We start from the raw sequence: 57,671 nt of genomic DNA, 5'->3' as shown, positions 1-57,671 counted from the left end.
GCCTGGCGGCCACACCACGTCGACCAGGTCCGGCACGGTCGCCACGATGCAGCGGAGCGGCGACCCCGGGTCGCCGGCCTCGCTGAGCACCAGGGCGTGGGAGAAGGCGAAGACCGGCTCCAGCCGCGCGAACACGCCGGCGAACGGGTCCTCGTCCGGACCGACCTCGAGCAGCGCGCCGAGGGCGTCGAGGAGCAGCGCCACGTCGGCGGTCTCGCGGCGCAGCGCATCGAGCTCGCGGCGCTGGCCGACGATCACCTCGCGCAACGCCTCCGGGCTCTCGAGCACCTCCGGGGGCAGGTCGGCGGACACGGCGCGGGTCCGCTCAGCGTCCGAAGGCGATGGCGGAGATCATCAGGTTGGCGTGCACGTTCTCGTCGAGGATCTGGCCCTGCTCCCCGAAGGTGAAGCAGCCGATGAACGGCAGGCCCCCGAAGGCCGCCCCGGCGGTCTTGGCGACCATGTCGACCTGGTCGCCGACGGCCAGGCGGCACCCGCCGCAGTACACGACCAGGCCGCCGGCGACGTCGGCCGCGGTGCTCGACAGCGACGCGATGGCGGCGGAGGTGACCCGCCCGACCCGCTGCACCAGCCGGTCGCGGTCACCGCGCATCCCGAAGATGCGGTCACCCCGCTCGACGCGGGCGAAGGTGGTCAGCCCGCCCTCGGGGGTCACCGTCTCGGGGTGCACCAACCGGAACCGCGTGACCTCGTCGACCCGGCCGGCGCTCAGGCCGAGCGGGGTCATGGTGGTGGCGGCGAGGATCGTGCCGCCGTCGCGGAGGACGTCCTCGCCCAGCACCCCGCCCGTCCAGCGGTCGTACACCACCGCGGCGGGCTCGCCGTCGATCTGGCGGATGTTCCGCCCGCTGGCGCTGGTCACGACCCCGCCCTCGCCGGAGTCGAAGCCCAGCTCGGTCACCACCCCGGTGGTGCCGGTCGGCTCGTACCCGCCCTGGAACGCCACCCCGATCCCGCCGGAGGAGAAGAGGACGCCGACGACGACGCCGTCGATGAGGGGTCCGTCGGGGCCGAGCTGGCGCCAGAGCCCCGCGACGTCGTCGTCCGCGGCGCTGCCGCCGATGATCGGGCAGCGGTCCCCGACGATGCGCCGGAGTCCCTCGACGACGGCTTCCTCCTGCCCCGGCGACTGGTAGATCCAGACCAGCTCGGGCAGCTCGCCTGGGGAGTCGGCGGCGTCGAGCGCCTGCGCCAACGCCGTCTGCGCCGCCGCCGCGGGATCGTCGCCGAGCGGCGCGGCCGCCGCGCCGTACGCCCCGTCGGGGTCCGCGACCAGCAGCAGCCCGACCGACGGCCCCTCCGACAGACCCGCGTCGCCCATCACGCCGCCGCAGGAGGTGCCGCCCACCACCGCGACGTCACCGAAGCGGTCGCGGATGAGGTCGGACAGCGCCGCGTCGTCGTGGGAGTGGCTGTAGAAGGCGAAGACGAAGTCAGGGACCACCCCCGCGGCGTCGATCTGGTCGCCGAGATCGGCGATCACCGCGGCGGTCGTCGGCTGCGACGACATGACGGACTTGACGACGACCAACGGGGGACCTCCTCGGGGTTCGACACCTGATCGGCCACCCCGCGGTCGATCTGAGCGTCCGGGGCGGCCATGCACCGCACCGCCGGCGGGCTCAGCGGAACGCCGCGACGAGCCCCTCCGCGGTGGCCGCGTCCGCAGCCGCCGCGAACCGGATGAGCCCCTCGGTGTCGGGCGGCAGCGCCAGGTCCTGCCCGTCGGGATCGACGACCACGCCCCCGCCGGCGACGAGGACCCCGAGCGCACCGGCGACGTCGTGGACGTGCGTGCCGGCGCGGTCCAGGTCGTGCCACGCGGCCGCCGACCCGTCCGCCACGAGGCACAGGTCGACCGCGGTGCACCCCGTGATCCTGATCCGCCTGAACCCGTCGGGCACCACGGCCACCTCGCCGGGGGGCGGGGTGGGGACCACCAACGTCGAGCCCGGCCGGGTCCCGGCGGGTCGGCCGTCCCGCCGTGCGCCGGGCCCGACGACCCCCGACCAGCGACGACCCGACGACAGGTCCATCACATAGCCCGCCAGGGGTCGGCCGTCGGCAACGAGACCGGCCGCGAAGGCCCACGGCGGGAAGCCCGCCCGGTAGTTGCCGGTCCCGTCGATGGGGTCGACGACGAGCCACGCAGCGGTCGGGTCCAACGCGGCGTCGGCGCGCTCCTCGCTGAGCATCGGGACGCCGAGGTCGGCCAGGATCACCGCCGCGTCGCGGTCGGCCGCCTCGTCCGCCGCGGCGGACGGGCTGCCGTCCGCCTTGGTGCGGACCTCGGCGATGCCCGCCGTCCGGGCGGCGGCGGTGGCCGCGGCCGTCGCGGCCCGCGCCGCGAGGTGGACGAACCGGGCGGGGAGGTCCGTCGGCGGCGGGGGGACGGGGGCCTCGACGCCGACCACCTCCCGGCAGCCGGCCTCGCTCGCCGCCTCCCCGACGGCCGCACCCAGCGCGGCCGTCGGGTGCCCGGTCAGGACCTCGACCCGGCCGACCTCGCCCTCCACGTCGACGACCGCCACCTCCGCGATCGCCGTCCCCTCGCGCCGCACCACGACCCGGCGCCACGGGTTGGCCAGGGCACGGGTCACGCCGGCCAGGGCCGGACCGGCGCCGAGCGCCGCGGCGAGCACGTCCAGGTCGTCGGCACCGGCGATCGCGCCGGGTGCGGGATCGTTGGCCATCGGTCCCGGATCATACGGTCGGACCGGGAGGGGTTCGCGGCGACGGGGTTCGGGCTCCGCGCCGCCGTCCTCAGCGATCGTCCCAGGTGATCGTGACCTGCTGCTCGGGTCGCCGCCGCTCGTTGCGGGTGATGCGCTCGAGGACCTCCCGGTCGGCGTCGGTGAGGGGCGGCTGGGCGATGCGTCGGGGCCACAGCCCGTCGGCGGCGACGACGGCGGCCTCGACGGCGAGCACCGCCGCCCGGGCCGCCAGGTTCAACCAGGCGATCGTCACGAGCACGAGCCCGAAGATGCCGTAGAGGTCTTGCAGGCGGGTCAGCTGGCGCAGGACCAACCAGTGGCCCCCGAGCTGCAGCGCCTCCCACATCACGCCGGTCAGCACCGCCGGTGCCACCAGCCGGCGCCAGCGGACCGACGGCGGGGTGACCAGGCGCAGGACCACCAGGAGGATGAGCACGTTGAGGACGGCCGTGCCCACGACGCTCGAGGCGAGGACCTCCGTGGACGTCGCCGGCCGGAACACGCCCAGCCACCACGCCCCCGCCGACGCCACCACCCCCAGGCCGAGGGTGAGGTACAGGCCGAGGGAGCGGAGGAGCCGCTCGACGAACCCGGGGCGGTCGACCCCCTCGACGTTCCAGACCTGGCTCATCACCAGCTGCCCGGAGTTGTACAGGCCGGTCGCCCCCCACAGGAGCGAGAGGACGGACACGACCACGACCACCCCCTCGACCTCGAGGGGCGCCGCCTCCTCGCGCAGCCGTGCGCCGATGACCGGCAGCTGCGCGACGACGGAGTCGAGGATCCGGTCGCGGAACCCCTCGTCGAGGTCCGCCGCCCAGGTCAGTCCCGTGACGAGGAGCGCGAGCAGCGGGAACAGGGCCAGGAACCCGTAGTGGGTGACGAGGGCGGCGAACGCGCTGCCCCGGTCGTCGGCGTACTTCCGGATCACCGCCACCGGGTAGCCGACGACGCCGTGGCGGCCCTGCCAGGCGTCGAAGGCCCGCACCCAGCGCTCGGGGAGGGGCGGGGACTCGTGGCCGTCGGGTCCCGCTGGCTGTGCCATGGCCGGACCCTGCCCCGGGCGTCGGCGCGCGACGCCCGGGGTCTGACCGATCAGCCGAAGGACACCCCGCCCTCCGGGGCGAACACGGCCAGCGAGTAGGCGCCGACGGAGTCGGAGTAGACCGTCGCGACGACCTCGACCTGCCCCGACGGGGGGATCCGCAGGTCCATGCGGGCGTGCGGGTAGCCGCCGCCGTCGTCGTCGAAGGCGATCTCCTCCGCGCCGTCGAAGGCGAGCAGCAGCGGGTCGGTCTGGTCATCGAGGCCGCGCATCTCGACGATCACCCGTGTGCCGGGCTCGCCGGTCACCACGATCGACGTCTCCGGCTGCTCGGCGGTCAGCACGCCCTCGGTCTCGAAGGCCGGCGCCGGGTCGACGCTCAGCACGAAGTCACCGGTCGTGGCCTGGAAGCTCGTGGCGTCGATCCGGTAGACCCCGTCGCTCGGCAGGGTGGCCTCGAGCAGGGAGTTCAGCCCGCCCTCACGGGAGTCGTCGTTGCTCGCGACGAGCTGGCCGTCCGGGCCGTACAGCTCGAGGATCGGGTCGAGCGCCTGGCCGAACAGCGCGTCCATCCGGATGCGGACGGCCTCGCCGGCGGTGCCGGCCAAGGTGTACGAGCGGACCGAGAGCGACCCGGTGATCGAGGAGGACACGAAGTCGCCGATCGCGACCGTCCGATCCGCCTCGCAGCCCGACCCGCCCGACGCGGCTCGCACCGCCTCGGCGGCGATGTCGGAGACCAGGTCGGTGCCGCCGGCCACGATGACCGGCAGGTCGAGCCCGCAGATCGCGTTGAGGACGTCAGCCGGGACGTCGGTGCCGCCGTCGCCCTCGACGGGCGCCATGACGCCGGCGAAGGCGCCGGTCAGCATCGAGGCGGCCAGCACGTGGGCGAACGCGTCGGGCTCGCGGCGCAGGTTCACCGCGACGACGTAGGAGGGCCTGCCGACGTAGAGCTCGTCGACGTTGTAGCTGGTCACCGCCGCGGCCGTCCCGAACCGGGTCGTGCCGCCCAGCCGGAGGACGCTGCCCTCCCCCGTGATCGCCTCGATCTGGGCCACGACGTCGTCGCCGAGCGCCGCCGGACCGCCGGCGACGAGCACGGTGGAGGGAGCCAGCGAGGCCAGCCGGTCGGCGGTCGCGGCGTTGAGCGGCTGACCGGTCTGGGTCAGCAGCACCGGTGTGCCCCACCAGGAGCCGATCTCGCCGACGGTGACCGCGTCAGGCCAGTTGCTGCCCGTCGCGACGATGACCGTGTCGAGGGGCAGCTCGCCGAACCGCTCGAGGATGACGTCGGACACCGCGGCGGCCGTCTGCTCGCGACCGGCACCGGCGAGGCGGACGACCTCGTAGCCGGCGGCGGCCAGCTCGGCCTCCGTCGACGTGGGGATCGCGGCCGTGCCGCCGAGGATGAACAGGGTCGCACCGGGTTCGAGTGCTCGCCGGAGCTCCTCCGCCACGTCAGCGCGGACCGTCCCGTCGGGATCGGTGAACAGCAACGGGCCGACGCCCCACGCGAGCGACGATCCCGCGAGCGCGTCGGGGAACACCGCGGAGGTGGCCAGGACGCCGAAGGGCGCGGATGCCTCGAAGAAGGCCTCGCGGGAGATCGCGACCGCCTGGCTGACCGGGTCCGAGGGGGCCCCCGGCGTCGCGGCGATCCGCGCGATTGGCGCGTCGGCGCCGTCGGGCAGCTCAGGGGTCGTCGGGTCGACCGGGGTGCCCGGGTCGATGGTCCCCCCGATGATGCCGCTCACCCAGTCGAGGTAGGTGATCAGCTCGGTGTAGACGCCGGGCCGCTCCACGCCGCAGAGGCCACCGAAGGAGGTGATGCCGATCAGGCGGAGGACGCCGTCGCCCGGATCGGTCCACAGCGGGCCGCCGGAGTCGCCCTGGCAGGTGTCCGGACCGGGGGCCTGCTCGGTGCCAGGAGCGCCGGCGCAGGCATGCCGGTCGGCCTCGATGTCGTAGGCGGTCGCGCAGTCGGCGTCCGAGACGAGCGGGACCTCGACCTCCAGCAGGTCGAGGGACGGGTTCTCGCCGTACGGTGTCGTGGTGCCGTAGCCGGTCACGACCGCCTGGCGGCCCGGCTCGTACAGGGCGCCGTCGGCGGCGGCGACCACCGCGGCCGGCGGGGTTGTCGCCGGGGTGGAGAGGTGCAGCAGGGCGATGTCGTTGACCGTGCGGAACTCGTCGTAGCTCGGGTGGAGGACGATCTGGTCGACCCCGAGGCGCTCGCCGCCGGTGTCCCAGCGGGTCGTGTCGAGCGCGATCTCGAGCGACTCCGGCGGGACGGACGACCCGCCCGTGCGGGAGTCGTAGAAGCAGTGCGCGGCGGTGACCACCCACTCGGGGTCGACCAGGGTGCCGCCGCAGAACTGGCCGAAGTCGACGTCGATCAGGGCCGCCCTGGCGGGGTACTCCCCCGGGTCCGCCGGCCGGCCGTTGATGACCTGGTAGTCGGCCGCGCCCACGGGACCGGGGACGGCCAGGGCGATGAGGAGGAGCAGGACGGTGAGGAACCCGGAGCGACGCATCGGCGCATGATAGGGCACGGGACTGCGAGGTCTGGCACGCGCACCGGGATCTGGAACTGGCGGTACCATCCAACCGGCTCCGAGATCCCCGATCCCGGTACCTCGGCGGCAGCGGCCGTCGGGCCTCGAGACCCGAGAGCGTCGTGTCAGCTCCTGCGCACCGGATGACCGGCGGCCGCCGATCTGAGAGGGCTCCCGCGTGACGACTGCCAGCCAGCGTGCGGTGCGCGCCCCCGACACACCGACGGATACCGGCGGGGGCGCAGCAGCCGACGGTGGACGAGACGGCTCCGACGACCCTGTGCTCGGCGACTACGTGGCGATCCTCCGGCGTCGGTGGATCCTGATGACGGTGGTCGTGCTGGCCGTCGTCATGGGTGCAGCTTTCGCAATCGCCCAGCAGCCAACGCGGTACGTCTCGAGTGCGGTCGTCTTGATCGAGCCCCTCAGCCAGGATCCCGTCAACGCCCTCGGCCCCCCCGCGCGACTGATCGACCTGGCCACCGAGCAGCAGCTGATCGTATCCGAGCTCGTCATCGACGAAGCTCTGGGCCCGGTGGAACCGGACCTCGAACACGCCGACGTGCGGGAGGTGGTCGACGTCTCGTCCCCGGACGACTCTCGCATCCTCGAGATCGCCTACAGCTCCGGCTCGGCCGAACGGGCCGCCCGAGGTGCGAACGCCCTCGCGGATGCCTACATCGACTTTCGCGCGGAGCTGGGCCAAGAGGCGATCGACCGGTCGGCGAGCAGCGTGCGAGACCGCCTCGCGGCCTTGCGGGCTGATCTCCGGGACGTCACCGCGACCCTCGCCGAGACCATCGACGAGCCCGAGTCGCTACGACACCTGGACGCAGAGGCTGAGGCCGCCGTGCTCCAGGGGCAGATCGCGTTGCTGAGCAACGACCTCACGGAGCGCCTGGCCGTGGAGGTCGACCCTGGGACGGTCATCGCGCGTGCCCGTCCGCCGGAGTCGCCCTCGTCCCCACGCCCAACCCGGTCCCTGGCGATCGCGGCAGCCGCGGGCGCGGTCATCGCGTTCGGCGCGGCGCTGGTCCGGGATCGGGTAGATGACCGGGTGCGGTCTCCGGACCAGGCGGCAGCAGCCCTGCGCGCACGGGTCCTGACCGTACTCCCGACCTCCACCACGCGACGGGGACGTGCCACCACGTCCAGGGCATACCGTCGACTGGCCGTGTCCCTCGGGGGGGCGGACGCCGGGGTCGTGGCGGTCGCGAGCTGGGAACGATCGCGCCGGCGGACGGCGACGGCGGTGGGCCTGGCGACCACCCTCGCTGACGCGCACCGAGTGCTCGTCGTGGGTGATCGCCAGCTCGTCGACGACGTGACGACCCACGTCGATGCCGCCCCGACGCCGCACGACGCGGGGGGTCTCGGCGACGGGTTGACGATGTGGCGCTTCCCGACGACCGCGCCTGACGTGATCGCCGTCGGACCGGACGCGGTAGCCCACTCCCGGTTCGGCGGCACCAGGGTGCTCATCACATCGTCCCTCGGCGCCGTCGGGCGCCACTACGACGTCGTGCTCATCGACAGCTCGCCACTCGGGGGGTCGACGGATGCCCTCGAGCTCGGCGACCTGGTGCGGGGAGTCGTCCTGGTGGCGACGGTGGGCGTCACGCGTCGACGTGACCTGGCGCAGGCAGCTGACCTCCTCGAACAGGTCGGGCTTCCGGCGTTGGGGGTCGTCGTCCACGCTGCACCCCGCCTGTGGGACCGTGGACGTCGTTGAACCGACCGAGCGCGGCGGCAGCGGGCCGGTCCGTCGATCGTAGGACGGTGCGCGGGATGAGACTTGGCCGCCTCACCTGTCCCGGCGAACGCATGCGAAGAGGTGCCGGCCGTAGTTGTCGCGGAACGGTCCGACCGCGTCCTCGTCTGGTCCCAAGTCGATGATGTCGTCGAATGACGTGTGCCGGCGGAGGTATGCCTCGATGTGCGCGGGGTTCCAGCCGGCCAGGCTGTCCGCGAACCACGCCTCGTCACCCTGGCCCGTGTCGATGAAGAGCACGGATCCGGTCGCCCTGTCGAGGGCGGACAGCAGCTCCTCCGCGGTCGTGCTCCCCCGACCGAGCACGAAGTGGTGCAGCAGGCTGAAGCAGGACACGACGTCGTGTGGGGACTCCTGCGACGCGAGCAGGTCGACGGCGTCCCCCACGAGGACGCGATCGGGGGACAGCCCGTAGGCAGCCTCTGCCAGCCGCGGCGCCAGGGGATCGCGCTCGATGCCGCGCGCATCGAACCCGCGCGCCTCCATCTGCGCCGGGAACCAGCCGTAGCAGCACGCCACATCCAGGTAGCGGCGTCCACCTGCGGAGATGCCGAGGTCGTCGAGCAACGCCACCATCTTCTCGAGGCGATCGGTGCAACGGCGGACCGTGACCCAGGCCTCGCGGAGCTCGGGGGCGTCGATGGGCTGGTAGAGCTCCTTCTCCCCGCCGATCCAGCTCATCTGGTTGAGCAGGTCCTGGAGCGGCGTGGTGACCGGCAGCCACTTCACCTTCGCGGGCAGCGTCCGCCGGCCACGTCGGAACTCGATCGCCGCTCGGTGGTGCCCGTCGACGATCTGGTGCAACCCCGACGTCCACCGCACCGGCGCGACCATGAGCGGCGATCCCGCCGGGCTCTGGTGCGCGCGGGTCCGCGTCGGCACCTCACCTCGGTACCGTCGGATGAAGTCGCGAGCCACGTCCACGACGCCCTCGTCGTCCGTGGCCCAGAAGTAGCGGCCATGCAGCCGCAGGCACGTGCGACCCATCTCGCCGTACGGGTGCGCGAGGATCTCGGCGTCGGTCAGCTCGCCCCGATCGACGTCGGCGAGCAGCTGGACGTGAGGTCCCTCGGCCAGCCGGGTCGATGGCCACAGCAGGTCGTGCGAGGACTCTGCGAACTCAGACGCCGTCTGGGGACCCATGACACCGAGCAGCAGGTCCTCCAACCGCACGTCGACGCGCCAGGGCCGCCACGGCACGACGGGGTACAGCTCCTTCCGGACCGACTCCGGCACGGCCTCGCGGACTCGCTGCGCCGCCGTGCGGGCTGCGGGGGCCACCCGCCGTGCGGATCGCCGGGCTTCGCGCCGCACACGGTCGCGGACGTGCCGCATCACGGTCATGTCGGGGTCCTCTCCGTCGCCGCGCTCATCCCACGTACGTTCGGCTGCTCGCAACGCGACTTGACCGATGCCTCACGGACGGCTGGCCGCGGTCGGCGTGCGGCGTCGCCGGAGGGCGCGGGCAAGGATATCAACTTCCAGTCTCCCACGAGCCCGCCACACGCCGAGCCCGTAGGCGGCCGTCGCGACGCCCACCAGGACGAGGGTGGGCGCCCACCGCAGCTCGACGGCCGACCTGGCCACCAGCGCCGCCGGGCCGAAGGTGGCACCGGCCAGGACCGCCGCGCGCAGCGCCTTGCCCCCGGCGAGTGTGAACCCGACCTCGCGTCGGATCTGCCACAGCGGCAGGAGGTTGCGGACCACGATGGCCACCGACCAGGCGATGGCTGCACCGGTGATCCCGACGCGCGGCAGCAGCACGATGTTCAGCACGACGTTCAGCACCAGCGCCACCGCGTTGTTCCCGAGGCTCAGCCCGCTGCGCCCGGCCATCAGCAGGACCACGTCGACCGGACCGGTCGCCGTGCTGACGAGCATGGCCGCACAGAGGATCGACACGGTCGTCGCACCCTCGCCGTAGCCGTCCCCGAACACGACGAGCAGGGACGGGGCCAGCCCGGCGAAGAGGATGTAGGGCGGCCACGTGAGCAGGATCGTCCACGTGGTCGCTGCGGCGAACACACTCTTCGCGGCCGGGTGGTCGCCGTCGGCGAACAGACGGCTCAGCTGCGGCTGGAGCATCTGCTGGATCGCTTGGATGCCCATCTGGCCGAACACCATGAAGCGCGTCGCGGCCGTGTAGACGGCGGCGTCCCGCACGCCCAGGAGGGCGGCGATCAACAGCACATCCACCCGCTGGATCGCCGTCTGGACCACCTGACCCAGTGCACGTGGGAGCGTGAACCGCCAGAACGCTCGGACGGCGTCGTCCCCGTCCGGGGCGGTGTCGAGGTGGGGGCGCACAGCATCGCGTGCGCGGGTTGCCACGCGGCGGAGCCAGAGACCGGCCCAGGCGGTCGCCGGGAGCAGCGGGAGCGCCCAGGCCGCGGCCAACCACCCGAGCTCCGTCCCGATCACCGCCGCCACCACGACCAGCACGACCTGGCCGGTCGAGCGGACGATTTTGTCGACGACCACCGTGGGACGCATCGTCCCGTACGCGCGGGTGGCGGCGAGCAGCAACATGAAGACCGTCATGACCGGGACGAAGGCGGCCAGCACGCGGATCCCCTGCGCGAGGTCGACGCCGGGCGCGTCGCCGCCCACCAGCCCCGTCAGTGGTGACGAGGGCACGGCCATGACCGCTGCGGCAACCCCGCTCGTGACCAGGACCGCCGTGCCCGCGCTGCGCATGCACCTCCGGACGTCAGCGGTGCGGCCGCTGGCCATCAGGTGCGGCACCCAGCGAGCCAGACCGACGTCGGCTCCGAGCCCGGCGACGGTGACGATGAGCATGAACAGTGCGGTGCCGGCGAACAAGCCGCCGGCGGTCGCCTGGTCGAACGCGTTGGTGACGACGAAGATGACCCCGAAGGACGCCGCGCTCGACGTCGCGGCACCGATGAGGTTGAGGCCGCTCCCGCGTGCCAGCCGGTGGAGGTGGCGGTCGTCCTCGACCGCCACGCCTCCACCCGTCGGTCGCGTCATCGGCGCCAGCTCGGCTCGTAGCCCAGCAGGCGGGCCAGGGCGTCGTCGTGCGGGGCGAAGTGGGCTTCCAGGCGTGCTCGGGTGGCCGCGGCCATCGGCGCCCTCGGCCGGGCGTTCCACCGCTCGAAGCCGTCCGGCTGCCACCGCGTCAGCCCCAGGAAGTCGAGGAGACGTGCGAACTCTTCCTCAGGCCGTTCGAAGAAGTCCTCGCTCCCGAGGACGTGCACGCGATCACGCCCCACGGCATCGAACATCCGCACGAGCTGGCCCGCGTACTGACCGCGGTCGACGTAGGAGTGGTGGCGGTGGGAGACGCTGACGTAGCTCGGATCAGCCCGCATGCGCGCCACCTCGCCCACCAACCGCTCGGGCTCCCGGTCGAGCGCCTCCTCGAACGGCAGGTGGTCAAAGCCCCGCGCGCACTCATGCCGATGGGCCGAGTAGGCCCGCTCCACGGGATCACGCAGCATCACCACCAGGCGCACATCGGGGAGGTCCGCCGCGATGCGCTCGATGGCGAGCGGGTGGTGCATGTAGTACCCGCTCGACTCGAAGGTCTGCGGGAGCCCTGCGACGCGTCTCCGGGCCACGGCCGTCACCGGGAAGTGGCCGCGGTACCACCGCATGCCGCGTCCGTAGGCGACGTCGAAGTAGTGGATCCCCTTGTGGAAGAGGGGCGGAACGACGTCGGGGTGGGCCATCAGGGCGCGGTGCAGCGACGTCGTGCCGGCACGTTGGGCACCCACCACGAGGAACGCCGGCAGCATGCGAGCCGGTGCCGTCGCGCGGCCCACGCCACGCGCGACCCGTCGCCCCAGCGCCTTGACCTCGTCGGGCGCGCGGGATCTCATCGTCGGCATGCGGGCGGCCATGCCTCGTCGGGGATCGGTCATGACAACCTCCGCTCGGTCACCTCGAGTGCCCACCGCGCACGTAGGGCCAGCGCCGCACCGTTCGGTCCCTCGGCCGCCAGCAGGTACCGCGCGCACAGGAGCGCCAGGTAGGCGTCGACGACCGGGGCCGCGGGCGCGCGGACGCCGAGCGCCCCCAGGAGCGCCGGGGCGATCCTGGTGGTCGCCGCGAGCGCATCGTCCCAATCGCTGGTCTCCCGTGCGCGCCGCTGCATCACGTAGTGCAGCGCGTCGGCGCCGACGGGCACGCCGTCGGCGCATCGCTCCCAGTCCCACAGCGAGACCTGCCGCCCGGCGAAGGCCATGTTCCAGGGCGTCCAGTCGCCGTGCCAGATCCCGTGCTCGACGGCGACCGCCCCGTGGCGCGCGACGAGCGCGTCGGCCAGTGCGCCCACGCTTCGCCCAACCGCACGGTCCTCCACGGCGCCGGCGCAGCTCCGGAGCGCCGCCACGACCGGACCCGCACCGACCGGCACCTGCTCGACACCCTCCGCGCGCGCGAGTTCGGCCAAGGCTGCAACCGGCACCGCCCGTCGGGGCGCCCAGGCCGTCACCGGAGTTGGCAGGGCGCCGATGACGAGGAGGCGCAAACCACGCCAGCTGCCGTGGTGCAGCACGCGGGGGAGGGTGAGGTGCCGCAGCCGCAGGCCCGCCAGCCGTGCGAGACTCCGCGCCTCCCGGTCGACGAGCGCCGTGGAGACCTCGTCGTCGCCCACCTTGACGAACGCGAGGACCGACCCGTTCTGGTCGAACACCTGGAGGATGGGCTTCTGGTTGGCCCGGAGCGTCCCCACCCCGAGGCTGACGACCACGGCCCGGCCGAGCACCGCGGAGAGGTGGCTGACGATGGACTCACCAGCCCGCGCCCCCGTGATCCGAACCCGATCGACGAGGCACAGCTGGGCGATGCCGGCTCGAAACGCACCCGCGAGGACCGCCCGCACCAGCCTGTCGGCTGCGGTGCTGGTCTGGCTGACGCGCAGGACGCCGGCCGCTGCCGCACGCGACTGGTCGGGCACCAACAGCCACGGCCGCCGCGCCGTGGGGACGAACAGCAAGTCGTCGGTCGACCCCGTCCGGCGAGCGGACCGGGCTCGGACGACATCGACCGCCTCCGCGGCGGGCCACAACCTGCCCACGACCTGCACCAGGTCGCGGCCAGCACCCGGCGATGACGCATCGCGCGCTGCCATCACAGCCGGGCTGTCCGGGCATCGGCGAGGAGCTCGTGGAACGTCGCCAGCTGCGCGCCGCGCAGCTCCCACGACCCGGTGGGGGCGTTCAGCCCGGAGTCGAAGGCCGCCATCGCGACGACCCGGGCGCCGAGGCCGTCGTCGTGGGAGGCGGCCGCATGCTCGTACCACTCCCGCACGTGCTGGCCTGCCGTCGCGTCCATCCCCCGGAACCCCCACTCCCCGACGGCGACGTCGATGCCCTGCTCGCCAGCCCAACGCCTGATCTCCAACCAGTTGTCCGTGACCAAGGACACCGGCTCGTCGCGGTACACGTCGACACCCAGGACGTCGTAGATGCCGGGTTCCCACCACTCCTCCACGTCGCGACCCGACCTCGGATCCCACGTCCAGTCCATCAGGATCAGCACCAGCGCGACGTCCTGGATGCCCAGGAGGTCCATGCGCTCGCGGATGTGGCGGTTCATCGCGACGTGCCCAGCCGGCCCGGCGGGGTCATCCGGGGCGTTCACCCCGCCGCCGCCCTCCGGCTCGTGGTGGACCGTCAGCCACACCGGTCCCCCGGTGGCCTCGAGCTCGAGCAGCAGCTCGTCGATGGCCGGGTCGTGGAGCCCGTCGGCCACCTCCGCCCAGCCGGGGGGCTTGATCGACACCCACGGCAAGCGGCCTGCGGAGAGATCAGCTCGGACCGCTGGGACCAACGTCGACGTGCGCTGGTCCCACCGGTAGAAGGTGCGACGCAGCGACAGGGGCAGCCCGGTGGGTTGCTCGTGACGCGTCGCCGGGTCCGCGTTGCCACCCACGGCAGCGCCCCACCAGAGCGTCCCGGGGTCCGGTCGACCGGGATAGGTCGCCGTCGTGGCTGCACCTCCAGGAGTCCCGGGCGGCGGGTCGTCCCGGGGCGGTCCGAGAGCGACCCACTGCACGGCCGCCACCTTGGAGGGGGGGCCGACCGGGCTGACCGCCGCCACCGCGGCCAACGCCACCCCCATCGCCAGCAGCGCGACGACGGTGCGGGTCACGGGGATCCGTCCCCGACGCCGGTGGGGACGGGAACCCGGGAGGAGCGCGCCTCCCGCATCGCCAGGCCCGCGACCACGAAGACCAACGTCATCGGGACGCCCTCGACGTCGTAGATCGGCAGCAGCACCCCCAGGACGATGAGCATGCTCCGCATCCACACGCCCGTCTGCGGGCACTCGGCTGGCCTCGACCGGAGGTAGAGGATCGCGAGGAAGGCGAGGAACAGGACCAGAGATGGGATCCCGTGCGCGAACACGATGTACCAGAGCTGGCCCTGCGTCCCGAGCGGTGGCCGGATGCCGGGTCCCTCGTAGGGCCTCGGCGCCCCGTAGCCCAGCAGCGGCGACTCGGCGATCGCCTCGATGGTCCCAGCCGCGACATCGCTGCGCGCGTTGTTGCTGTGCGGTGTGTCGAGACGATCTCGCACCACGTCGCCGAGGGGCGTGAAGCTGCCGAAGACCAGCGCGAGCGCCAGCACCAACGCGAAGATCCCCGCAGCGCGTCGGACCCTGGGCGTCGAGCGCTGGGACAACATGAAGGCCAGCCAGACCCCGATGCTCAGCCACATGCCGCGGTTCAGGGACAGCACCGCCGGCACCGCGGCCGCCGCGATCGCGACCTTGAGGGCACGGCGGAGGGCGACGCTGGTCGTCGGGTCCAGCAGGACCGCCGCGACCACGGGCAGCAGCAGTGCGAAGTTCGCGCCCCAGGTGTTGGTGTAGGGGAAGGGCGCTGCCGGTCGCGGGATGGGGTAGCCGAGGAAGTTCTGGACCGCACCGAAGGTGGGTTCGAGCAGCGTGCGGGTGAACTCGTCGCCCGACACACCGGTGGGCAGGACCGAGAGCAGGGGGTTCGGCAACGTGGCGGCTGGGAGGAGCAGACCGAGGTAGCCACCCACGACCACGATGATCCAGAAGACGGCCAGCCAGCCGAGCACCGTGCCGGTGCGGACCCGGCGGTCGAGGTTGTACACGTACAGCAGCACGATGCCAGCAGCCAGGAACTGCGCCCAGCGATACGTGAACGCGATCGCCCGCCCGGTGGTGTCGACCTGGCTGCCGGTCACGAGCACCCACCCGAGGAACAGCAGGAGCAACGAGAAGCCGGGGGGCACCCTCACGATCCGGCTGGTCGCGAGGTGCGCCGCCATCGGCGCCGCGAGGACCACCCAGGCCATCGGCGCCAGGCCGGTGATCCAGAGCGCGGGGAACCCGACCAGGCCGATCAGCAGCGGCCACGCCTGCGGGAGGGCCACGCCCGTAAGGTCGGGTCGCCCCACGGAGGCCCCCCCGGTCCAGCTCGACCGGGAACGGGGCGCGTGCGCGCGGGTCAGATGCCCCTCCCGACTGCGTTCGCCATCCGCTGGGCACGAGTTACCGACAAGAGACCGGTGCTCACCACCAGTGCGACCGCGGCGCGCCGGTCGAGCGGGTTCAGCCGCAAGCTCTCGAAGGCTGTCCGCATCGCGGCGCGCCGATCCCCCATCGCGGCTCGTGCGAAGGCCTGTCGTCCACGCAGGTTCGCCAACCCGCGGCTGTCCTGTCGCAGCTCCGGGTGCTTGTCGATCAGGTAGTCCAGCGCCTCGATCATCGTCGGCCAGCGGCCGCTGAAGTGGGAGGCGCGATGCCAGGCGACCACCGCCAGCGGCCTGCGGACGTAGGCGAGCGGGTGCACCTTCGCCGCGCGGATCAACCAGTCGTGATCCTCGCCGTAGCTCCCCGGGATCGCCTCGTCGACCAGACCGATGTCACCGGTGAACGCCGTGGTCCGGACGAGGACGGTCGAGGGGTGGGCGTCCTGCACGCGGGACCGGCACAGGTCCGCGACGGTGACCTCGTCGCTGGGCCACACGCGTTCGATGCGGTCGCCCTCGTAGTCGATCACCATCCCGCCGACCACGACCTGGCGGTCGGGTTCCGCGTCCAGGATGTCGACCTGCGCGGACGTCTTGTCGGGCAGCCACACGTCGTCGTCGTCGCAGAAGGCCAGGAGCTCACCTCTCGCAGCCAGCGCGCCGGTGTTGCGTGCGCCCGCCAGCCCGGGGGTGCGGGCGTTGCGGAGGACGACGACCGGTCGGCGGGGGTCGTCGGACACCAGGGTCTCGTCGGGCTCGTTCCGGTCGAAGACCACGACGCACTCGAGGACGCCGTCGTAGGTCTGGACGCGCACGCCCTCGATGGCCTCTCGCAGCAACTGGGGCCGGTCGTGGGTCGCGATGACGGCCGAGACCGTCGGCCGCGGACCGCGTGTCCCGTCGACGTCCTGAACCCCGTTGACTCCAGTGTCCGTCGACATCCCTCAACCCGCGTCCGTCTGCTGCGTCCGCTGACGGAGTGTAGCGGCCATCACGGTGTCGGAACCTTCCCCGTGGCGCCACTCCACGCGCTAAACCGGGTCGAGCCACCGCCGATGGGAAGACTAGTCGTCGACTGGGAGCTTCTGCGTGACCCTGGCAAGCAGGTACATGGCGGTGTTCATCGCGTGCGCGTCAGTGCTCGTGTCCGCCCCTCCCCCGGTGACCGCCGGGGCGGTCGTGGACGTCACGCGGCTGGGCGGGGCGACGCGGACCGAGACGGCCGCGCACGTCGCCACCTCGTTGCACCCCGACGGTACCGACCACGTCGTCGTGGTGCGTTCGGACCGCTTCCAGGAAGCACTCGTCGCCGCGCCACTGGCTGGCGCGCTCCAGGCCCCCATCCTCCTCTCCGCCGATGACGAGATGGACGACGTCACCCAGGAGGCGCTCTCCGAACTGGGTGCTGAGCGGATCACGTTGGTCGGTGACGAGACGGTCTTCAGCACCCGGTACGCGGCGTCCATCGACGGCGTGGATGTCACCCGCGTAGAGGGGAGCTCCACATACGGCACGGCCGCGGCCGTGGCAGATGAGGTGGTCCGCCTCACCGGTGCGCTGCCCTCCCTCGAGGGTGGCCGCACCGTGCTGCTTGCCAGCGGAGAGGACTTCCCCGACGCCCTGTCAGCGAGCGGCCCCGCGTTCGTCGGGCGCGTGCCGCTCCTGCTCACGGCTCCAGAATCGCTGCCCGCAGCGACGATCGAGGCGCTTCTGGCTCTGGCGCCCGAGCAGGTGATCCTCTTCGGCGGTCCCGCGGCGGTGGACGAGCACGTCGCAGACCAGGTGGCGGCCCTCGGCCCGGACGTCCTGCGGCTGGCGGGGCCGACGCGCACCGCCACTGCGACGGCGGCCGCAGAGCACTTCACCGCGACGGGTCTACTGGAGCGGGACGCAGCTGTCCTCGTGCGGGGGGACGACTTCGCCGACGACCTGGCGGCGGCGCCCGTCGCAGGTGCGCTGGGGGCCCCGATCCTGCTCTCCGCCGATCGGACCTGGCTGTCCGACGACACCGTCCGGTGGGCGGCCGAGCGGTGTGGCACGCTGGCGGAACTGGTCGTCGTCGGCGGGACGACCGCGGTCCCGCAGGCTCTGGTGGACGCGTTCACACACGCCTCTGCCACCTGCGCGGCCCCGGATCCCGCCGAACCGGCGTCCTTCCCGGGCGACCCGGCACCCGGGACCGTGTACTGGGGTGCTGCGGTCGGGGGCAACGGCGACCCGACCCAACGTCACGAGCAGCCCGCCGGCGTCCCCCTGTCGCTCCGGCGCACGTTCTTCCGCTGGGATCAGCGCAACGGCTACCTGCCACGCATCGCGGCCGAGGACCTGGCCGTCGGCCGGCTGCCGTGGGTGTCGATCAAGACGCCCGGCTGGACAGCCATGGCCGACGGCACGGCGGACGCGGAGATCGACGAGCTGCTGAGGAACCTCGACGGACTGGACGGTCCCGTGTGGTTGACCGTGCACCACGAACCCGAGGGCGGCGGAGGGGTGAACCACCCCGACGACCCGGCCGGTCCGGAGGGCCACCGAGCCGCCAACCGGCGGGTCCGCGAGCGGATGGAGGCTCTCGGTACCGACAACATCGCCCTGTCCCTGATCCTGATGGGCTGGACCTGGGATCCCCGCTCCGGTCGTGATCCCGACGAGTGGTGGGAGCCGGGCCTGTACGACTTCGTCGGGATCGACCCCTACCGCGACGAACCCGGTGGGCTGCTCACGGAGACGTGGGCTGACATCCGCCGTTGGGCTGCGGAGCAGGGCACCGTCGTCGCGGTCGGCGAGTGGGGCATGCGGGGGGACGACGAGGCAGCGGCGCAGCACGTCCGCGACTGGTACGCCGCCGCGGCCGGGTCCGCGACGGACGGCGCTGGCGCACGTGTCATCGGACTCGCGGCGTTCGACTCCCACCTCAACTCGCGGACGGGGTCCTGGGAGCTGCCGCCCTCGCAGCTCCACGCCTTCCACGCGTTGCTGGCGGACCCGCGCACCGCCCGGCTGTAGGTCGCGGGGTCATGACCGCCTGGCGTCTGCCGTCCCTCCCGCGCGTCGGCCGGCAGCGCTGGTGAGGTCACCCCGACCGGTCGCCGACGCACCTGCATCGGCGACCTGCCGGGCCAGGCCGCTGTCCACCCTGCCCCGGCGGCGACGCTTCGTGTGCACGACGACGCCCAGGATCCGCAAGCCGACCTGGTCCAGGGTCTCCGCCGCCTCTGCCAGGTCCGACAAGCGGGTGTCGCCGACGCGGACGGCGAACACGACGCCGCTCGACACCTCGCGCAGCTCGAGGGCATCCGTCGACTCCGACAGCGGGGCGGCGTCCACGATCACGAAGTCGTAGGCACCGCCGACGACGTCGAGCAGCGCGGTCATGGTCCCCTTGCTCTGGCCGTACCGCGACGAGGCCGGACTGGACGACTCCGCCGCGATCAGGTGGAGGGGCGCCGGCTGGTGGAGCTCCACGATCTCCCTACCCACACCCGACTCGACGACCAGGCCGCGGCGGGCTGCGTCGAGGTTCGAGTTGAGCAGCTCCTGCACCGCCGGGTGTCCGCTCGGCACGTCGACGAGCAGCACCCGGTGCTCCTCCGCCAACGTGATCGCGAGGTTGACCGCCGTCGAGGTGCGTTCAGCGAGCGGCTCGTAGCTGGCGACGATCAGCGCGTCAGGCCGCCGGTCGTCAAGGGTGACCGCGAGCCGCCGGTACGCGTTCACCATGGACCGGTTGCGGGTGCGGAGCCCGCCTCCCCCGGGGACGACCGCGAGGACGCGGGCGTGCAGCGCTCGCCCGGCGACACCGGCATCTCGCAGGTTGTCGTCCAACCGGTCGCGCACGAACGCCGCCAGGACACCGAGGACCGCACCAGCGAGCAGCGCGACGATCATCGCGCGCACGGGTTGGGGGCTGCTGGGCGCGGCAGGTTCGACGGCCGGCGCGATGACCTCTCCGGCGTCGATGCTGGTCGACAGGCGCTGTGCCAGCTCGGCGGAGAGCAAGCTGATCTGCCCCTGCAGGAGGGTTCGGCGGTTCTGCGCGTCGATGGCGTCGAGCGACTCCGGGTCGTCCGCGGTGGCGGCGATGGTCGCCGAGACGTCCTCCAACTCGTCGCTCAGCTCGGCGAGGCGCTCCTCGATCGCGTCGGTGGACCCCGAGATCGCCGCGGAGCCCCTGTCGAGCCGCACCGCGAGGTACGCCTCGGCCAGCGCGTTGGCCCCCGCGGCGGCCTGCGACGGACCCGGCGCCCGGTACGTGATCCGCATCACATCGGCGTCGCCCGGAGCCTCGACCGCCATCCGCTCTTGCACCTCGTCGACCGGTGCATCCCCGATGACGGGTCGCGCGCGATCCACCACCAACGGGGAGGTCACCAGCTGGAGCTCGGTCTGCAGGTCCACGAGATCCCCCGCGCGGTCGTACGCCTCCAGGGGATCTCGCGTGATCGGTCGGACAAGCACCGTCGCGGAGCTCTCGTACTCGTCGGGCACCACCGCGACGTACAGCTGCGCTGCCATCCCCGCCACCACGACGGACACGACGATCAGTGCCCAGCGGCGACGGAGGACGGCGAGGTAGTCACCCGCGGTCGGGAGGTCCGGTGGCGTCGCGCTCATGCGGATCTGGGCGACGGGCCAGCGCCCGCGCCCTGGGGCATGTCCACCACTAGCGAGGCGCGAGGACGATGGTCCACATCGTCGCCTTGCCGTTGACCGAGTCGGACGTCGCCGTCGCACCGCCGACCGGCCCCGCAGCGTGGATGCCGCTGTCGGCGACCAGGGAGGTGATCCGCCCGCCGCCCGACCCGACGCCCAGACGCCGAGTGGTGTGACCCGGTGGTGGCGCGATGTTCGTGGTCGCGGACGTCTTGTCCGCCCAGTAGGAGACGACGAGCCCGCCGTCGACGGGGTTCTCCAGCACGGGGGTGGTGTGCGATGCCGTGTCGGCCTCCTCAACCGCGTAGCCGACCGCGGCGACGGGGGCCGTGAGCGAGGTACCCTCCCACACGCTCAGGCTCAGGTCGGCCTTCGTGAACGCCGACGTGCCGACCTGCACGAGACCGCCGATGTCCTCGGCCGACGCCACGCGGGCGAACAGCTGGGTGGACATCGACTGGTCCTCGATCCGCCCGAGCGACGTCCACCCGGCGGGCGGGGTCGCCTGGGCGGCCGCGACGTTGGTGGAGACCGCCAACACCATCGCGTCGCCGGGCTCGGTGCCGGGCGGCACCTCGACCTCGAAGCTCGACGCGTTGTCGTTCACCCCGGACGCCCCGATGAACCGGATGCCGGCCGCCGGAGCCTGCACGGTGACCTTGAACGGCGCGATGGACGATTCGCCGTCGTCGTCGGTGACGGTCAGGGTCGCCTCGTAGACGCCAGCCGCCGCGTACGCGTGGGTTGCCGTCACGCCAGATGCCGTTGTCCCATCCCCGAAGTCCCACACGTGGTCGACGATCTCGCCGTCGACGTCGAAGGATGCGGATGCATCGAACTGGCACTGCAGGTCGATGCAGCTCGTCGTCGGCTCAGCGACCGGCACGCGGTTCGTGGTCTCGGTCACGCCGACGGGCGCCAGGACGATCGACCACGTCGTCGCGTTGCGGTTCGTCTCGTCCGAGACCGCGGTGATGCCGCCCACGTCGCCCGGGGTCGTGAAGGCCGCATCGGCCACGACGGCGGACACCCGCCCGCCACCCAGGCCGTAGCCCTCGTGACGCACGTTCTGGCCGGCGGGGACCGACCAGGAGGTGGTCCCGGAGGTGCGGTCGGCCCAGTACGACACGACCGTGCCCTCGTTCAGACCCGATGGGACGACCGGGGTGGTGTGCTCGGTCCGGTACTCGGTCTCTGCCTGCCCGGCGGCGATCGCCACCGGCACGGTCGGACTGGTGCCGCCGTAGGCCAGCAGCGTCACGTCACCCTTGAGGTACCGGTTCAGGCTCAGCGTCTCCGCCCTGGTCTCGTCGCCGACCTCAGCGATCCGCCACCAGGCGCTGGTCCTCAGGCGGCCGGCCACGACGGTGTCCAGGCTGGTCCAGCCAGGGAGGGTGGTGGGTTGCGGGTTCTGGTCGGTCTCGTTGAACGAGGCGAACAGGACCATCAGGTCGCCGGGCCGGACGCTGTCAGGCACCTCGACGGTGAACGATGTGCGGTTGTCCGTCACCGACGACGAACCCAGGAAGGTGATGGCTTCCAAGGCGTCGCTGACGTTGACCTCGCGGCTGGTCGTCGCGGTCAGGCCGGTGTCGTCGGTGACCGTCAGGACCACCTCGTAGGTGCCGGGGTTCGCGTAGGTGTGCGCCGCCGTCACCCCCGTCGCGGTCGTACCGTCGCCCAGGTCCCAGGCGTAGGAGGTGATCTCGCTCCCGTCGGTGGAGGTCGACGCGTCGAACTGGCACTCGAGGTGGGTGCAGGTCACGTCGAACGCCGCGACCGGGGGCTGGGAGATCGACACGGGGACGGTGGTCGATGCGCTCGCCCCACGGGCGTCGGTGACAGTGAGGGTGACCGTGAAGGCGCCGTCGCCGAACGTGTGCTCGGCGCCGGGACCCGAGGCGGTCGTGCCGTCTCCGAAGTCCCAGCTGAACGACGACAGGATCCCGTCAGGGTCGTGGCTCCCCGTGGACCCGAACCGACACGTCGCCTCGACGCACGTCACGGTGGCCCGTGCGGCGGGTGGGACGTTCGGGCCGACGTGACCGGACGGCGAGTGGACCGTCAGCCCGCGACCGGAGTAGGTGCGACCGTCCCCGACCGCCGGTCCGGACACCACCGTCGTGGTCCCCGGGACGACCGCGTCGTCCACGAAGGACGTCCGTGAGAGGTTGCCGTCCGTGCCGGTCGTGTACAGCTGATCGCCGTGGAGGTGCAGGCCTCGGACGTTGCTCCAGTTGAGCGGGCCACCCTCGGCGGCGATGAAGGTCTCGGCGCCGAAGACGCCGTTCTCAGGGGTGAAGTACCGGTAGTAGAGGCGGTTCTGCCCCTGGACGGTGTAGTACAGCCGCCCACGCGTTGCGTCGAAGGCCATCCCGTTGAGGAAGCCCACCGGGAAGTGGCTGCTGGTGAGCCCGCGGAGGTCGAGGGAGGTGGACGGGCCTGCGGTGGCGCCGTCGAAGGGGCGGACCCGGAAGGTCCCGTCGGACTCGGCGGTGTAGAGCGATCCGCTCAACACCATCGCCGCCCGGACCCGGGACCAGTCCAGCCCCGCGATCGGCGCGGGAGTCCCGACCGTCGTCCCGTCGAAGGCCGCTGACGTCAGCGCGTTCCCGGACCCGGTGAGCAGCTGCCCGGGGATGGGTCCGGGGTGAGCGGGCGGGATGGGAGCACCGGTCGCCGACGGGAACATCGCCAACCGGCCGTGATACTCCCAACGACCCACGCGATCGGTGTCGCTGCCGATGTACAGCCCCCTGGGCGAGGTCACCATGTCGAACACACCGACGCCGAGGTCGCGGCCCGGGTCCCAGGAGAACGGCAGCCCGTTCGTCGGATCGAGGGACGCGAGCCCTTCGCGCGGGACGGCCCCCGGCCCCTGCCGGTCGCCCGCGAAGGGGTTGTTCACCCAGCGGTTGTGCCCACCGATGTAGACCGCTTCACCGGTGACCGCCACGCCGTAGAGGGTGTCACCACCGGTGTGGTTGACCCACGTGGGCGTCTGGTTCGGCCCGGACGTACCCAGCTCCCAGCGCGCCGATGAGTCGCACAACCGCCCCGCGCGGTAGGCGCCGGTCGTGACCACCACCATGTACGACCCGTCGGGGGCGATGTCCACATCGCGCATGTAGCTGTGGAACGAGGGGGAACACCAGGAAGCCCCGTTGGAGGCGGTCTGGGCGTACAGGCCGGTGTGCCAATCGGAGACACGTGCCTGCGGCCCGTCGACCTCGATCACCACGATCTGCGACCGCGGCTGGCCCTCGACTGTGCCGAAGTTCCCGATCGCCACCACACGGGTCCCGTCCGGCGTCACGTCCAGCTTCATCGTCTGGACGACGCCACCGTTCCCGAACGGGTCGGCGAACTCGAGGTCCACACCGGGATCGACGGCACCGGTCACCGCGTCGACGGCTGCGAAGCCGCTGCGGTGGGCGCCGCTCACGTTCCAGAACAGACCGCCGATGAACACGCGACTGCCTGACAGCACGACGTCACGCACACGGTGGCTGGGCGCAGCGTCGAAGGCGGGATCCGCCGCGCCGGTCGCGGCGTCGAGCTTCGCCAAGTTCTGCTGCGCGCGACCGCCGGCGGAGCTGAACGCGCCGCCGACGAACAGCGCCGTGCCGTCATCCGACACGTCGATGGCCTCCACCGTCCCGTTCACCGCGGGGTTGAACCCGGTGTCGATCACGCCGGTGGCGGCGTCGAAGGCGAACAGGTAGGGGCGGTCGATGGGCGTGCCGTCGCCCTCGTTGGCGATGCGTGTGAACGATCCGCCGACGATCACCCGGTCACCGACCGGCATGATCGCGTTGACGCGTCCGTTCAGCGCGTGCGGCGTGTTGTTCGCCGGGTCGGCGCTGACGAGGACGTCGAGGGGCACCTGCACCGCGGCGGCCGGCACGAGCGGCGCCACCGTGCACAGCACGGTGAGGACTGCGAGCACCACCGTGCGGATGCGGGTCTGCGATCGGGAGGGGTACATGGTTCCGCCTAGGGTCTTGCGAGGATCACAGCCGCCGACGCGGCGTGGAGCGGGAAGAGGTGGGACGTGGGACCGCGTGCGCCGAGGGGTCGATGCCCCACTGGTCGAGCGTCGCCCGTCGCGCGCCCTCTGGGACGGGCGGCGAGGCATCGGACATCTCGATGAGGTCCAGTACGTGCTCCAGGTGCGATCGCGGATGTGCGACCAGTGATCTGACGCGCACCCGCGACGACGGCACACCGGTCGCCCCGAACGGGTGCAGGCGTGAGTTGTACCACAGGGACCGTACGACCGCGCTCGCAGCGCGCCCGAGGCCAGCGTCGCCGCGGGCGCCCGCGTCGCCGACGAGGTGCACGATCCGGAGGTCGACCCTGTCGAGGCGGCGCAGCAGGTACATCGTCGCCACGTCCGTGCTCGAGACGACCAGCCACCGGGCGCCGGTCAGGCGCTGCACGGCGCGGTACACCGCCAGCAGTGACCGGCCGTAGGCCTCGACGTCGGCGTCGAACCCGCGCAGGACCCCCGGGCGGGTGGCGAGCTTCAACAGGTGGCGGTCCCGCTCGACGGCCCGCTGCGCGGCGAGCACCGCCTCCACGTCGACGTTCGCCCAGCCGCCGAAGGCCTCCTCGCCCACCGCGGTCCAGAACGCGCAGCGGCTGAAGCGCTCCCCGCAGGCGCAGCGCTCGTCGTCGCGGACCCCGCGGCTCCACAGGTGCACGACCTCGCCGAGCGAGACGCACCCCTCCACCTCGCCGAGCATGCGGTCGAGCAGCGTGCTGCCGCTCCGGCCCATCCCCGCGATCAGCAGGACCCCGACCTGGTCGGACGCAGGCTCCGCGGTCGCCGTCGAGCCCGCCCCGAGGTGGTCCAGGCCCGCGGTCTGCCCACGGCGGCGACGTCGGCGTGAGGACCGCTGCCGTTGGGCGACCGCGTCGTCCACCATCGCCTCGAACACCTCGACCGCCGAGCAGGTCCCGTCGTCCCCGGTCACGGCCGCCGGCTCGGACTCACCGTCCAGGACCTGGTCGAGGGCCTCGGCCAGGGCGTCGGCGGATCCCACCAGCACCACGTCGCCGTTGTCCGCCAGCCGGCGGGAGAAGTGGACCTGGTGGTCGTCGACGTGCTCGCCCAGCGCCTTCGACCGCGGCACGACGATCGGGACGTGGCCGGCGGCGCGCGCCTCGAGGATCGTCCCGGGCCCGCCGTGGCACACCACCGCGGTCGCCCGGCTCATCGCGGACACGAGGACGTCGTGCTCGAGGTAGGCGGTCCCCGTCGACGCCGTCGGCGACGCCGACGTGCCGTACTGCACGACGCAGGCCACCGCGGGCCCCCGCGCGGCCACCCAGCGGTCCACCCACTCGACCAGCCGGTCGAAGGGGTGGTGGTCGGTACCGACGGTGACGAGGACGAAGGGACGTTCGGGCAACGGCGACGCCGCGGGCCTCGCCTGGTCGAGTGCGGTCACAGCAGCCGTCCGATCACCACGGCGCCAGGGTAGTTCCGCAGCTGCTCCTCCCACTGCAGGAAGAAGAGCGTGCTGAGGGGACGGCACAGCCGGCCGGTCAGGCTCGGGGTGTCGATGCGGTCGTACACCTCGATGTAGGCGGTGGTCACCCCGAAGAGGCGCCCGAGCAGGAAGAACGGGAGCGCCACGCCGGCCCCGGACGACACGATCACGTCAGGCCGGGTGCGCCGCAGCACCCGCCAGGCCAGCCACAGGTTGCGCAGCAGGTTCGGGATGTGGCGGGTCGTCGGGTGGTAGGCGTAGACGACCTCCTCGCCCTCGAGCGAGCTGTTCGCGTCCACCATGTCGAAGGTGACCCAGACCCGGTCGTGCTTGGACCACCACGGCTCGAGCGCGCGCATCTGGGTGAGGTGCCCGCCGGAGGACCCGACGATGAGCACGGTCTGCCGTGGGCCGTGGCGCGGTGGTGCTGCAGGGGCGTGGTGCATCTCTCGTCCTGATCGTCACGCCCCCCGGGTGGCTTGAGCCCCGCGTGCGGCGTGATCGTGACGGGCAAGCCCGTCACATTGCGTAATGGTGCCACGGTTTCGGGCACGAAGCGTGAAGTTGTCGCGAAGGAGACCGTAGTGGTGTGGACGCACGGTGACGTGGAACCGGTGCGGGTCGCGCAGGGTAGGCGGTGCTAGGCGGCGTCCTCACCGCCGCCGGCGAGGTAGCTGGCCGCCGGGTCGACGAGGAAGCGACCGCGCATGGCGGTGCGCCCGAGCAGCATCCGGAAGCCCATCTCGTCGCGGCTGGCCAGGGTCAGCTCGATCTGCCAGCGGCGCCGGTGCAGCTTCGCCCACGTCTTGATGACGTACCGCTCCTGCACCTGCCCCGAGGACGAGCGGACCTCCCGGACGTCGAGGAGGGGACAGGTGACGGCGACGACGTGCTCGTCGTCGTGCTGGCGGGGGTGCAACGCGAAGGACAGCTCGTCGCCGTCGCGGACGATGTCGAACGCGTGGATGGCGGAGGTCCTGGCGCCGGTGTCGACCTTCGCCTTCACGGTGACGCCGAGGTCGGGCAGGGTGATCCACTCCCGCCAGCCGATCACGAGCCCGCCGCCGCTCACGTCGCCTCCCAGAACGCGAGGGGGTTCCCCCACGGGTCGGCGAAGGGCAGGACCATGCCGCCCTGCGCGCGGGTCGGGGCGATCGGGGTGTCGACCTGGCGTCGTCCGAGCCGCCGGTGGTCGGCTTCCACGTCGCTGCTGGCGAAGGCCAGCCGGATCGAGGGGTCGGGACCGGCCATCAGCGCCACGCGCGTGCCGCCGGCGTCGAGGAGCACCAGGCTCGTCTCGTCGACGCGGACGCGGCGGAGGTACTCGAGGCCGACGGTCTCGGTGTAGAAGCTGACGGCCTCGTCGACATCGGCGACGGTGATGATGATCTCGGCTAGCACGCGCGGGGGATGCTAGCGGTCCGGGACGTCTGCCCCGATCAGGCGAAGAACCGCCGGTCGAAGACCTTGCGGATCCGGCGGCGCGCCCGGTCGACGTCCTGGGTCAGCTCCTGGATGGCGTCGTAGTGCATGGCGTGGGCGAGGCGGGCCAGGCGGTCGGGTGACTGCGGGAGCGACGAGGTCTCCCGCTCCCCCACCAGGTAGAGGGTGTTGCGGACCTGGCTGAGCAGCGTCCAGCCGGACCTGAGCCACACCCCCTCCTCCCCCGTCAGCGCCCCGGCCGCCACCAGGGCGTCGAGTGCCGGCAGCGTCCCCGGCACACGGACCGACGGGTCGGTCGCGCCGTGCACCAGCCCGAGGAGCTGGACGGTCCACTCGACGTCGCTGAGCCCGCCCGGACCGAGCTTGAGGTCGTCGCGCGAGGTCCGCGGCCCGCCGCGGCCGCTCCCCTGGGCGGTGATGGACCGGACGCTCCGCGGGCGTGACGGGGGGGTCCGGCGCGGCCGCTGGGCGGCGGGTCGCGGCGCCTTCCCCCCGGCGCGCTCGGACTCGAGGCGGGCCTTCATCTTCCGCACCGCCACCAGGCGCTCGGTCGGGACCGGGTCGGCGTAGACCAGGGGCCGCATCCCGTCGATGAAGGCCTGTCCGAGCGCCTCGTCACCCGCGACGGGGCGGGCCTGGGTCATCGCAAGCAGCTCCCAGTCCCCCGCCCACCGGCCGTAGTAGGCCAGGTGGGAGTCGAGGCTGCGCGACAGCGGCCCGTGCCGCCCCTCGGGGCGCAGGCCGGTGTCGATGCGGAACGCCGCACCCTCCGGCGTGATCTGGGCCAGCAGGTCGACGACGGCGGTCGCCGCCTCCTCGGCCACCGCGGTGTCCCCCTCGTGGACGAACATGACGTCGAGGTCCGAGGAGTGGCTCAGCTCCCCCGCCCCGAACCGGCCGAGGGCGATGATCGACAGGCGGACGTCCTCGTCCGCCAGCACGGTCGCGAGGGCCGCCTGCAACAGCCCCTCTGACAGCCAGGTGAGCTCCTGGCCGACGGTGACGACATCCGCCTCCCCCGTGACCGACCGGACAGCCGCGCGGAGCGCCTCGCGCCGCTTGTAGCGCCGCAGCGCGTCACCGCTGGTCCCCCCGCCCCCGCGGCGGACCAACCCGGCGGCGCCGGCGTGCAGCTCCTCGCGGGTGCGCGGTCGGGCGAGCGCCTCGGGTTCGTCGAAGAGCCGCAGCACCTCGGGCTGGCGTCCGAACCACTCCCCCAGGCGCGGGCTGGCCCCGAGGACGCGGGCGAGGTGCCGGGCGGCCGCCGGGTTGTCCCGCACGGTCCGGAGGAACCGCGGGTTGTCCCGCAGGGACTCCGCGAGCGACCGGAGGGCGGCCAGGCCGGCGTCGGGGTCGGGGGTGTCGCTCAGCGCCTCGAGCATGGCCGGCAGGACCACGCGCAGCTGGCGGGCGGTGCGCCCCGATCCGCGCAGCATCGCCTCGAGGTGGCGGAGGGCCTGCCCGGGCGCGTCGAAGGACAGGGCGTGCAGGCGGGTGCGGACCGCGTCCGCGTCGAGTCGGCGATCCTCGGCGACCTGCCCGTCCACGAGCTGCCCGTCGGCGACGCGCTCGTCGATGCCCCAGGAGGCGATCGTGGCGAGCAGCGGCCGGTAGAAGAGCTGCTGGTGGATGCGCCGCACGCCGGTCCGGACGCGGGCGAGCTCGCGGTCGAACGCCTCGACGGCGCTGCGGACCGGCAGGTCGCGGAACCCGACGGTGCGGGCCAGCCGCTGCCGCTCGGCATCGTCTGCGGGGATGGTGTGGGTGCGGCGCAGCTGGCGGAGCTGGAGGCGGTGCTCGACGGTGCGGAGGAACCGGTAGGCGTCGTCGAACAGGTTGGCGTCGCCGTCGTCGACGTACCCGCCGTGGGCCAGGGCCGACAGCGCCGGCAGGGTGCCGCGCGCCCGCAGCTCCGGGTCGGCGGGGCCGTGGACCAGCTGGAGCAGCTGCACGGCGAACTCGATGTCGCGCAGCCCGCCGGGGGCGAGCTTGAGCTGCCGCTCCCCGTCCCGCACCACCGGCTTCGACCGCTCGACGCGGCGCTTCATGGCCTGGATCTCCTCGACCGCGTCCCCGCCGAGCGACTCCGGCCACACCCGCGGCGCGACGAGCGCCTCGAACGCCTCGCCGAGGTCCGGCGGCCCGGCGATCGGGCGCACCTTGAGCAGCGCCTGGAACTCCCAGGTCTTCGCCCAGCGCTCGTAGTAGGCCTCGTAGCTCTCGAGGGTGCGGGTCAGCGGCCCGTTGCGACCCTCCGGCCGGAGGTTCGCGTCGACCTCGTAGCAGACCCCGCCCGGTCCGTGGCCGCCCGCCACCTGCATCACGCGGCGGGCGACCCGCTCGGCCGCGGCGGTGTCGCCGCGGTGGACGAAGATGACGTCGACGTCCGAGACGTAGTTGAGCTCCTGCCCGCCGAGCTTCCCCATCGCGAGGACGGCGACCTCCGCGGCGTCGGCTGCCTCGTCGGCGACGGCCTCGTCCAGGGCGGCGCCGAGGACGCCGTCGGCGAGGTCGCTCAGCTCCTCCGCGGTCTGCGGGGTGTCGACCAGGCCGAGGAGGTCGCGGAGGGCGACGCGCAGCAACCCCTCGCGCTGGATGTCGAGCAGCCAGCCGGCGTCCCGCCCGGTCGTGCGGGCCCGCTCGCGGATCGTCGCGGCGTCCCAGGCGGTGGGTTCGGCCTCGTCCAGCACCTCGAGGAGCTGGGGTCGGCTGGCGAGGAGGTCCCCGAAGGCCTGGGACGACCCGAGCAGCACCGCCAGGCGGCGTCGCGCGTCCTCCCCCGCGGGCAGCGCGTCGGCGTCGAGCCGCTCGACGGCCTCGGCGGCCCAGTCGGGGTTGGCGGCGGCCGCGAGGTCGATCACAGGGTCGGCAGGTAGCGCTCCAGCTCGAACGGCGTGACCTGGGACCGGTAGTCCTCCCACTCCTGCCACTTGTTGCGGAGGAAGAAGTCGAACACGTGCTCGCCGAGGGCCTCGGCGACCAGCTCGGACTCCTCCATCGCGACGAGGGCCTGGTCGAGGGACGTCGGCAGGTTCGTGATGCCCGCCGCCCGCCGCTCGGCGTCGGTCATCTCGTAGATGTTGTCCTCGGCCTCCGGCGGCAGCTCGTAGCCCTCCTCGATCCCCTTCAGGCCCGCGGCGAGCATGACCGCGAAGGCGAGGTAGGGGTTGCAGGCCGGGTCCGGCGCCCGGTACTCGATGCGGGTCGAGGCGCCCTTGTTCGGCTTGTACCGGGGGATGCGGACCAGCGACGACCGGTTGTGGCGGCCCCAGGACACGTGGACGGGCGCTTCGAAGCCGGGGACCAGCCGCTTGTAGGAGTTGACCCACTGGCAGGTGACCGCGGTGATCTCCCGTGCGTGGCGCAACAGCCCGGCCGTGAACTGCCGGGCGACGGTCGACAGGTGGTAGGGGTCGTCGGCGTCGTGGAAGGCGTTCGCGTCACCGTCGAACAGCGACAGGTGGGTGTGCATGGAGTTGCCCCACGTGCCGGTCAGCGGCTTGGGCATGAACGTCGCGTGCACCCCGTTGCGCATCGCGGTCTGCTTGATGACGTGGCGGTACGTCATGATGTTGTCCGCCATCGTCAGCCCGTCGGCGTAGCGCAGGTCGATCTCGTGCTGGGAGGGCGCGACCTCGTGGTGGGAGTACTCGACGCTGATGCCCATCGCCTCGAGCGTCGTGATCGCCTGGCGGCGGAAGTCCGACTGGATCTCGTTCGGCGTCAGGTCGAAGTAGCCGCCGCGGTCGAGGGGTGTGGGGTCGTCGGCGCCCTCGAAGAGGAAGAACTCGATCTCGGGGTGGACGTAGTAGCTGAAGCCCATCTCCGCCGCGCGGCTCATGTTGCGCTTGAGCACCTGGCGGGGGTCCGCGGCGAAGGGCTCGCCCTCGGGGGTGTGGATGTCGCAGAACATGCGGGCCACGCCGGGCGTCCCCTCCTTCCACGGCAGCACCTGGAAGGTGGACGCGTCGGGCCGCGCCAGCATGTCGCTCTCCTGCACGCGGGCGAACCCGTCGACCGCGCTGCCGTCGAAGCCGATCCCCTCGGCGAACGCCCCCTCGACCTCGCTCTCGGTGACGGCCACGGACTTGAGGTTCCCGAGCACGTCGGAGAACCAGAGGCGCACGAACCCGATGTCGCGTTCCTCGATGGTGCGGAGCACGTATTCCTGCTGACGGTCCATTGGCCAGATCCTACGGCCTATCCGGACGGCCACGGGCCACGGCGAGGGGTGCCGTGGCCCGTGGGTCCCAGGAGGTCGTCCGGCCTAGGCCGGTGCCTCGGTGGCGCGGGCGACCTCGCCCGTGGGGGCGGTGACGGGACCGCCCGGGTAGGCGGAGGCGCCGAGCGCGGCCTCCGGGTAGCCGTACATGCCGTGCTCGTGGATGTCGAGGCCCTCGATCTCCTCGGTCTCGGAGACCCGCAGGAGCCCGGCGGCCTTCAGCCCGTAGGCGAGGGCTGCGGCGGCGGCGGCCACGAAGGCGGCCACTGCGACCACGCCGATGAGCTGGTCGACCAGCAGGCCGGCCCCGCCGCCGTGCCACAGGCCGGTCAGCCCCTCGGACCCGGTGTTGGCCCAGATGCCGACCGCCAGGGTGCCCCAGGCGCCGCAGGCGCCGTGGACGCTGAACGCGCCGACCGCGTCGTCGATCCTGAGCCGGTCGACGGTGGTGACCGACACAGCGACGAGCACGCCGGCGACGACGCCGATGGCGAGGGCGGCGAGCGCACCGACCTGGTCCGCGCCGGCGGTGATGCCCACCAGGCCGGCGAGCACGCCGTTGATCGTCATGCCGATGTCCGGCTTGCCGTAGCGGACCCAGGTGTAGACCATCGCGACCGCCCCGCCGGCGCAGCCGGCCAGGACCGTCGTGAGGAGCACCGGGGCGACCAGCGCGCCGTCAGCGGACAGGACCGACCCGCCGTTGAAGCCGAACCAGCCCCAGAAGAGGATGAACATGCCGAGCGCGGCGAGGGGCATGGAGTGCCCGGGGATGGCTCGCGGCTTGCCGTCCTTGCCGAACTTGCCGATCCGCGGGCCGAGGATCCCGGCGATCACGAGGGCGGCGACACCGCCGGTCATGTGCACGAGGGTCGAGCCGGCGAAGTCGTAGAAGCCGAGTCCGTCGAGCCAGCCCCCGCCCCACTTCCAGTGCCCGACGATCGGGTAGATGAGGGTCGTCATGACCAACGTGATGACGATGTAGCCGGAGAACTTCATCCGACCGGCCACCGCGCCGGACACGATCGTCGCGGCCGTGGCGGCGAAGACGGCCTGGAACAGGAAGTCCGCGGCGAGGAAGCTGTCCCCGCCGTACAGGCCCGCCTCGGAGTACGCCCCCGCGCTGAGCGCGAAGGTGTCGGTGCCGATGAAGCCGCCGGCCGACGCGCCGTACATCAGGCCGAACCCGATCAGGAAGTAGGCGATGATGCCGAAGAGGGCATCCGCCATGTTCTTCATCATGATGTTGGAGGCGTTCTTCGAGCGGGTCATGCCCGTCTCGAGCATCGCGAAGCCCGCCTGCATCCAGAAGACCAGGCCCGCGGCCAACATGAAGTACACGACGTCGAGGTTGAACTGGACCAGTGCGACGTCGTCGACGGTCGCGGCGTCCTGCGCGGCCGCGGGGCCGGCGAACGCCACCAGGCCGGCGAGCACCGCCGCACTGGTGAGAAGGAGCTTCTTGCGCAAAGGGGTACCTCCCATGGTGGAGCCCGCGATCGGCTCGGACTCGTGACGTGGGAGGAAGCTAGGAAGGGGGGGTTCCCTCTCGATTGCCCGACTGTTTCGCCGGTGTAAAGCCTGTCCGGGGTGGGGTCAGGGGGTCCGGTCGGGGGTCCGCGGGAACGGGACGTCGTGGGCGACGACCTCCATGCCGCGGCTCTCGGTGACCCCCAGGTGGCGCAGCAGGTTGTCGGCGAAGCGCTGCCCACCGAGGACGATCGCCCGGTCCATCACGCGGCGGACCGCACCGCCCATCATCGAGGGGAGGGGGAGGTCGACGTGGGCGGTCAGCTCGATCGCCACGTAGGTGCCCGCATCCACCTCGCGGAGGTGGTAGGTCCCGCTCGCGCCGGCGGCCTCGGACTTGCCGGCCGGCGGGTCGTGGGCGAAGTCGATCCGGCGGTCGTCGTGGTCGTAGCGCATCCGCTCGGTGAACGAGGGGGCGGCAGACACCCCGAGGGCGCTGATCCCGACGAGGCGCCAGCACCAGCGGTCTCCGTCGGTCGTGATCGACGCGACGGTGGGGGCGAGGTCGGCCAGGGCGTCGGGGTCCTGCATCACCGACCAGACGTCGGCGGGGTCCGCGTCGAACACGTCGTCGGTGCGCACGGTGGTGGTGAAGCGAGCCATCGGGAGATCCTTGCCCACGGCCGGCGGCGCTGAACCCGTCCGGCGGGGCTGGCGCGCGGGCGGGGCGGTCGGGCCCGGGTGCGGGTGCACGTCGTCAGGTGCGGGACGCGGTCGCCCTGCACGTCGTCGGGTGCACGGGGAGGTCGATCTGCCCGTCGTCGGGTGCGGGACGCGGCCGACCTGCACATCGTCCCGGAGGGTGCCCGACGACGTGCAGGTGCCCGGCAGCGCGCACCGGACAGCGTGCAGGTGCCCCCGGATCGAGCTGACACGGGCGCGCCAGTGGCGTTCGCGTCACTCGGTGCGTCAGCTGCCGGCCATGCCCGGCTGGCCTGCACCCTCCCGCTCGAGCGTGATGGTGACCGGCCCGTCGCAGACCATGTCGATGTCCATGTGGGCGCCGAACACACCGCGGCCGACCGGGACCGTGAGGCTGTCGCAGAACAGCCGGTAGAGCCGGTCCCCCTCGGCGGGGTCCGCTGCGGCGACGAAGGAGGGGCGACGCCCCCGCGTCGCGTCCCCGTACAGCGTGAACTGGCTGATCGCGAGGACCCCGCCCCCGGCGTCGACGACCGAGCGGTTCATCCGGCCCCCGTCGTCGGGGAAGATCCGCAGGCCCTCGGCCTTGGCGGCCAGCCAGCGGGCGTCCTCGTCGGTGCTCGTGCGGCCGACCCCGACCAGCGCCACCAGGCCGTGGTCGATCGCGCCCGTCACCCGACCGTCGACGGTCACGGCGGCCCGGTGGACCCGCTGCAGGACGACGCGCATGCCACTCAGCGTAGAGGTGGCCCCCGGCGCCGCGGCACACTCGGCGCCATGACCGCCAGCCCCCGTCCATCCCGCAGCGCCGAGCGCACCTTCTCCGAACCCGATCCGGACCGCGGCCACCCGGCGAGCGACCGGGTCAAGGTGCGACGCGACACCAAGCACCGGGGCCGCTACGACGCCGCGACGATCCACTCGATCCTCGACGCGACGCCGTTCTGCCACCTGGCCTACGTCCAGGACGGGCGCCCCGTCGTCATCCCGACCCTGCAGGTCCGCGTGGACGACGTGATGTACCTGCACGCGTCGACGGGGAGCCGCCTGGGGCTCAGCGCGCACGAGCCCTGGCCGGTGTGCGTCAGCGTCACCCTCCACGACGGGCTCGTGCTGGCCCGCTCGGGCTTCCACCACTCCGTCAACTACCGCTCGGTCGTGGTCATGGGCGACGCGGTCCTGGTGACCGACCCGGCGGAGAAGCTGCAGGCCCTGGACGCGACCGTCGACCACGTCGTGCCGGGCCGGGCGGCCGAGGTCCGCCCGCCGACCGCCCGGGAGCTGGAGGCCACCGCCGTCGCCCGCCTGCCGCTGGCCGAGGCGTCCGCCAAGGCCCGGACCGGCGGGGTGAACGACGAGCCGGAGGACCTCGACCTGCCGATCTGGGCCGGTGTCGTCCCGCTGTCGACGGCCTACGGCGCGCCCCTCCCCTCCCCCGACCTGGCGGAGGGGATCGACGTGCCGCCGTCCGTGCGGGCGCTGTTGGGGAGGTGAGCCCTCAGCCGGCCGGCTCGAACCGGGTGAAGTTCGGGCCCTCGATGCCGGCGATGGCGTCAGGCATCTCCTCGACGGGGACCGCCAGGTAGAACGTCCCGGTCTCGCCGGTCGGCACCTCGACCCCCGCGCCGAGGCTCTCGCAGCCACCGTGCTCTGCAGCCGCCGCCTCGGCGAGCCCGATGAGCTCCTCGTCGGTCCCCGTGCCCCGGACCCAGTCGTTGATGAAGGCGCACACGGGGTTCGCGACGTACCCGCCACCCTCGTCGGGGTCCAAGCGCGGGGCGTAGCCGGAGGCCTCCACGGCAGCCAGATCGGGGTCGTCGGCCGGGATGCCGAACGTGATGGACGTCGTGTAGTCGATCGCGCCGGAGGGGTCGTCGAACGCGATGTCGGCGGTCCAGGTCTCCCCCTCGACGGCCGCCGGCGCCGCCGTCCCCCCTTCCGATCCGGTCCCTCCCGCCACGGTGCCCTCCGCTGGGGTCTCACCCTCGGACGCCTCCACCGCGTCGGTCGCCTCCACCGCGTCGGTCGCCTCTACCCCCGCCGCGGCGTCCGCGGTGTCGTCCGGCTCAACCGTCGGCTCGTCCGCGCCGCCGCACGCCGCGATCATCACCGCCACCAGCACAGCAGCGCCGAGGCGCCGCACATCTCCTGTCATGGACCACCTCCGTCGTCCCGTTGCGATGACCCGACCCTGATCCGCCGGGTGTGCCGTCCGCATCGGGGACCCACCCCAGACCTTCGCGCTGCGTGTCGGGCGGGCGGACGGGGTAGCGTGGGTGTGCAGAGCTGGACGACCGCTGGACCGGGGGGACGCCCCGGCTGGCAGGACAGGAAGGACGCACGTCATGAGCGTGCACGCATCCCCTCAGCCCGGCGGTGCCGGGCGACCCGTGACGATCGCGGACCTGCAGGCCTACGCCGACGCTGGTGAGAAGTTCGCCATGCTGACCGCGTACGACTTCACGTCCGCGGCGATCCTCGACGAGGCCGGGATCCCGGTGATCCTCGTCGGGGACTCCCTCGGCATGGTGGTCCTCGGCCACGACTCCACCGTGCCGGTCACCATGGACGAGATGATCCACCACACCCGCGCCGTCCGGCGGGGAGCCCGACGTGCCCTGGTCGTGGGCGACCTGCCGTTCGGCAGCTACCAGGCCAGCCTCGAGGAGGGGCTCGTCAACGGCATGCGCGTCCTGAAGGAGGCCGGGGCGAACGCCGTGAAGCTGGAGGGCCACCACCCCGAGCTGACCCGCCGCCTGGTCGCCGCGGGCGTGCCCGTCATGGGCCACCTCGGCCTGACCCCCCAGTCGGTCAACCAGCTGGGCGGCTACAAGGTCCAGGGCCGCGGTGAGGAGGCGGCGGACCGCCTGGTCGCCCAGGCCCGCGAGCTGGAGGCCGCCGGCGCCTTCTCGCTGGTGCTCGAGTCCGTGCCGAGCGACGTCGGCCGCCGGGTCGCCGAGGTCCTGCGCATCCCGGTCATCGGCATCGGCGCCGGCCCGGACACCGACGGGCAGGTGCTGGTCTTCCACGACTTCCTCGGCATGACGGGCGGGCACCTGCCGCGCTTCGTCAAGCAGTACGCCAACCTGCGCGGCGAGATCGTCGCCGCGGCCAAGGCCTACTCGGCCGAGGTGGCGTCCGGCGACTACCCCGGTCCCGAGCACCAGTACTGACCGGGCTGGTAGACCCCTCTCGTCCGCCCCCGCGACGAGAGGGATCTGCCATGCGCCGCCTGCCCACCCTGCTCCTGTTGACCCTGGTGCTGCTCGCCGCCGGCTGCCAGCAGGCGTACCAGGACCTCGAGGGCCTCGAGGTCGTCGACCCCGACCGCGCGATCATCGTGCGGAACGCCGACCAGTTCCCGAACCTCTCGGTGCTGTGCTTCGAGGACACGGCCATCATCACGACGACGCGGGAGGCGGCACCCGTCATCGACCAGGGCTCCATCTTCTGCGTCGACGAGGGGACCCAGTAGGCCGGACGGCGTCACAGGGGCGGCGTACTGTGTCCGGATGCCCGCACCCGACGTCCTGATCGAGGGCGTCACCAAGACCTTCGGGACGACCACCGCCGTGGACGCCCTGGACCTGGTCGTGCCGACCGGGGTCTGCTTCGGCCTGCTCGGACCGAACGGGGCTGGCAAGTCGACGCTGATGTCGCTGCTGACGGGCGCCGCCACCCCCACGTCCGGCCGCGTCGAGGTGCTCGGCATGGCGATGCCGGCACGGTCCCGGGCGGTCCGCACCCGCACCGGGCTGGTGCCCCAGCTCGACACCCTCGACGGCGAGATCACCTGCCGGGACACCCTCGAGGTCTTCGCCCGGCTGTACGGGATCGACGCCGGCGCCCGGGACCGCGCCGTCGACGACGGCCTGGCCCTGGCCCAGCTCGAGGACAAGGCCGACGCGTTCGTCGACGAGCTCTCCGGCGGGATGCGGCGGCGGCTCCTCATCGCCCGCGGCCTGCTGCACCGCCCCGACCTGGTCCTGCTCGACGAGCCCACCGTGGGCCTGGACCCCCAGATCCGCCAGGAGCTGTGGCAGACGATCGGCCGGGTGCGGGAGACCGGCGCGACCGTGGTGCTGACCACGCACTACATCGAGGAGGCCGAGCGGCTCTGCGACACCGTCGCGATCGTCCACCACGGCCGGCTGCTCGCGCTCGGATCCCCGTCGGCGCTGATCGACGCCCACGTCGGGTCGGACATCGTGATCGAGGTGCACGGCGACGCCGACCGCCGCCGCCGCATCGCCGAGGCCGCTGACGCCGCCGGCATCGCCTCGCGACCCGCGGGCACGTCCGTCGCGCTCTTCACCGGGTCCACCGAGCGGCTGGAGGGTCCGGGCGACGTGCGCGTGCTCGACCCCCACGACCTCGACCACCGGACCCGCCGTCCCGCCAACCTCGAGGACGTCTTCGTGGCCCTGACCGGGGCTGAGCTGTGAGGGGGTGGGCCATGAGCGCGCCAGCCCCCGCCGACGTGCGGTTCCGCCCCGACGCGGTCGCCGGGATCGTGGACCGCGAGTGGCGGGTCTTCAAGCGGGTGTGGCGCTCGATCATGTTCGGGTCGATCGTCGAGCCGGTCGTCTACCTCCTCGCGTTCGGCTACGGGTTCGGGGCGCTGGTCGCCGAGGTGGCGGGCATCCCCTACATCGACTTCATGGCCACGGGCGCGGCCGGCGTCGGCGTGCTGTTCACCGGCTTCTTCCCGGGGTTCATCAACGGCTACTTCCGCCGGGCGGAGAACCACCTCTACGACGGGCTGATGGCAGCCCCGATCACGGTCGCCGAGCTGGTGACCGGCGAGGCGGTGTGGACGGGGATCCGCTGCGCGGCGACCGCGGCCGTCACGCTGACGATCGCGGCGATCTTCGGGGTGGACCTCTCCCCGTGGGTGGTCACGGTGCCGCTGATCGGGTTCGTCGGCGGGTTCGCGTTCGCCTGCTTCGGCGCCGCGTTCGCGGCGAAGCTGCGCAGCACCCACCAGTTCGACTTCGTGATCTCCGGCGTGGTCGTGCCGATGTTCGTCGTGGCCGGGTCCTTCTTCCCGGTCGAGGACGCCCCGGCCTGGCTGCGGCTGCCGGCGAGGGTCAACCCCCTCACCCACGTCGTGTCGCTGTTCCGCGCGGCGGCCTTCGCCGACACCGGCGTCGGCCAGCTCCTGATCAGCGGCGCGGTCGTGGTGGCGTTCACCGCCGCGGCCTGGCTGCTCGCGGTCCGCATGCTGCGCCGGGCGCTGGTGAGCTGAGGGCCGGTCAGCCGAGGGCCGGTCAGCCGAGGCCGGCCAGCTCGCGCGCCAGCGCCGAGAACGTCGTGATCGCCTCTGCGGTCCGCGGTCCGTGCCACGTCAGCGCCTGGCCGTCGACGAACCGGGCGGGGACGTCGGCGCCGACGAGCTCGGCGACCGCCTCGAGGTCGGCCTCGCCGAACTCGTACGGCTCGCTCGGCAGCAGCACGACGTCCGGTCCCAGCACGAGCGCGGGGTCGAGCCGCGGGTAGGGCTCGTCCGCGCCGCTCAGGACGTTCGCGAACCCGCACGTCCACAAGAGGTCGTCGGCGTAGGTCGTCGGGCCGAGCCCCATCCAGGGCTTGCGCCACACGAGGGTCAGCGCCATCACCCGGGGACGGTCGTCGGGCCAGGACGCCGCCTCGCGCGCGGCGTCGACGGCGGCGGCCAGTGGCTCGGCCGCAGAGCGGCGGTCGAGGACCTCCCCGACCCGGCGGATCATCGCCGCGGCGTCCACCACCGTCCGCGGGTAGGTCTCCTCGACGGCCAGCCCGGCCTCGCGCAGCCGGTCGAGGGATTCGGCGGTGTTCTCCTCGGTGTTCGCCAGCACGACGTCGGGGCGCAGCGCGACGATCCGCTGGACGTCGGGGTTCTTCGTGCCCCGGATGCGCGCCGCGGTCGCGGGGGCCCCGTCGGTGCACCAGTCGGTGACGGCGACCAGGTCCTCACCCGCGCCGAGGGAGGCGACCAGGTCGGTCAGCGACGGCACGATCGAGACGATCCGCACCTCGGCCTACTCCGCGCGGGTGGGGGTGTGCCGGCCGCCCTCGACCGCCCTGGCCAGGACGAACAGGTAGTCGCTCAACCGGTTCAGGTACCGCAGCGGCGCGTCGTCGGGCAGCAGGTCGGCCCGCTGCATCGCGACGACGTAGCGCTCCGCGCGCCGGCAGATCGTGCGGGCCAGGTCGATCGCCGCCCCGGCGGGTGACGCGCCCGGGACGACGAAGGCCTGCGGGAGCGGGTGGGCCTCGGTCAGCGCGTCGATGCGCGACTCGAGCACGTCGACCATCTCCGGGGTCGTCAGCGACACGCCGACGGTCAGCTTGGGCCAGTGGTCGGAGTGGGTGGCCAGCTGGGCGCCGACGACGAACAGCTCGCGCTGGATCGTGAGGACGGCGTCGTGCCAGCGGCCCTCCGGCCCCTCCCCCTCGGGCAGCGCGGCGCGGGCCATGCCCAGGGCGCTGACGGTCTCGTCGACGGTGCCGTAGGCGCTGGTCCGCAGGTCGTCCTTGTCGACCCGCCCGCCGTAGAGCAGGCCGGTCGTGCCGTCGTCCCCGCGCTTCGTGTAGACCTTCACGGGTCGAGCCCCACGATCCGGACACCGGCGTTGACGCCGTTGCGCTTGTTGATGCTCACGATCATGGGCGTCATCGCCTCGACGGTCGCGGCCTGGGCGAGGTCGCCGACGTCGACGCCGCGCAGCCCCTCGATGCGGTCGATCAGCGCCGTGACGGCTGCCACGGCGTCGCGGTCGTCACCGCACACCAGGACGTCCTCGTCGAAGTCGTGGTCGAGGTTGCGCAGGTGGACCGCGGAGACGGTGTTGAAGGCGGTGCACACCCGGGCATCCGGCCAACGGGCCGCGATCTCGTGGGCGGCGGACCCGGCGGGCACCTCGAGCGGCACCGGCCGGCCGTCCTCGAAGCCCATGTTGTTGACCGCTGACAGGACGAGGTGGTCGCCGACCGCGTCAGCGAGCTGGCCGAGGGTGGCATCGAGGGCGTCGTAGGGCACGGTCAGCACCAGCACGTCGCACCGGCCCGGCAGGTCGCCGTTCGCCGCCCCCTCGACGACGCCCGCCCCGTCGCCCCGCGGGACGTCCGCAGCGACGTCAGCCGCCCGCGCCGGGTCGCGGGACCCGATGAGGACGTCCAGGCCAGCCCGGGCGAAGCGGAGCGCCAGCCCCCGTCCCTGCGGCCCGGTGCCGCCGATGATTCCGATCACCGCGGTGGCGGGACGGGCGCGCCCGGCGGGGGCGGCGGGGGTGTGCCGGGGCCGCCGGTCGGCGGGCGACCACCGGGACCCGGTCGTCCGATGCCGCCGCCGTTGCCGTTGGACGGCGGGGTCGGCTGCCCGGCCGGCACGCCGAGGCCGACCGGCGGGCCGTGACCGTTCGTGCCCTGGGCGGCCACGGTCTTGACCTCCGAGGCCTGGCCGGTCAGCAGGTGGTGGAGGTGCTCGGGTATCCCCTCCTTCACCGCCTGCAGCGCCTCGTTCCCGCTGATGGCCTCGCGCTCGACGAGCAGCTCCGCCATCGAGTCGAGCCCCCCGCGGAGATCGCGGAAGCGCTCCACCAGCTGCGCGAGGTTCTCGCTCAGGATCCGGTGCGCCTCGGCGTCCACGGCCCGGGCGAAGTCGTCGGAGTAGTCGTGGCCCTTCCCGAGCTCCTCGCCGAGGAAGACCGGCCGGTCCTCGCCGTAGCCGACCGGGCCGACGGCCTCGGTCATGCCGAACTCGCGGACGATCGCGCGGGCCAGCTTGGTGGCCTGCAGCAGGTCGTTCGACGCGCCGGTGGTCGGCTGCCCGAGGGCGACCAGCTCGGCTGCGCGGCCGCCGAGCATGACCCGGAGCTTGGCCTCGAGGTAGCTGAGGGTGTGGATGTGCCGCTCGTCGACGGGCAGCTGGGTCGTGACGCCGAGGGCCATGCCGACGGGGAGGACCGTCACCTTGTAGACCGGGTCGGCCTCTGACTCGAGGAACGCCGCCAGCGCGTGGCCGCCCTCGTGGTAGGCGACGGACTCCTTCTCCTTCTCGCTGAGGTGCAGCGTCGACCGCTCCCGACCGATGGTCTGGCGCTCGCGGGCCCGCTCGAGGTCGTCCATGCGGATCTCGGCGGATCCGGAGCGGACGGCGATCAGCGCGGCCTCGTTCACCAGGTTCTTCAGGTCCGCGCCGGCCATGCCGGGCGTGCCGCGGGCGAGGGTCTTCGCGTCGACGTCGGCGCCGATCGGCTTGCCGCGCATGTGGATGCGGAGGATCTCCTCGCGCTCCTCGAGCGTGGGCAGGGGCACCACGATCTGGCGGTCGAACCGACCGGGCCGGGTGAGGGCGGGGTCCAGCACGTCGGGCCGGTTGGTGGCCGCCATGATGACGACGCCGCTCGACCCCTCGAAGCCGTCGATCTCACCCAGCATCTGGTTGAGGGTCTGCTCGCGCTCGTCGTGCCCGCCGCCCAGCCCGGCACCGCGCTTGCGCCCGATGGAGTCGAGCTCGTCGATGAAGATGATCGACGGGGCGTTCTCGCGGGCGGTCTTGAAGAGGTCCCGGACCCGGCTCGCGCCCACGCCGACGAACATCTCCATGAAGTCCGAGCCGGTGACGGAGATGAACGGCACCCCCGCCTCGCCGGCCACCGCGCGGGCCAGCAGCGTCGTCCCGGTCCCGGGCGGGCCGACCATCAACATGCCCTTCGGCACCTCGGCGCCGGCCTGGCGGAACTTCGAGGGGTCGCGGAGGAACTGGACGACCTCCTTGATCTCCTCCTTCACCTCCGCGTACCCCGCGATGTCGTCGAACGTGGTCGACGGCTCGTCGGTCTTGTGGATCTTGGCCTGGGACTTGCCGATCTGGCCGAGCCCGCCCATCTGCCCGCGGGCCTGGCGGTTGAGGAAGTAGATGAACCCGCCGAAGAGCAGGAGGGGGAAGAGGAGGGGCAGGAGCAGGCCGGCGATCCCGCCATCGTCCGCGGCGGCGCGGATCTCGACGTCGTTCTCGGCGAGGAAGCCCTCGATGCCGCCGGTGCCGACGACGGTCTCGACTGGCAGGAACGAGGAGAACGTCTGCGGCTCGCCCTCGTCGACGGCGTCCTCGGCGTACTCGCCGCTGACGTTCTGGCCGGTGAAGGTCACCGACGCCACCCGGTCGTCCCGGACGGCCTCGCGGAACTCGGTGTAGGACAGCTCCTCACCGCCCGCCACCGTGCTGAAGCTGCTGAAGGCCAGCATGAGCACGAGCACCACCAGGACGATCGTGATGATGCGGTTGCGCGAGGAGCCGTTCACGCTCCCCACTGTCGCGGGATGGCTGGGCCTTCGCCACCCCTGCCCGCGGCCGTGCTCCCCGCCCTGCCCGCACGGCCGTGGCAGATCGGTCCGGATCAGCCGGTGACGGACTACGGTGTCGGTGATGACTCAGCCACGCGATGCACTCGACTTCCGCCGTGCCGGCGAGGGCGTCATCCTCGACTCCCTGGCCGCCGGCCACCCGTTGGCGCTGGCCGAGGCGTACCACCGGTCCGTCCCCGCCGCCCACGCGGTCGCCCGCCGCCTTATGGCCGGCGCCGACGAGGTCGAGGCGGTCCTCCTCGGGGTGTACGCCCGCCTGTGGGCCGATCCGCCGACGACCGGTCCGCTCGAGGGCTGGGTGCGCCGCGCCACGTGGGAGATCGGGACCGAGCGGCTCCGCCGCGACGGCACCGCACCGTCGTCCCCGTCGGCCGCCGGGCTGCTGCCCGACCTGCCGGCCCCGGACGTCCGGTTCCTGGACGCGGCCGAGCGGGCCATCGCCGAGCTCGACGACGACGAGCGCCACGCGCTGCTGCTGGCCCACGACCGGGGCATCCCGAGCACCGAGCAGGACCCCGGCGCCGACGAAGCCCTCGCCCGCGCCCTGGTGGCGCTGGCCGGCCCGGAGACCTCGACCGCGGACCGCGCGTCCCTGCACGAGGACGGCTGCGACGACCTGCCGGGCCTCGGCGACTGGTGCCTCGGCGTGGCCTCACCCGAGGTCGCTGACGAGACGTCCGCCGCCATCGACGAGCGCCCCGGGTGCGCCGCCAAGTCCCGCACCGTGCGCCGCGGCCGCCGTCGCATCGAGGGCCTGCCCGCCACCCCGGACATGGGCCAGCGGATCCTGGTGACGGTCCTGACCAGCGGCGACCGCCCGGTCGCCGTGCCCCCGGGTGAGGGACCGGCTGCCGAGGGGCCCTTGGACGATGACCTCCTCGTCGGTGGACCGGCCGTCGACGGCCCGGTGGCCGAGCAGCCGCCGCTCGGGGACGAGGGGGACCAGGACCTCCTGACCGCAGACGACCTCACGGCAGACGACCTGACCGGGGAGCCGGCCGGTGGGGGGTCGCAGATCGGGGAGGCCGCCCCCGAGGACCTGCGCGACGCGGCGCTCGTCGACGACGCGGACCCGGACGACCCGTTCGGGCCGCTCGACGCCACTGGTCCCCTCGAGGGCGCTCCTGCGGAGGCCGCTCCCCTCGAGGCCGCTCCCCTCGAGGCCACGGGCCCCATGCCGCCGGTCGACGCCGGTACGCCCGTCGAGGACGACCCGTTCCGCCCGGTCGGGGACGCAACGGGCGGGGACGGGGCGGTCGGGGACGGGGCGGTCGGGGACACCGCCGACATGCCGCAGGCCGGGGCCGACGCCCCCGAGGAGGACGTGGACTGGCGGCCCGATCCCGGGTCCACGGCCGAGCTGCGGCTCAGCGACATCCTGGCCGAGGGCGACGACGATGACGACCCGTTCGCCGGGTTCGACGCCGACCCCGAACCGGAGCCCGCACCTGGGCGGCCAGCCGACCCCTACGCCGACCTGCAGCACCTCGGCGACGAGCCCGCGCCGGCGGCCACGCCGCGCCCCGGCCCGGTCGTGTTCGACGACGAGGACGCAGGGCTGGTCGGCGGCTACGTCGAGGGCCAGGACCACCACGTGGACCACCACGACGCCGATGTCGAACCCGCGGGGTCCAACCGGATGGCGGCGCTCCTGTCGTGGGTGCTGCCGATCCTCGGCGGCAGCGCGCTCGGCATCCTCATCGCCATCCAGGTCTTCGGCCTGCCGTCCTGACGGCCGGTCCCGCGGTCAGCGGGCGGTGAAGCCGAGCCGTCGGCTGATCTCCGCGGCGGTCGTCGCGATCGGGGTGCCGAGCGTCGAGGGGTCGGGCAGCCGCGCGGTCGGGGCGACGACGCCCAGCGCCGCCACCGCTTGGCCGCGGGCGTCAAGGATCGGGGCGGCGACCCCGGAGGCGCCGAGCTCGAGCTCGTCGGTCGACACCGCGTAGCCGGCGCGGCGGATCCCGTCGCGGACCGCGCGGGGCAGCGCCGGCAGACCGGGGGCGGCCGGCAGGCTGGCCAGCAGGGCCCGGCCGTGCGCGCCGACCCCCAGGGCGTGCCGGAAGCCGACGGCGTAGCCGATGCGGACGAACAGGCCCGGCGGCTCGACCCGATCCACGACGACGGCCTCGTCGCCGTCGCGGACCGCCAGGCACACCGCCTCGCGGCTCAGCTCCATGAGCTGCTGCATCCCCGTCGCCGCCAGGCGGGTCACCTCGAGGTCCTCGCTGGCGCGGGCGCCGAGCTCGACCAGCGCCACCCCGAGGTGGAACTCGCGGGTCGACTCGTCGCGGGTGACGAACCCCTCGTCCAGCAGTGTGGACAGCAACCGGTACAGCACCGCACGGTCGAGGCCGGTCCTCGTCGAGATCTCGGCCACGGTCGCGCCGTCGTCCGACGTGCCGAGCGCCCGCAGCACCGACAACCCCCTCGCGAGGGTCCGCGATCCGCTCGAGTCCGCCACGTCTCGGAGCCTAGCCAGCCCGGCAGGCGCCGGGCGGTCCGATTACCCTGTGCGCCCCCCGACGACGCGACCGCCAGGAGCGAGTAGTGAGCCTGTTCTCCATGCACGGCATGCCTCGGATGGACGACGACGAGGAGCCCAAGCCCGAGGAGGCGGGTGCGATCGCCCAGGCGCTCCAGCTGAACCCCTACAAGAAGCTGTACGACCGCCGGGTCCTCTACCTCCGCGGGCCGATCGAGGAGACCAAGGCCGACGACATCGTCGCGCAGCTGCTGTCCCTCGGCTCGGAGTCCGACGAGGACATCACGATGTACATCAACTCCCCCGGCGGCGTGATCAGCGGGATGTTCGCGATGTACGACGTGATGAACCTGATCGACGCGAAGGTCAACACCGTCTGCGTCGGCATGGCCGCGTCGGCAGGGGCGTTCCTGCTCGCCACCGGCACGGGGACGCGCTCGGCCACCCCGAACGCCCGCATCATGATCCACCAGCCCCTCGGCGGGGCGCGCGGCCAGGCGTCGGACATCCAGATCCAGGCCCAGCAGATGACGTTCATGCGCCAGCGGATCAACGAGATCCTCGCCGAGCGCTCGGGTCAGCCCCTCGACAAGGTCGAGAAGGACACGCTGCGCGACTTCTGGCTCAGCGCCGACGACGCCGTCGAGTACGGCCTCATCGACGAGGTCCGCCAGCAGGGCGGGCTGTAGCCGCCTCCCCTCCCCCGGTCGGTCAGCGCTGGCAGCCGGGGCAGTAGGTGGTCCCCCGCCCGCCGATCGTCGTCTTCCGCATCGCGGTCGCGCAGCGCGGGCACGGCTTGCCCTCCTGCCCGTAGGCGACCAGGAAGGCGGCGTTGCGCCCCGACGCGCCGTTGACCATCTGGTAGTCGCGGAACGTCGTGCCCTCCCGCTCGATCGCCTCCGCGAGCACCTCGCGGATGGCGGCGTGGAGCCGGTCGCTGCGGGCCCGCCCGACGCGCCGCGACGCCGGGTGGATCCGGGCGCGCCACAGCGCCTCGTCGGCGTAGATGTTGCCGACGCCCGCGACGGGCCGCTGGGACAGCAGGAACGGCTTGACCTGCTGCCCGGTCGCGCGGAGCGCCGCGGCGAACCCGGCGAGGGTGAAGTCCTCGCCGAGCGGCTCGGGGCCGAGGGCCGCGAGGGTCGGCAGCTCGTCGTGCTCGCCGTGGCGGGTGACGGCCAGGGTGCCGAAGCGGCGGACGTCCCGGAAGTCGAGGATCGCCGGCCGGCCGTCTGGGTCCACCATGTGCAGGCTCGCGCGGACGTAGGCGTCGGGCTCCCAGCCGTCCTCGTCGCGCCAGCGGAGCACACCGGTCATGCCCAGGTGGAGGATCAGGTCGAGGGCGTCCTCGAGCGATGCGACCAGGTACTTCCCCCGCCGCTCGACGGACGTGATGGTCAACCCCTCGGCGTCGGTCGGGCGCAGGTAGCGCGGCATCGCCGGGTCGGCCTCGACCCTGTCGATGGCCAGCCCGACCAGGCGCGGCGCCAGCTGGCGCCGCACGCTCTCGACCTCGGGGAGCTCTGGCATGCGCGGGATGAGGGGTGGGTCGGAATTCGGGTTAAGGGTTCTGCGGGATCCTGCCGATCACCGCCTCAACGCGATAACCGAGAGTGACGAGGAAGCGATGAGGCTAGCTGAGCGTGATGTGACGGGTCGGGTCCCCGACTGGGCCGTCACGTTCCTGCGCGACCGGTGCAGCGCGCTCCAGCGCGTGCTCGGCCACCCGGCCCGCACCATCCTGTCGCTCCAGAGCGAGGAGGACAGCATCCACTGCTGGACGCTCCTGCTCGTCGCGGCCGCTGAGCTTCCGGACGCCCACCGCGAGGCGCTCGAATCCCTCCACCTGCTGCACGCCCGCGTCGACGAGCGGCTGGCCCGCGGCGGGGTCGAGGACATCTCCCCCGACGTCGAGCAGCTCGTCCGCGCCGTGCTGATCGACAAGCTCCAGCGGCTGACCGACGAGGCCGTCGAGCTCCTGGCCTGAGGCGCCGCGCCAGGCGCTACGGTCTCGACATGAGCATCGTCAGCGCTACCGGACAGTTCGCCGTCCCCCGGCCCGAGAACGAGCCGGTCAGGACCTACGCTCCCCAGAACCCCGAGCGCACGGCGCTCGCCGCCGTGGTCGACGAGATGCGCGCCGCCGATCCGCTCGACGCGCCGATGCGGATCGGTGACGCCGACGTGCGGAGCGAGGCGACGTTCGAGGTGCGCGCCCCCCACGACCACGGGCTGCACCTCGCGACGGTCCACGCCGCCAGCCCCACGGACGTGGAGGCGGCGATCGACGCCTGTGGTGCGGCGGCGCCGGGCTGGGCCGGCACGCCCTTGGTGGACCGCATCGCGATCTTCCTGCGGGCCGCGGACCTGCTCGCCGGCCCGTGGCGCGACCGGATCAACGCCGCCACGATCCTGGGGCAGTCCAAGTCGGTGCACCAGGCCGAGATCGACGCCGCCTGCGAGCTCATCGACTTCCTCCGGTTCAACTGCGCCTTCGCCGAGCAGATCCACGCCGAGCAGCCGCTGTCGGTCGACGGCATGTGGAACCGGTTGGACCACCGGCCCCTCGAGGGCTTCGTCCTGGCCCTGACGCCGTTCAACTTCACCGCGATCGCCGGGAACCTGCCGACGGCGCCGGCGATCATGGGCAACACCGTGGTGTGGAAGCCGTCGGAGAAGCAGGCCTTCGCCGCCCAGCTGACCATGGACCTGCTGCGGGCCGCCGGGCTGCCCGACGGGGTCATCAACCTCGTGCACGGCGACGGCGCGCTCGTCAGCGACGTGGCGATGGCCCACCGGGACTTCGCCGGCCTGCACTACACGGGGTCCACAGCGGTGTTCCGCCAGCTGTGGCGCAAGACCGCGGCGGGGATCGACGGCTACCGGGCGTACCCCCGCATCGTCGGGGAGACCGGCGGCAAGGACTTCCTGATCGCCCACCCCTCGGCGGATCCCGCCGCGGTGGCCGTCGCCCTCGGGCGCGGCGCGTTCGAGTACCAGGGCCAGAAGTGCTCCGCGGCCAGCAGGGCCTACGTGCCGTCGTCGCTGTGGCCCCGCGTCCGCGACGACCTGGCCGACATCGCCACGGCGATCACCGTCGGCGACGTGGCCGACCTGTCGACGTTCTGCGGGGCGGTGATCGACGGTGCGGCGTACCGGCGGATCACCGAGGCGATCGAGGGGGCGCGCGCCGACGGCGTGGAGGTGCTCGTCGGCGGCACCGCGGACGACGCCGACGGCTGGTTCGTCGACCCGACCGTGCTGGTCACCGAGGACCCGCTGAGCGACACCATGGTTCGGGAGCTGTTCGGCCCGGTCCTGACCGTCTTCGTCTACGACGACGCGGAGTGGGACGCCACCCTCGAGCTGGTCGACTCGACCAGCCCGTACGCGCTGACCGGCGCGGTGTTCGCGGACGACCGGGCGGCGGTCGACCAGGCGATGACCGCCCTGCGCCATGCGGCCGGCAACTTCTACGTCAACGACAAGCCGACCGGATCCGTGGTCGGCCAGCAGCCCTTCGGGGGCGGCCGCGCCTCCGGCACGAACGACAAGGCCGGCATGCCGTCGAACCTGATGCGCTGGGTCAGCCCCCGCTCGATCAAGGAGACCTTCGTCCCCCCGACGGACTGGCGCTACCCCTTCCAGGGCTGACCGGTCGGCGACGCTACCTCGGCGCCATGCGGATCGCGCCGTCGAGGCGGATCGTCTCGCCGTTCAGCATCGGGTTCTCGCAGATGTGGACCGCGAGCTTGGCGTACTCCTCCGGCTCGCCGAGCCGCGCGGGCATGGGGACCGACGCCTCGAGGGCCTGCTTCGCCTCCGGCGGGAGCCCGTGCAGCAGCGGGGTCGAGAAGAGCCCGGGCGCGATCGTGCAGACCCGGATGAGCTTGTCGGCCAGGTCCCGTGCGATCGGCAGGGTCATGCCGACGATCCCGCCCTTCGAGGCGGAGTAGGCCGCCTGGCCGATCTGGCCCTCGAACGCCGCGACCGACGCGGTGTTGACGATCACTCCGCGCTCGCCGTCGACCGGCTCGGTCTCGGCCATCGCCGCGGCGGCCAGCCGGATCACGTTGAACGTGCCGATCAGGTTGACGCGGATGACGGTCTCGAACGCGTCGAGGGGGTGGGGGCCCTTGCGGCTGAGCACGCGGTTGGGCGGACCGATGCCGGCGCAGTTGACCGCGGTCCGCAGATCACCCAGACCGGTGGCCGTCTTGACCGCCTCCCCCACCGCGTCGGGATCGGTCACGTCGGCGGGGACGAAGGTGGCGGCGTCGCCCCACTCCCCCGCCACCTCGGCACCCGGGGAGGAGGGCAGGTCGACGAGCACCACCCGAGCCCCCCGGTCGAGCAGCATCCTGGCCGTGGCCTTGCCGAGGCCCGAGGCCCCTCCGGTGACGAGCGCGACGGTTCCCTCGAGGTCCATGGCGCGGGACGCTACCGCACACTTTGCGGACCCTCCGAACCGGTGGGACCATGGGGCCACCATGAGCGCCGCAACAACTCGCTGGACCCCGTCCTCCTGGCACGACCTGCCCGCACAGCAGCTGCCGGAGTACCCCGACGCGGACCAGCTGAAGCAGGTGCTCGAGCGGATCGCCGCCCAGCCGCCGCTCGTCTTCGCGGGTGAGGCGCGGGACCTCACCGAGCAGCTGGCGCGGGTCAGCCGCGGCGAGGCGTTCCTGCTCCAGGGCGGCGACTGCGCGGAGACCTTCGACGCCGCCGGCGCGGACATCACGCGGGACAAGCTGAAGGTCATCCTGCAGATGGCGATCGTGCTGACCTACGGCGCGCAGATGCCGATCGTGAAGGTCGGCCGGATCGCCGGGCAGATGGCCAAGCCGCGCTCCAGCCCCACCGAGGTCGTCGACGGCGTCGAGATGCCCAGCTACAAGGGCGACGCGGTGAACGGCCTGGCGCCGATCCTCGAGAACCGCATCCCCGACCCGACCCGGCTCGAGCGGATGTACCACCACTCCGCCTCGACGTTGAACCTGGTGCGCGCCTTCACCCAGGGCGGGTTCGCAGACCTCCAGCGGGTGCACGCGTGGAACCAGGAGTTCGTCGCCGGCTCACCGCAGGGGCAGCGCTACGAGCAGGTGGCCCAGGAGATCGACCGCGCCCTCAACTTCATGCGGGCGATCGGCCTGGACATCGACCGGCAGCCGACGTTCAACACCGTCGACGTCTTCACCTCACACGAGGCGCTCCTCCTCGACTACGAGGAGGCGATGACCCGCCAGGACTCCCTCACCGGCGACTGGTACGACTGCAGCGCCCACATGCTGTGGATCGGTGAGCGGACCCGCCAGCTCGACGGCGCCCACATGCACTTCCTCTCCGGCGTCCACAACCCCATCGGGTGCAAGGTCGGGCCGACCATGACGCCAGACGAGCTCCTCGAGGTCTGCGACCTGCTCAACCCCGACAACGTCCCGGGCCGGCTGACCCTCATCAGCCGCATGGGCGTGGACGCGATCGAGGAGGTCCTCCCGCCCCTCCTCACCGCCACCCGGGAGGGCGGCCGCAACGTCGTCTGGGTCTGCGACCCCTGCCACGGGAACACGATCACGTCGGAGTCGGGCTACAAGACCCGCCGCTTCGACGACGTCCTCGGTGAGATCCGCGGCTTCTTCGCCGCCCACACCACCGCCGGGACCGTGCCGGGCGGGGTGCACATGGAGCTGACCGGCGAGGACGTCACCGAGTGCCTCGGCGGCGACCAGAACATCGCCGACCTCGACCTCGCCCAGCGGTACGAGACCGCCTGCGATCCCCGCCTCAACAACGCCCAGTCCCTGGAGCTCGCGTTCCAGGTGGCGGAGATGCTCAGGAGCTGACCGCGTCGGTCCGGCTGGCGGTCTCGCCACCCGCTGCCTGCGGTGCAGATCCTCGCCGGGGCTGCGCTCCGAGCAAGCTCGGAGCTCCGCTTGAAACCCGGCTTGCGGTCTGCTCCTCGTCAGCGGTCGCCGAGACGCCGGCCTCGGCGGTCTGGTTGGGTGGAGGACGTGGGGGGTCCTGCGACGTCGTTCGGTCCGGCTGTGGCGGTGGGTGGGGATCCGGCGGGATCTGGCCGGATCGGCCAACCTCCTGGGCTGGGGAGGGGTGGGGCGGGTCAGTAGCGGCAGGCGCCGGTGGGGGCGGTGGTGTTGCGGGCGATGGCGGCGTCGACGTCGGGGCGGACCCGCTCGGCGGTGAGGGCGTAGCCGATGTCGCCGTCGGCCGTCGCCGCGGCGAAGACGATGCCGCCGATCTCGCCGGCCTCGGTCACGAACGGGCCGCCTGAGTCGCCGGGGCGCACGCCCGCCTCCAGGGTGAGGATCTCGCGGGCGGTCACGCTGCCGCCGTAGATGTCGCGGCCCAGCGCCTCCTCGCGGGAGCGCACCGCCGCCGGTCGGACGTTGAGCTCCCGCTGGCCGCCGGGGAAGCCGCGCGTGGCGCCGCTGGTCCCCCGCTCGGCCGGGGTCGAGGCCCACGGCAGCGGGGTGGCGGTCGCCGTCGGGGAGCTCAGCACCGCGAGGTCGAGGTTCGGGTCGACGTGGACGGCGACCGCATCGTGCGTGCCGGCGGCGTCGCGGACGCTGAGGACCTCACCACCGGCGACCACGTGGGCGTTGGTGACGACGAAGCCGTCGCGGACGACCACCCCGCTGCCGGTGGAGACCCCGCCGCAGCCGAGCGCCTCCACCTGCACCGTCGAGGGGGTGCCCGCGGCCCCCGCGGCGGCCACCGCCCCCTCCCCCGGCGGTTCGACGGGCGGCGCGGTGGAGCCGCCGCCCAGTCCGGCGAAGACCTGCGGGAAGCCCTGGGTGTCGAGGAACGCCGCGACGCGCCCGAACAGGTCGGGTGGGGTGGGGAGCACCTCGTCGATCGTGGCCAGCACGGTCGAGCCGCGGACCTGCCGCGCCAGGGCCGGGACGGGGCCCTGGGCGAGCACCGACCCGGCGATCCAGACGCTGAGGGCCAGCACCGCGACCCCCACGCCGACGCCGAGCACCGAGTCGACCGGCCCGACGCCGGAGCGGTGCGCGGCGTCCCGCAGCCGCAGGCCGAGCACGAACCCGAGCGCCTGGCCGGCCAGGACCGATGCGATGAGGATCCCGAACGTGGTCAGGGCCAGCGCGACGCCGGGCTGGTCGACCAGCTCACCGGCGATGACAGGGGCGAGGATCCCTCCCGCGACCAGGCCGCCCGCCGCGCCGCCGAAGGCGAACACCTGGCTGAGCGCCCCCTGCCGCCACCCGCGGAACACCGCGGCCGCCAACATGACGAGCAGGACGACGTCGACGGCGTTCACGACGACCCAGTGTGCCCTCGTGCCCGCCGTCGCCGTGGAAGGATTGGGGACGTGAGCCTTCGCACCCGCACCCTCCTGACCCTCCTCGGCCTCTGCGCGCTGGCCGGGGGGTGCGGCGACGTGTCGTTCTCCTTCGGCGGGCTGGACACCGAGCCGCTCGAGCAGGAGATCGAGATCGGGATCGAGGCGCGGGCGGACGGGATCGACATCGACTCCGTGGAGTGCCCGGACGACGTCCAGCCGGAGGAGGGGCGCGTGTTCGTCTGCCGCGCCCACGCCGTCGACGGGTCGATCGGCACCGTCGAGGTCCAGCAGGTCGACGACGCAGGCGGGGTCGAGTGGGAGCTGACCGACGTCCGAGCACCAGCCGGATCTGACTAGACCCCGCGTTGTGCAACCGGTCATCACCTGTCCAAACCCTCACGATCGGACAATGCCCTACCGGCCGGGCGTGCTCTTGGGTGGGCGGATAGCTCGAACGGCCTAGTCACCACTGGGCGTCGAGCCGTCCGGGTGGCGTGTCTCGCCACCGATCGACACCTAACGGGGAGTTACCAGATGCCTTCTCTGAGGCGTTCCGTCGCGTTGCTCGCGGCGCTCGTGCTCGCTGCTGCCCTCGCCCCGGCAGCGGGTGCCCAACAGCCCGGTGATCCCGGGTCCTTCGAGGCGATCCCGCTCGAGGGGACGACGACGTCATCGGGCCGCGCGGCGTCGAGCCGCCTGGCCCAGAGCGACGAGTCCCTCCTCGAGCTCGACGACCCCGCGCCGGTCAACGTGGTCGTCAAGCTCGACTACGACGCCACCGCCGCCTACGTCGGGGGTCGAGACGGGTTCGAGGCCACCAGCCCGTCGGTCACCGGCCAGAGCCTCAACCCGGACGCCGCCGCGGTCCGGAGCTACGAAGCCGGCGTCGCCGAGCCGGCCGAGCAGGCCTTCATCGACCAGCTGCGCGCCATCGACCCCAGCGCCGTCGTGGGTCAGCGCCTGCGCACCGTCTACGGCGGGGTCGCCATCCAGGCCAGCGGGGTCAAGATCCGTGACATCGCCGCGATCGACGGCGTCGTCGCCGTGCAGCGCGACACCCTCCACCAGGCCCTCACCGACTCCTCCCCGGAGTTCATCGGCGCCACCGAGCTGTGGGCCGACCTGGTCGGCGAGGACGGGAACACCGCCACCGCCGGGGAGGGCGTGATCGTCGGCATCCTCGACTCGGGCGCCTGGCCCGAGCACCCTGAGTTCCGCGAGCGCCAGGACGTCGACCTGCCGCCGGCGCCCGAGCGCCCGGACGGGTTCCCGCGGGAGTGCAACTTCGGCGACAACCCGCTCACGTCCGGCGAGGACGTCTTCGAGTGCAACGACAAGCTGATCGGCGGCGCGCCGTTCATCGACAGCTACAACGCCTTCGTCGGCGACGAGGAGTACCCGGACTCCGCGCGCGACTCCGACGGGCACGGCACCCACACCGCCACCACGGCAGCCGGCACACCCACCGACGTCGCCAACCTGTTCGGCGTCGACCGCGGCCCGGTGACTGGCATCGCCCCCGGCGCCCACGTCAGCGTCTACAAGGTCTGCGGCCCGCAGGGCTGCTTCGGCTCGGACTCCGCCGCCGCGGTCGCCGCAGCCATCGAGGACGACGTCGACGTCATCAACTTCTCGATCTCGGGCGGGACGAACCCCTACACCGACCCGGTCGAGCTCGCCTTCCTCGACGCCTACGCCGCCGGCGTGTTCGTCGCCGCCTCCGCCGGCAACGACGGCCCCGGGGCCGGGACGGTCAACCACGTCTCGCCGTGGCTGACCAGCGTCGCCGCGTCCACCCAGGACCGGGCGTTCATCTCGACGATCACCCTCACCGACGGCAGCGAGCAGCTGCAGGTCGACGGCGTGTCCATCACGAACGGCGTGTCGACCCCGACCGACGTCGTCCTCGCCTCCGAGGCCGAGGGCTACGACATCGACTGCCTCGAGCCGGCCCCGCCCGGCACGTTCGAGGGGCAGATCGTGGTCTGCGAGCGCGGCGTGATCGCCCGCGTCGCCAAGGGCTGGAACGTCCTCCAGGGCGGCGCGGTCGGGATGATCCTCTACAACCCGCCGGGCACGACCGACCTGGTGAGCGACAACCACTACCTGCCGGCGGTCCAGATCAACCCCGACGAGGGCGCCGAGGTCGTCGACTTCATCACCGACGCCGCGAACCCGCAGGCGTCGTTCACCCAGGGCGTCGCCGTGACCGACGAGTCGTTCGGCGACATCATGGCGACGTTCAGCTCCCGCGGTCCGGGTGGGGACTTCCTGAAGCCCGACATCACCGCTCCCGGCGTGCAGATCCTCGCCGGGCAGACCCCGACCAACGGCCCGCCGCCGGACGGCGGCGCGCAGGGGCAGTACTACCAGGCGATCGCCGGCACCTCGATGTCGAGCCCGCACATCGCCGGGTCCGCCGCGCTGGTCATGGCCGCCCACCCCGACTGGACCCCCGGTCAGGTGCGCTCGGCGCTGATGACGTCGGCCCGCCAGGACGTCGTGAAGGAGGACGGCACGACGCCGGCCGACCCGTTCGACTACGGCGCCGGCCACGTCGACCTGACCGTGGCCGCCGAGGTCGGCCTGACCTTCGACGAGTCCGCGGACGCCTTCACCGCGTCCGCCGGCACGCCGCTGCAGCGCATCGACCTGAACCTCCCCTCGATCAACGCCCCGGTGATGCCGGGCGTGGTCGAGACCACCAGGACCGCGGTCAACGTCACCGACGAGACCGCCACCTACACCGTCGAGACCTCCGCGCCGCAGGGCAGCCGGATCGTCGTCGAGCCGTCCACGTTCACCGTCGCGCCCGGCGAGAGCGTCGAGCTGTCGATCCGCATCGACGGCACCAACCTCGACGCCGGCGACCACTTCGGCGAGATCCGCCTCGCCGGCGGGCCGGTGCCCCTGCACCTGCCGGTCGCGTTCACCAAGACGGCCGCCGACGTGCGCGTCGCCTCGGACTGCGCGCCCGACGCGATCGCGAACGGCGACCCGGCCGCGACCAGCACGTGCACCGTGACGGTGTCGAACGACTCCCTCGACGACGCGAGCGTCGACGTGCGCACCCGCCTGAACGACCGGCTCTCGCTGGTCAGCGCCGACGGTGCGCAGGTCACCCAGAACGGCGTCGTCCGGACGCAGATGACCTTGCCCGGCCGCGAGGACGCCGCCCCCGGCATCGTCCCGGCACCCGCCGGGTCGCTGACGTACTTCGCCCTCGACGACCCCGCCCTCTCCACGCCGATCCCGTTCAACCCCGTCGGCGACGAGCAGGTCATCACCCTCAACACCCCCGCGTTCACCTACGCGGGACGGACCTGGACCCGGCTGTCGCTGACCTCGAACGGGTACGCCGTCGCCGGCGGCGCGTCGGGCACCGAGTTCGAACCCCAGGACCTGCCCGACCCGACCGCGCCCAACGCGGTGATGGCACCGTTCTGGACCGACCTGAACGGCGAGGAAGCCGGCTCGGAGGGGATCGCCTACACGATCCTCACCGACAACGTGGACGACTGGATCGTCGCCGAGTGGCGCATGCAGCTGTGGGGCGCCAGCGGCGAGACCGTCGACGACCAGGTCCGGACCTTCCAGCTCTGGATCATGGTCGGCGACACCGAGGAGGTCACCTTCACCTACGACCCGGAGGACCTGCCGCAGGCGCCACCGCCGGCGTACGGCCTGACCGTCGGGGCGGAGAACGCCAACGGCACGGCCGGCGACCAGATCGACGGCCCGCCGACGACGGACTACCTCGTCACCGCCGCGCCGGGCGCGCCCGGCGGGACGGACAGCTACACCCTGACCGTCCGCGGTGCCCAGACCGGACGTGGCGCGGTCACGACCAGCGCGACCGCACCGGACGTCTTCCGGGGCACCGCGACCGACCGCACGTTCGTCACCGTCTTCGGCGCCCCCGGCGGCGACGGGGGTGACGACGGCTCCGACGGCTCCGGCGACGGCGACCAGCCCGGCGCGCCCGCACCGGGCACCGGGGCCGGCAACCCCGGCGGCCCGAGCGTCGGCGGGGTCACCGACCCGCCGGCAGAGGACGCCGCCGACGCCGGCGACGACGGGTTCGACGACCCCGTCGACGATCCGGTCGAGGAGCCGGTGACGATCCCCGAGTCGGTCAGCCGGGTCGCCGGCGCCGATCGGATGTCGACCGCCGTCGAGATCAGCCGGGCGTCGTTCCCCGACGGGGCGACCACGGCCGTCCTGGCGACCGCGGGGACCTTCCCCGACGCGCTGACCGCCGCCCCGGCGGCCCGCAGCGCGGACGCCCCGATCCTGCTGACCGGCACCGACGTGGTGCCCCAGGCGACCCTCGACGAGCTCGACCGGCTCGGCGTCGAGCGGGTCGTCGTCCTCGGCGGCATCGCCGCGGTGTCCCAGGACGCCGTGGCCGCGCTCGAGGCACGCGGCCTGTCCGTCGAGCGGCTCGAGGGTCGCGACCGGTTCACGACCGCGTCCGCGGTGGCCGGGTGGCTGACCAGCCAGCCCGGCTACGCCGACAGCGGCACGGTGTTCATCGCCACCGGGGACGGCTTCGCCGACGCCCTGGCCGGCGGTGCTGCCGCCGCCGCGGTGGACGCCCCGATCCTGCTGGTCAACGCCGCCGGCGTGCCGCAGGCGACCGCCGACCAGCTCAGCCAGCTGTCACCGCAGCGCATCGTGCTGCTGGGCGGCACGGCCGTCATCAGCGACGCCGTCGCCGAGGAGCTGGCGGCCTACGGGACCGTCGAGCGCCTGGCCGGCGCCGACCGGTTCGCCACCGCGGTGGCGGGCGCCGAGGCCTTCGGCGCGTCGTCCGGCCAGGTGTCCGACGAGGCACCGTCGACGGTGTTCGCCGCCACCGGCGCGGCGTTCGCCGACGCGCTGGCCGCCGGCCCGGCGGCCGCAGCCGCCGGGGCGCCCCTGCTGCTGAGATCGGAAGAGCGTCGGG

The 57,671-nt window shown here is 73.0% G+C and carries 46 protein-coding genes (1 of these 46 running past the window's edge); 14 read left to right on the top strand and 32 right to left on the bottom strand.

The window, feature by feature from the left end:
- From ACEQ2X_RS22570 to ACEQ2X_RS22550, 5 genes are all read right to left on the bottom strand, one after another.
- Nucleotides 1-312: the 5' end (the start) of a putative bifunctional diguanylate cyclase/phosphodiesterase gene (locus ACEQ2X_RS22570; RefSeq protein ID WP_370328141.1), read on the bottom strand. Its footprint begins 1,671 nt before the window's first position; 312 of the gene's 1,983 nt are visible here — the first part of the coding sequence; the start codon lies at nt 310-312; its stop codon lies beyond the left edge, outside the window.
- A gap of 13 nt (nt 313-325) precedes the next feature.
- The gene (locus ACEQ2X_RS22565; RefSeq protein ID WP_370328140.1) at nt 326-1,552 is read right to left on the bottom strand and encodes an FIST signal transduction protein; all 1,227 of its coding nucleotides are present in this window, start codon (nt 1,550-1,552) and stop codon (nt 326-328) included.
- Between the two features lie 91 nt (nt 1,553-1,643).
- Nucleotides 1,644-2,714 (bottom strand): inositol monophosphatase, encoded by a 1,071-nt coding sequence (locus ACEQ2X_RS22560; protein ID WP_370328139.1) that lies wholly within the window; start codon nt 2,712-2,714, stop codon nt 1,644-1,646.
- A gap of 70 nt (nt 2,715-2,784) precedes the next feature.
- Entirely contained in the window at nt 2,785-3,780 is a 996-nt protein-coding gene (locus tag ACEQ2X_RS22555; protein WP_370328138.1) for a YhjD/YihY/BrkB family envelope integrity protein, read from the bottom strand.
- A 50-nt stretch (nt 3,781-3,830) separates the two neighbouring features.
- Nucleotides 3,831-6,317 carry a trypsin-like serine protease gene (locus ACEQ2X_RS22550; protein ID WP_370328137.1) on the bottom strand — a complete coding sequence of 829 codons (2,487 nt, stop codon included), beginning with the start codon at nt 6,315-6,317 and terminating at the stop codon, nt 3,831-3,833.
- A gap of 199 nt (nt 6,318-6,516) precedes the next feature.
- Here ACEQ2X_RS22550 and ACEQ2X_RS22545 point away from each other — a divergent pair, with 199 nt between their 5' ends.
- Nucleotides 6,517-8,070, top strand: coding sequence for a hypothetical protein (locus tag ACEQ2X_RS22545; RefSeq protein WP_370328136.1), 1,554 nt, complete (start codon nt 6,517-6,519; stop codon nt 8,068-8,070).
- Between the two features lie 72 nt (nt 8,071-8,142).
- Here the strand turns inward: ACEQ2X_RS22545 and ACEQ2X_RS22540 are convergent, their stop codons facing one another.
- The 7 genes from ACEQ2X_RS22540 to ACEQ2X_RS22510 form a co-directional block, all read right to left on the bottom strand.
- Nucleotides 8,143-9,453 carry a class I SAM-dependent methyltransferase gene (locus ACEQ2X_RS22540; protein ID WP_370328135.1) on the bottom strand — a complete coding sequence of 437 codons (1,311 nt, stop codon included), beginning with the start codon at nt 9,451-9,453 and terminating at the stop codon, nt 8,143-8,145.
- 72 nt (nt 9,454-9,525) lie between these two features.
- Nucleotides 9,526-11,100, bottom strand: a complete 1,575-nt coding sequence (locus ACEQ2X_RS22535; protein ID WP_370328134.1) for a lipopolysaccharide biosynthesis protein — start codon at nt 11,098-11,100, stop codon at nt 9,526-9,528.
- The gene (locus ACEQ2X_RS22530; RefSeq protein ID WP_370328133.1) at nt 11,097-11,993 is read right to left on the bottom strand and encodes a sulfotransferase; all 897 of its coding nucleotides are present in this window, start codon (nt 11,991-11,993) and stop codon (nt 11,097-11,099) included. Before ACEQ2X_RS22530 ends, ACEQ2X_RS22535 begins: the two co-directional genes overlap by 4 nt.
- Entirely contained in the window at nt 11,990-13,204 is a 1,215-nt protein-coding gene (locus ACEQ2X_RS22525) for a hypothetical protein (protein WP_370328132.1), read from the bottom strand. The genes ACEQ2X_RS22530 and ACEQ2X_RS22525 overlap by 4 nt, the downstream gene beginning before the upstream one ends.
- Complete coding sequence (locus tag ACEQ2X_RS22520) at nt 13,204-14,226, bottom strand: hypothetical protein (RefSeq protein ID WP_370328131.1); 1,023 nt, start codon at nt 14,224-14,226, stop codon at nt 13,204-13,206. Before ACEQ2X_RS22520 ends, ACEQ2X_RS22525 begins: the two co-directional genes overlap by 1 nt.
- Nucleotides 14,223-15,482: an O-antigen ligase family protein gene (locus ACEQ2X_RS22515; RefSeq protein ID WP_370328130.1), complete on the bottom strand. Its 1,260-nt coding sequence runs from the start codon at nt 15,480-15,482 to the stop codon at nt 14,223-14,225. The genes ACEQ2X_RS22520 and ACEQ2X_RS22515 overlap by 4 nt, the downstream gene beginning before the upstream one ends.
- 74 nt (nt 15,483-15,556) lie before the next feature.
- Nucleotides 15,557-16,522: a glycosyltransferase family 2 protein gene (locus ACEQ2X_RS22510; protein WP_370328129.1), complete on the bottom strand. Its 966-nt coding sequence runs from the start codon at nt 16,520-16,522 to the stop codon at nt 15,557-15,559.
- Between the two features lie 148 nt (nt 16,523-16,670).
- Between ACEQ2X_RS22510 and ACEQ2X_RS22505 the strand changes: the two genes are divergently transcribed.
- Nucleotides 16,671-18,584, top strand: coding sequence for a cell wall-binding repeat-containing protein (locus ACEQ2X_RS22505; protein ID WP_370328128.1), 1,914 nt, complete (start codon nt 16,671-16,673; stop codon nt 18,582-18,584).
- Nucleotides 18,585-18,593: 9 nt separating this feature from the next.
- Here ACEQ2X_RS22505 and ACEQ2X_RS22500 read toward each other — a convergent pair whose 3' ends face one another.
- From ACEQ2X_RS22500 to dtd, 11 genes are all read right to left on the bottom strand, one after another.
- On the bottom strand, nt 18,594-20,192 hold the full coding sequence (locus ACEQ2X_RS22500; protein WP_370328127.1) for a Wzz/FepE/Etk N-terminal domain-containing protein: 1,599 nt from the start codon (nt 20,190-20,192) through the stop codon (nt 18,594-18,596).
- Nucleotides 20,193-20,241: 49 nt separating this feature from the next.
- Nucleotides 20,242-24,219 (bottom strand): PKD domain-containing protein, encoded by a 3,978-nt coding sequence (locus ACEQ2X_RS22495; RefSeq protein ID WP_370328126.1) that lies wholly within the window; start codon nt 24,217-24,219, stop codon nt 20,242-20,244.
- 25 nt (nt 24,220-24,244) lie between these two features.
- Complete coding sequence (locus tag ACEQ2X_RS22490; RefSeq protein WP_370328125.1) at nt 24,245-25,687, bottom strand: glycosyltransferase; 1,443 nt, start codon at nt 25,685-25,687, stop codon at nt 24,245-24,247.
- A complete protein-coding gene (gene pssD, locus ACEQ2X_RS22485; RefSeq protein WP_370328124.1) occupies nt 25,684-26,175 on the bottom strand; it encodes a PssD/Cps14F family polysaccharide biosynthesis glycosyltransferase in 492 nt (163 codons plus the stop codon). The genes ACEQ2X_RS22490 and pssD overlap by 4 nt, the downstream gene beginning before the upstream one ends.
- Before the next feature lie 194 nt (nt 26,176-26,369).
- Nucleotides 26,370-26,801, bottom strand: a complete 432-nt coding sequence (locus tag ACEQ2X_RS22480; RefSeq protein WP_370328123.1) for an ATP-dependent zinc protease — start codon at nt 26,799-26,801, stop codon at nt 26,370-26,372.
- Nucleotides 26,798-27,130: a VOC family protein gene (locus ACEQ2X_RS22475; protein ID WP_370328122.1), complete on the bottom strand. Its 333-nt coding sequence runs from the start codon at nt 27,128-27,130 to the stop codon at nt 26,798-26,800. The genes ACEQ2X_RS22480 and ACEQ2X_RS22475 overlap by 4 nt, the downstream gene beginning before the upstream one ends.
- Nucleotides 27,131-27,168: 38 nt before the next feature.
- Complete coding sequence (locus ACEQ2X_RS22470; RefSeq protein WP_370328121.1) at nt 27,169-30,033, bottom strand: bifunctional [glutamine synthetase] adenylyltransferase/[glutamine synthetase]-adenylyl-L-tyrosine phosphorylase; 2,865 nt, start codon at nt 30,031-30,033, stop codon at nt 27,169-27,171.
- Nucleotides 30,030-31,355 (bottom strand): glutamine synthetase family protein, encoded by a 1,326-nt coding sequence (locus ACEQ2X_RS22465; protein WP_370328120.1) that lies wholly within the window; start codon nt 31,353-31,355, stop codon nt 30,030-30,032. The genes ACEQ2X_RS22470 and ACEQ2X_RS22465 overlap by 4 nt, the downstream gene beginning before the upstream one ends.
- An 84-nt stretch (nt 31,356-31,439) precedes the next feature.
- On the bottom strand, nt 31,440-32,864 hold the full coding sequence (locus ACEQ2X_RS22460) for an ammonium transporter (protein ID WP_370328119.1): 1,425 nt from the start codon (nt 32,862-32,864) through the stop codon (nt 31,440-31,442).
- Between the two features lie 126 nt (nt 32,865-32,990).
- The gene (locus tag ACEQ2X_RS22455) at nt 32,991-33,527 is read right to left on the bottom strand and encodes an SRPBCC family protein (protein ID WP_370328118.1); all 537 of its coding nucleotides are present in this window, start codon (nt 33,525-33,527) and stop codon (nt 32,991-32,993) included.
- A 306-nt stretch (nt 33,528-33,833) separates the two neighbouring features.
- Entirely contained in the window at nt 33,834-34,295 is a 462-nt protein-coding gene (gene dtd / locus ACEQ2X_RS22450) for a D-aminoacyl-tRNA deacylase (RefSeq protein WP_370328117.1), read from the bottom strand.
- A gap of 48 nt (nt 34,296-34,343) precedes the next feature.
- Between dtd and ACEQ2X_RS22445 the strand changes: the two genes are divergently transcribed.
- The gene (locus ACEQ2X_RS22445; protein WP_370328116.1) at nt 34,344-35,060 is read left to right on the top strand and encodes a pyridoxamine 5'-phosphate oxidase family protein; all 717 of its coding nucleotides are present in this window, start codon (nt 34,344-34,346) and stop codon (nt 35,058-35,060) included.
- Between the two features lie 4 nt (nt 35,061-35,064).
- On the opposite strand, the gene ACEQ2X_RS22440 is transcribed toward ACEQ2X_RS22445, so the two are convergent.
- The gene (locus ACEQ2X_RS22440) at nt 35,065-35,721 is read right to left on the bottom strand and encodes a hypothetical protein (protein ID WP_370328115.1); all 657 of its coding nucleotides are present in this window, start codon (nt 35,719-35,721) and stop codon (nt 35,065-35,067) included.
- Nucleotides 35,722-35,911: 190 nt separating this feature from the next.
- Between ACEQ2X_RS22440 and panB the strand changes: the two genes are divergently transcribed.
- Genes panB through ACEQ2X_RS22420 form a run of 4 tightly spaced genes read left to right on the top strand, consistent with a single transcriptional unit; the run spans nt 35,912 to nt 38,814 of the window.
- Nucleotides 35,912-36,739, top strand: coding sequence for a 3-methyl-2-oxobutanoate hydroxymethyltransferase (gene panB / locus ACEQ2X_RS22435; protein WP_370328114.1), 828 nt, complete (start codon nt 35,912-35,914; stop codon nt 36,737-36,739).
- A gap of 50 nt (nt 36,740-36,789) precedes the next feature.
- Nucleotides 36,790-37,041 (top strand): hypothetical protein, encoded by a 252-nt coding sequence (locus ACEQ2X_RS22430; protein ID WP_370328113.1) that lies wholly within the window; start codon nt 36,790-36,792, stop codon nt 37,039-37,041.
- Nucleotides 37,042-37,078: 37 nt separating this feature from the next.
- Nucleotides 37,079-38,011 carry an ABC transporter ATP-binding protein gene (locus ACEQ2X_RS22425; protein WP_370328112.1) on the top strand — a complete coding sequence of 311 codons (933 nt, stop codon included), beginning with the start codon at nt 37,079-37,081 and terminating at the stop codon, nt 38,009-38,011.
- An 11-nt stretch (nt 38,012-38,022) separates the two neighbouring features.
- A complete protein-coding gene (locus ACEQ2X_RS22420) occupies nt 38,023-38,814 on the top strand; it encodes an ABC transporter permease (protein WP_370328111.1) in 792 nt (263 codons plus the stop codon).
- Nucleotides 38,815-38,836: 22 nt separating this feature from the next.
- Here ACEQ2X_RS22420 and ACEQ2X_RS22415 read toward each other — a convergent pair whose 3' ends face one another.
- From ACEQ2X_RS22415 to ftsH, 4 genes are read right to left on the bottom strand one after another with little or no spacing between them, the layout of a single operon-like run.
- Nucleotides 38,837-39,580 carry a helical backbone metal receptor gene (locus ACEQ2X_RS22415; RefSeq protein ID WP_370328110.1) on the bottom strand — a complete coding sequence of 248 codons (744 nt, stop codon included), beginning with the start codon at nt 39,578-39,580 and terminating at the stop codon, nt 38,837-38,839.
- A gap of 6 nt (nt 39,581-39,586) precedes the next feature.
- Complete coding sequence (locus ACEQ2X_RS22410; protein WP_370328109.1) at nt 39,587-40,150, bottom strand: cob(I)yrinic acid a,c-diamide adenosyltransferase; 564 nt, start codon at nt 40,148-40,150, stop codon at nt 39,587-39,589.
- Nucleotides 40,147-40,797: an NADPH-dependent F420 reductase gene (gene npdG / locus ACEQ2X_RS22405; protein ID WP_370328108.1), complete on the bottom strand. Its 651-nt coding sequence runs from the start codon at nt 40,795-40,797 to the stop codon at nt 40,147-40,149. The genes ACEQ2X_RS22410 and npdG overlap by 4 nt, the downstream gene beginning before the upstream one ends.
- Complete coding sequence (gene ftsH, locus ACEQ2X_RS22400) at nt 40,794-42,854, bottom strand: ATP-dependent zinc metalloprotease FtsH (protein ID WP_370328107.1); 2,061 nt, start codon at nt 42,852-42,854, stop codon at nt 40,794-40,796. Before ftsH ends, npdG begins: the two co-directional genes overlap by 4 nt.
- A 124-nt stretch (nt 42,855-42,978) precedes the next feature.
- Here ftsH and ACEQ2X_RS22395 point away from each other — a divergent pair, with 124 nt between their 5' ends.
- Nucleotides 42,979-44,649 (top strand): RNA polymerase sigma factor, encoded by a 1,671-nt coding sequence (locus ACEQ2X_RS22395; protein ID WP_370328106.1) that lies wholly within the window; start codon nt 42,979-42,981, stop codon nt 44,647-44,649.
- Nucleotides 44,650-44,664: 15 nt separating this feature from the next.
- On the opposite strand, the gene ACEQ2X_RS22390 is transcribed toward ACEQ2X_RS22395, so the two are convergent.
- Nucleotides 44,665-45,378, bottom strand: a complete 714-nt coding sequence (locus ACEQ2X_RS22390) for an IclR family transcriptional regulator (RefSeq protein ID WP_370328105.1) — start codon at nt 45,376-45,378, stop codon at nt 44,665-44,667.
- 86 nt (nt 45,379-45,464) lie between these two features.
- On the opposite strand from ACEQ2X_RS22390, the gene ACEQ2X_RS22385 reads away from it, so the two are divergent.
- On the top strand, nt 45,465-46,088 hold the full coding sequence (locus ACEQ2X_RS22385; protein WP_370328104.1) for a ClpP family protease: 624 nt from the start codon (nt 45,465-45,467) through the stop codon (nt 46,086-46,088).
- Nucleotides 46,089-46,110: 22 nt separating this feature from the next.
- On the opposite strand, the gene mutM is transcribed toward ACEQ2X_RS22385, so the two are convergent.
- Entirely contained in the window at nt 46,111-46,929 is an 819-nt protein-coding gene (gene mutM / locus ACEQ2X_RS22380; RefSeq protein ID WP_370328103.1) for a bifunctional DNA-formamidopyrimidine glycosylase/DNA-(apurinic or apyrimidinic site) lyase, read from the bottom strand.
- A 97-nt stretch (nt 46,930-47,026) separates the two neighbouring features.
- Between mutM and ACEQ2X_RS22375 the strand changes: the two genes are divergently transcribed.
- Both ACEQ2X_RS22375 and pruA read left to right on the top strand, forming a co-directional pair.
- The gene (locus ACEQ2X_RS22375) at nt 47,027-47,386 is read left to right on the top strand and encodes a hypothetical protein (protein WP_370328102.1); all 360 of its coding nucleotides are present in this window, start codon (nt 47,027-47,029) and stop codon (nt 47,384-47,386) included.
- A 29-nt stretch (nt 47,387-47,415) separates the two neighbouring features.
- On the top strand, nt 47,416-49,053 hold the full coding sequence (gene pruA, locus ACEQ2X_RS22370; protein ID WP_370328101.1) for an L-glutamate gamma-semialdehyde dehydrogenase: 1,638 nt from the start codon (nt 47,416-47,418) through the stop codon (nt 49,051-49,053).
- Between the two features lie 13 nt (nt 49,054-49,066).
- Here pruA and ACEQ2X_RS22365 read toward each other — a convergent pair whose 3' ends face one another.
- On the bottom strand, nt 49,067-49,828 hold the full coding sequence (locus ACEQ2X_RS22365; protein WP_370328100.1) for a 3-hydroxyacyl-CoA dehydrogenase: 762 nt from the start codon (nt 49,826-49,828) through the stop codon (nt 49,067-49,069).
- Nucleotides 49,829-49,889: 61 nt separating this feature from the next.
- On the opposite strand from ACEQ2X_RS22365, the gene ACEQ2X_RS22360 reads away from it, so the two are divergent.
- On the top strand, nt 49,890-51,242 hold the full coding sequence (locus ACEQ2X_RS22360; RefSeq protein ID WP_370328099.1) for a class II 3-deoxy-7-phosphoheptulonate synthase: 1,353 nt from the start codon (nt 49,890-49,892) through the stop codon (nt 51,240-51,242).
- 275 nt (nt 51,243-51,517) lie between these two features.
- Here the strand turns inward: ACEQ2X_RS22360 and ACEQ2X_RS22355 are convergent, their stop codons facing one another.
- A complete protein-coding gene (locus ACEQ2X_RS22355; protein ID WP_370328098.1) occupies nt 51,518-52,699 on the bottom strand; it encodes a MarP family serine protease in 1,182 nt (393 codons plus the stop codon).
- A 51-nt stretch (nt 52,700-52,750) separates the two neighbouring features.
- Between ACEQ2X_RS22355 and ACEQ2X_RS22350 the strand changes: the two genes are divergently transcribed.
- Together ACEQ2X_RS22350 and ACEQ2X_RS22345 are read left to right on the top strand one after the other, a co-directional pair.
- Complete coding sequence (locus ACEQ2X_RS22350; protein ID WP_370328097.1) at nt 52,751-53,080, top strand: DUF4333 domain-containing protein; 330 nt, start codon at nt 52,751-52,753, stop codon at nt 53,078-53,080.
- Between the two features lie 177 nt (nt 53,081-53,257).
- The coding region (locus tag ACEQ2X_RS22345; RefSeq protein ID WP_370328096.1) for a S8 family serine peptidase at nt 53,258-57,671 on the top strand (4,414 nt) is incomplete at its 3' end.

Origin of the sequence: Euzebya sp., from assembly GCF_964222135.1 — a bacterium.
Classification (GTDB): domain Bacteria; phylum Actinomycetota; class Nitriliruptoria; order Euzebyales; family Euzebyaceae; genus Euzebya.
Note: the sequence above shows the minus strand (reverse complement) of the source record. Positions and strands in the feature narration are given on the sequence as shown.

Coding starts and splice junctions, on each gene's coding strand:
- pruA (WP_370328101.1), top strand. CDS start 47,416: ATGAGCATCGTCAGCGCTACCGGACAGTTCGCCGTCCCCCGGCCCGAG.
- dtd (WP_370328117.1), bottom strand. CDS start 34,295: ATGCGCGTCGTCCTGCAGCGGGTCCACCGGGCCGCCGTGACCGTCGAC.
- ACEQ2X_RS22555 (WP_370328138.1), bottom strand. CDS start 3,780: ATGGCACAGCCAGCGGGACCCGACGGCCACGAGTCCCCGCCCCTCCCC.
- ACEQ2X_RS22440 (WP_370328115.1), bottom strand. CDS start 35,721: ATGACAGGAGATGTGCGGCGCCTCGGCGCTGCTGTGCTGGTGGCGGTG.
- ACEQ2X_RS22365 (WP_370328100.1), bottom strand. CDS start 49,828: ATGGACCTCGAGGGAACCGTCGCGCTCGTCACCGGAGGGGCCTCGGGC.
- ACEQ2X_RS22550 (WP_370328137.1), bottom strand. CDS start 6,317: ATGCGTCGCTCCGGGTTCCTCACCGTCCTGCTCCTCCTCATCGCCCTG.
- panB (WP_370328114.1), top strand. CDS start 35,912: ATGAGCGTGCACGCATCCCCTCAGCCCGGCGGTGCCGGGCGACCCGTG.
- ACEQ2X_RS22395 (WP_370328106.1), top strand. CDS start 42,979: ATGACTCAGCCACGCGATGCACTCGACTTCCGCCGTGCCGGCGAGGGC.
- ACEQ2X_RS22465 (WP_370328120.1), bottom strand. CDS start 31,355: ATGGACCGTCAGCAGGAATACGTGCTCCGCACCATCGAGGAACGCGAC.
- pssD (WP_370328124.1), bottom strand. CDS start 26,175: ATGCACCACGCCCCTGCAGCACCACCGCGCCACGGCCCACGGCAGACC.
- ACEQ2X_RS22425 (WP_370328112.1), top strand. CDS start 37,079: ATGCCCGCACCCGACGTCCTGATCGAGGGCGTCACCAAGACCTTCGGG.
- ACEQ2X_RS22535 (WP_370328134.1), bottom strand. CDS start 11,100: ATGACGCGACCGACGGGTGGAGGCGTGGCGGTCGAGGACGACCGCCAC.
- ACEQ2X_RS22495 (WP_370328126.1), bottom strand. CDS start 24,219: ATGTACCCCTCCCGATCGCAGACCCGCATCCGCACGGTGGTGCTCGCA.
- ACEQ2X_RS22560 (WP_370328139.1), bottom strand. CDS start 2,714: ATGGCCAACGATCCCGCACCCGGCGCGATCGCCGGTGCCGACGACCTG.
- ACEQ2X_RS22525 (WP_370328132.1), bottom strand. CDS start 13,204: ATGGCAGCGCGCGATGCGTCATCGCCGGGTGCTGGCCGCGACCTGGTG.
- ACEQ2X_RS22420 (WP_370328111.1), top strand. CDS start 38,023: ATGAGCGCGCCAGCCCCCGCCGACGTGCGGTTCCGCCCCGACGCGGTC.
- mutM (WP_370328103.1), bottom strand. CDS start 46,929: ATGCCAGAGCTCCCCGAGGTCGAGAGCGTGCGGCGCCAGCTGGCGCCG.
- ACEQ2X_RS22455 (WP_370328118.1), bottom strand. CDS start 33,527: ATGGCTCGCTTCACCACCACCGTGCGCACCGACGACGTGTTCGACGCG.
- ACEQ2X_RS22540 (WP_370328135.1), bottom strand. CDS start 9,453: ATGACCGTGATGCGGCACGTCCGCGACCGTGTGCGGCGCGAAGCCCGG.
- ACEQ2X_RS22510 (WP_370328129.1), bottom strand. CDS start 16,522: ATGTCGACGGACACTGGAGTCAACGGGGTTCAGGACGTCGACGGGACA.
- ACEQ2X_RS22375 (WP_370328102.1), top strand. CDS start 47,027: ATGAGGCTAGCTGAGCGTGATGTGACGGGTCGGGTCCCCGACTGGGCC.
- ACEQ2X_RS22445 (WP_370328116.1), top strand. CDS start 34,344: ATGACCGCCAGCCCCCGTCCATCCCGCAGCGCCGAGCGCACCTTCTCC.
- ACEQ2X_RS22500 (WP_370328127.1), bottom strand. CDS start 20,192: ATGAGCGCGACGCCACCGGACCTCCCGACCGCGGGTGACTACCTCGCC.
- ACEQ2X_RS22360 (WP_370328099.1), top strand. CDS start 49,890: ATGAGCGCCGCAACAACTCGCTGGACCCCGTCCTCCTGGCACGACCTG.
- ACEQ2X_RS22530 (WP_370328133.1), bottom strand. CDS start 11,993: ATGACCGATCCCCGACGAGGCATGGCCGCCCGCATGCCGACGATGAGA.
- ACEQ2X_RS22430 (WP_370328113.1), top strand. CDS start 36,790: ATGCGCCGCCTGCCCACCCTGCTCCTGTTGACCCTGGTGCTGCTCGCC.